Consider the following 56460-nt stretch of genomic DNA (forward strand, 5'->3'; position numbering starts at 1 on the left):
CATTAGACCCGAAACCCGGCGATCTAGGCATGACCAGGTTGAAGGTGCGGTAACACGCACTGGAGGACCGAACCGATTAACGTTGAAAAGTTACCGGATGAGTTGTGTTTAGGGGTGAAAGGCCAATCAAGCCGGGAAATAGCTGGTTCTCCGCGAAATCTATTGAGGTAGAGCCTCGAGTGATTACCGTAGGGGGTAGAGCACTGGATGGGCTAGGGCTGCGCGAGCGGTACCAAACCTAACCAAACTCCGAATACCTACGAGTACAGCTCGGGAGACAGACGGCGGGTGCTAAGGTCCGTCGTCAAAAGGGAAACAGCCCTAACCTACAGCTAAGGTCCCCAAGTCATCACTAAGTGGGAAAGCATGTGGGAATCCCAAAACAACCAGGAGGTTGGCTTAGAAGCAGCCATCCTTTAAAGAAAGCGTAACAGCTCACTGGTCTAAATAAGGGTTCCTGCGGCGAAGATGTAACGGGGCTAAAGTGATGCACCGAAGCTTAGGGTTCAGATCTTTGATCTGAGCGGTAGCGGAGCGTTCCGTAAGCCTGCGAAGCCGAAGGGTAACCGACGGTGGAGGTATCGGAAGTGCGAATGCAGACATGAGTAGCGATAAACAGTGTGAGATGCACTGTCGCCGAAAGACCAAGGGTTCCTACGCAAGGCTAATCCGCGTAGGGTGAGCCGGCCCCTAAGACGAGCCCGAAGGGGGTAGTCGATGGGAATGCGGTTAATATTCCGCAGCCTGGTGGTGTGTGACGGATGACGTGTGTTGTACGATCTTAACGGATTGATCGTGCTTCGAAGTTGTCCCAGGAAATAGCCCCACCGTATAGACCGTACCCGAAACCGACACAGGTGGTCAGGTAGAGTATACCAAGGCGCTTGAGAGAAGTGTCCTGAAGGAACTCGGCAAATTGCCTCCGTACCTTCGGAAGAAGGAGGCCCTCACATTGCGCAAGCAGTATGAGGGGGCACAGGCCAGGGGGTAGCGACTGTTTAGCAAAAACACAGGGCTCTGCTAAGTCGGCTTCAAGACGACGTATAGGGCCTGACGCCTGCCCGGTGCCTGAAGGTTAAGTGGAGGAGTGCAAGCTCTGAAATGAAGCCCAGGTAAACGGCGGCCGTAACTATAACGGTCCTAAGGTAGCGAAATTCCTTGTCGGGTAAGTTCCGACCTGCACGAATGGCGTAACGACTTCCCCACTGTCTCCAGGACATGCTCAGCGAAATTGAATTCTCCGTGAAGATGCGGAGTACCCGCGGTTAGACGGAAAGACCCCGTGCACCTTTACTGCAGCTTCAGAGTGGCATTAGGAAAGAACTGTGTAGCATAGGTGGGAGGCTTTGAAGCGTTGGCGCCAGCTGACGTGGAGCCATAGGTGAAATACCACCCTGTTGTTTTCTGATGTCTAACCTCGAACCATGAAACTGGTTCAGGGACCCTCTGTGGCGGGTAGTTTGACTGGGGCGGTCGCCTCCTAAAGAGTAACGGAGGCGTGCGAAGGTTGGCTCAGGTCGGTTGGAAACCGACCGTTAGAGTGCAATGGCATAAGCCAGCCTGACTGCGAGACTGACAAGTCGAGCAGAGACGAAAGTCGGTCATAGTGATCCGGTGGTCCCTCGTGGAAGGGCCATCGCTCAACGGATAAAAGGTACGCCGGGGATAACAGGCTGATAACCCCCAAGAGCTCATATCGACGGGGTTGTTTGGCACCTCGATGTCGGCTCATCACATCCTGGGGCTGGAGCAGGTCCCAAGGGTTTGGCTGTTCGCCAATTAAAGTGGTACGTGAGCTGGGTTCAGAACGTCGCGAGACAGTTTGGTCCCTATCTGCCGTGGGCGTCGAAATTTGAGAGGAGTTGACCCTAGTACGAGAGGACCGGGTTGAACATACCTCTGGTGTACCAGTCGTTCTGCCAAGAGCGCAGCTGGGTAGCTATGTATGGACGGGATAACCGCTGAAAGCATCTAAGCGGGAAGCCTCCCTCGAGATAAGATTTCTTAGGACGGTCGGAGACCACGACCTTGATAGATCGGATGTGGAAGTGAAGTAATTCATGAAGCTAACCGATACTAATTGTCCTATTCGCACCTGATGAGTCCCACCATCAACGACAGCGCTGGTTATCCAGTGTTGGCGTGATGTGGATGACATCATTACGCCTTGAACATTAAGTGCACGATTTGAAAACCCAAAACCCCGACAGCACAAGCTTCATTGCTTGGTGGCTATAGCGTCTGTGACCCACCCGATCCCATCCCGAACTCGGACGTGAAACCAGACTGCGCCGATGGTACTACTGCTTAAGTAGTGGAAGAGTAGGTCGTCGCCAGGCATTGTAGCTTGTGCGGTTGGGAATTTTGGAAAACCCATTCACATTTTCGAAGCGCTTTGCGCGCCTGGCCGTACGGCTCGGCGCGTATTTGCGTCTCCGGTTGGCGCGGGGTGGAGCAGCCCGGTAGCTCGTCAGGCTCATAACCTGAAGGTCACAGGTTCAAATCCTGTCCCCGCAACCAACACATCAAAACGCCCCCGTGGTTCGCCCCGGGGGCGTTTTTGCGTTGGACACCGGATGGTCGAAGCCATTGGTCGCGATCGGGCGGTTGGAGGCCGAAATCTCAGGCGGTCTAGATCTTAGTCGAGCCGGTCTAACACCCGGCGCTGCCCGGTCCTGATTCCCATTCGACACACGCTGTACGCGAAGCGCTGGCCAGTTGATGGTTCGCGGGGCGACTCCATTCCAGAAAATTTCGTTGCGTGATGTCCTCGCCTCGCGCGCGGCTACAAAGTTACGGGGCATCGTAACCCGCATCATTTCTTCAGGTCGGCGCAAGCAACTACCGCGCGAGTGGAGCGGAATGGCGAATGCTCCGCCGCCTGGGATAGCGCATTGCGATTTGGATCGCCTCTATCGCGAAGGGATCGCAATAAGTCTTGCAAATAGGAACGACTCGCATTAGCGGAACCCCAAGATAATCATCGGGGGTTTCAATGTCGCGTTCCGTCTTGCTGCTGGGTGTATCTCTCTTCGCGGTGGCTTCACCCGCCGTCGCGCAGCAATCCTCAGGCCAGCAGCGTCCCTCGGTCGATTCAGAAGAAATCATCGTTACCGGCGAGCTGGAGCGGTTCGGCGCGACCAAGTCGGACACCCCGATCCTGGAGACTGCGCGATCGATCTCGATCGAAACCGAGCGCGACTTCCGCGACAAGGGGTTCGAAACGCTCGACGACGCGCTGGCCTATACCGCGGGCGTCACCGCGGAGACGTACGGCTTCGACATGCGCGGCGATTTCGCCACCATCCGTGGGCTGGGCGTGCCCGAATATCGCGACAATCTTCAATATCTGTTCGGTTTCTATAACAACCCCCGTCCCGACCTGTATCTGGCGGAGCAGGTCGAAGTGCTCAAAGGTCCGACATCGGTGCTCTATGGCGCAGGATCGCCGGGTGGTATCATCAATGTCGTGACGAAGCGGCCGTTCGACGGCACGTTGTTCGAAGTGCGCGGGCGTGTCGGCAATTTCGATCGATACGAAGCGATGACCGATTTCAACACTGCCATTCCCGGCACCGGCGGCACCGGCTTCTTCCGCTTTACCGGCCTGTATCGCAACACCGGCACCCAGATCGATCAGGTCGATGAGGAAAAGATCGTCATCGCCCCGTCGTTCAGTGCGCAGCCGACGGACTCGACGACGATCACGTTGCTGACCAACTATACCAGCCAGAAGACCGATACGGGCCACCAGTTTCTGCCACTGGAGGGGACGTTGCTGCCGCATGTCAGCGGGCGCGAAATCGATCCGCTCGCCTATTTCGGGAAACCGGGGTTCAACCGCTACGATTCGGAAAGCGTTACGGTTACGCTGATCGCGGAGCAGGGACTGGCGGAAGGCCTCAACTTCGAGGCGGTCGGGCGATATTCGGCGTCGAACGCGATTTACAACCAGGCTTGGCCCGCTTTTCTGGCAGTCGGTGTGCCCCGGATCGATGCCGATGGCGATGCCGCATGGACTTTCTACGCCTCGGATGCGCGAAGTGAAGCGCTTGCCACGGACGCGCGGTTGCGGTGGGAATTCACCACAGGCGGCATCGAACATCAGGTGCTTGGCGGGGTCCAGTATCAGGATGTGATGACCGACAACGATTCTGCCTATATCTTTAACGGCGGCACGATCAACGTCTTCGACCCGACCTATGAGGACGCACCGACCGACGCCGAAATCGCTGCCGCCTTTTTCCGCGCGCCGTCGAACTTCGTCCAAAGCACCGGCCTGTACATCAACGATCAGGTCACTGCCGGGCCGTTCATCGTCACCGGCGGCGTGCGGTTCGACTGGGTCACCAACCGCACCGGTCGTGCGACGCCGCAAAAAGACAGCGCGACCAGCTTTTCCGGCGGTGTCCTGTATCGCGGGCCGTTCGGGCTGTCGCCCTATGTCAGCTATGCCGAAAGCTTTCAGCCAGTGCTGGGGATCGACCGAGATACACTTGCAGCGTTCGAGCCGCAGGAGGGGCGCCAGTATGAGGCGGGGCTGAAATGGCAGATCCCCGATACCCGGTCTTTCGTCACCGTGGCCGCGTTCGATATCGAACAGAGCAATCTGCCCAATCCCCAGGCACTGCCTGGCGGTGGTGGTCAGCAACTCGGCATCTCGACGATCCGCGGGGTCGAGGTCGAAGGCAATCTGGCGATCGGCGGATTGCTGGTCGATGCCAATTACAGCTTCCTCGACCACGAAAATCCCAATGGCTTCCGTCTGGCGTCGATCCCGCGGCATCAGGCGTCGTTGTTTGCCACCTATCGTTTCGCGGGCGCGCTCGACGGGTTCCGACTAGGCGGCGGCGTGCGGTATCAGGGCGAGAATGAGAGCAGCGGGTTCAACGGTGTCGGCACGCCCGCGCCGGGCACCCCGCTGATCATCGCGGTCGATGGTCACACGGTGGCGGATGCGAGCATCGGGTATCGCTGGAGCAATTGGGATTTGTCGGTCAATGCGCGCAACGTGACCGACGAGCAATATTTCACCACCTGTCTGGCGCGCGGCGATTGCTATCCCAACGAACGCCGGACGGTGATCGCGACCGTCGGATACCGGATGTGATCGCAGTTGCGCTGATCGCCGCTGCATTCGGCGTTTTGTTGGTCCGGCTCGGATGGGGTCGGGAAGATCGTGGCTTGCGCGTCGGTGCGGGCTGGGCGCTGATCGCGGTTGGGCTGGTCGCGCTGATGGGGCGCGACGGGGCGTGGGGGCTGGCGCTGGGCGCGTCGGTCGCGACGCTCTTGGCGTTCGTGGCGCTTGCCCATGCCGCGATCACTGCCCCACGACCCCGGAGATCGACGCCGCCGCGCGACGTCGCGACCACGGTGACGCTGCATAGCGAAAGCTGGGCCGGGCTGGGGCGGCGCATGCTCGTCTTCCTGCTCGCGGTCCCGGCATCGGCGGTGGCGGCAATGCTGGTCGCGTTGGCGGGGCAGACGCTGGCCCGCGCAGCGGGTTGGGGAGAGGCCAACGCGGGCGTTGCGGGCATGTTCGCCTTTCCGGTCGCCTGGGCGGTTGTCACGACGCTCGTGATGCTCAAGGACCGCGTGATGCACATGATTCGCATTGTCGCAGTTGCCGCGATTCCGTCTGCCGCGCTGTTCTGGGGGATGGCATGAAGAATATCCTGTCTTCCGACCTGGTTCGTCGTGCGCTTTCGGGCCATGCCGCGGTCGGGCTGCTGGCTGGCGCGCTGCTCTATATCCTGTGCCTGTCGGGTACGCTGATCGTGGTGCATCAGGAATGGCAGCGCTGGGAGCAGCCGACGGTTGCGGAAGCGACGACGCTCTCGCCCGAAGCCGTGCAACGTGCTGCCGATACGGTGCTCGCGACCGAACCGCGCGAGACCGAGCATTTCTATATCACCATGCCGACGGACGGTTTGCCGCGCCCGGTGGTCACCACCGACAATCGCGCCTTCTATCTCAACGCCAACGGCAGCATTGCCGCGCGCGAGGAACATGCCTGGACCGAGTTTCTGATCCACCTTCATTATTATCTGCACCTGCCGATGCTGTGGGGGCTGATTGCGGTCGGCGCGCTGGGGGTGATGATGGTGACGCTGATCGTCGGCGGCGTGCTGGCGCATCCGCGCATCTTTCGTGACGCGTTCCGACTGCGCGCGCGCGGGCAGAAGCAATTGGCGCTGGCCGACTGGCACAATCGGCTGGGGGTATGGACGCTGCCGTTCGGGCTGGCGATCGCGGTCACCGGCGCGCTGCTCGGCCTGTCGATCCTGACGACGCAGATCACCGCCAAAACCTGGTATGGCGGCGATGTAGAGGCGGCCTATGCGCCGATCTTCGGGGCGGAGGGCGTCCATGACGATCGTCCTGCGCCGCTCGCCAATATCGCAGGCGCGATGCGCGATTTCGCGACGCGCTTTCCCGATGTCCGTTTGAGTTATGTGACGATGCACGATCCGGGCAAGGCCGGGCAGCATCTCCAACTGGTCGGCGATCATCCGCGTCGGCTGATCTTCGGCGAATATTATGTGTACGATTCGAACGGCAATTTCCTGCGCACCCAGGGACTGGCCGATGGCGAGATCGGCAAGCAGGCCGCATCGTCGACCTACAAGCTGCATTTCGGCAGCTTTGGCGGGTTGCCGGTCAAGCTCGCCTATATCCTGATGGGCGCGGCGCTGACGGTGGTTGCGGGCACCGGCATGTCGATCTGGCTGGTCAAGCGCCGCCAGCGCGGTCGTGCGAGCCCGCGGCTGGAGGGGGCGTGGCAGGCCGTGTTGTGGGCCAGTCCGCTGCTGATCGCGCTCGCGCTGGTCGCCCGCTGGACCCTGGGCGTCGATGCGCCGCTGGTCGGTTTTTTCTGGATCGGACTGGCGTCGATCGTCGCGGTGGCCTCAGCGTCCGCGGATGGTCCGCGGGTGAAGACATGGCTTGCGAGCGCGCTGGGCGCGGTCATGGTGGCGATCGGCGCGGTGCACCTGATCGCGCTCGGCGGTGCGATGCAGTCGATCTATATCGCGTTCGACCTGATCCTGCTTGCAGGGGGGGCGGCGCTGCTCCGGTGTTACGCCAGAGCAGCGCTTGTTCGCCGCAACGCCGAACTGGTGCCGACACCCGCCGAATAGCGGTTACGCCATTCGCGCGCGCGCCTGTCGCTGGAGCACGGTTAGCGGCATCGCACCCTTTTGCAGGATGGCGTGAAATGCCTTGGGATCCCACGCATTGCCTGCTTTTTCGCGCGCTTCGTTGCGTAGGTCCACCCAGACATTGTGGCCGATCTTGTAGCTGGTCGCCTGGCCCGGCCAGACGGTGTAGCGATCGATTTCGTTCTGCCCACGCCCGCGCGCGATGCCGGTGGTGGCGAGGAAATAGTCAGTCGCCTTGTCCCGGCTCCAGCGTTTGGAGTGCAGGCCGGAATCAACCACCAGGCGGGTCGCGCGGAACAGGATCGACTGGAGATAGCCGACTTCCTCGAGCGGAATCGCCTTGAACATGCCGATCTCATCGGCAAGCTGTTCGGTGTAGAGCGCCCAACCTTCCGAATAGGCGGAAAAGCCCCCGCGCCTGCGGATCAGCGGGATCGCATCGGATTCGAGCGCGCTGGAGACCTGCAAATGGTGCCCCGGCGACGCTTCGTGATGCGTCAGCGTGCGCAAGCCGAATTTGGGCCGGTCGAACGTGTCGCGCAGGTTGATGAAATAGGTTGCCGGGCGCGACCCGTCGAGCGAGGCGGACTGGTAATAGGCACCCGCCGACCCCGCCTGGATCGCCTCCGGCACGCGGCGCACCTCGACCGAGGCCTTGGGCAGCACTGCGAACTGTTCGGGGAGCCGCGCGTCGATTTCGCGCACCTGCTGGCGGAGCATGTCGAGCAGCTGTTCGCGCCCCGCATCGGTATTGGGAAAGACCTGGTCCGGACGCTTGTTGAGCGCGATCAGCCGCTCGCCGACGCTGCCTTGGCTCATGCCCTGTTGCTTCAGGATCGTGTCGATCCGCGCATTCAGCTCGGCGACTTGCTCGAGGCCGGTTCTGTGGATTTCATCGCCCGTCAGGTTGGTCGTCGTCGCGGCACTGGCGGCGGCGGTGTAATAGGCCTCGCCGTCCGGAAGCCGCCAGACGCCCGCGTCATGCTTGGCCTGCGCGCGAAGCTGTTCGACCAGCGCACGCTGGCGATCGAGCGCCGGATAGACGGCAGTTTCGATCAGTCGTGCAGCCTCTGCAGCGCGGGCTTCGGGCAGGTTTGCACCCTTCAGCTTGGCGGCGAAGCTGGTGACGAGGTTGTGTTCGGCAGCGGCTGGCTCACGCGCGCTGGCGAACTGTTTCAGCGTGGTGTCGAGGATATAGTCGGGCGCAAACACACCCTTGGCCGCGTCGTCGCGCTGGCGTTCGGTTTCTTGGTCGAGCACGGTCGCGAACGCCTGAAGCCGCGAGAGATAGGCGTCGGCATCGGCGGCATCGCGCACGCGGTGCTGGTTGGCGAGGAAATCGGGCACGTCGCGGTACGCGCCGGACAATTGGCTGATCGTATAGGGGACATAGCGTCCGCCGGTCGCGCCATAATCGAACTGCGCGCCCTCTAACCCGCGTTCGAGCTGATATTCGACGACATCGTAATCGAGCGCAGAATCTTCGTTCAGCTTGGCACGATCGATGGTCTTGAGTTGCGCCAGCTCGGTCCGGGTGCGGGCGATATCCTTGGCGCGACCCGCAGCTGACGCATCCGACAATTGCGAGCGGAGGGGCGCTCGTGCGCCGGTGTCGAGGCCCAATGCGGTCGCGCCCTCGGGGCTTTCGTCGATCCGTGCGTAGAAAAATCCGTCGAGCATCTCACGCAACCGGGCGTCTTCGCCGGCAAGCTGGAACCCGCGCGCGGCGGCGGGCAGGGCGGCGAGCGTGGCGGCGACGCTGGCGGAAGCGAGGAACTGGCGACGGTGCATGAGGACTCCTGCGATACGGGTTCGCAGGCGAGCCTAGGGGAGGGGGACGTTCGCGTGCAACCGGTTAGCGCAGCGCGCGCGCCAGCGCATCGACCGCTTCGGCCAGCTTTACGTCGATATGCCCCAGCAATTCGGTCCAGCTTTCCAGCCCCGCAAGTTCGCCCGGCCCGTCGGAAATGCCGCGTAATCCGACCATCTCCACCCCGAACCGCTGGCAGGCCCGCCATACCGCAAAGCTTTCCATATCGACCATGTCGGCGTCGATCGCGGCATAATGATCGCCGGTGACGACATTGGCACCGGTCGACAGGCTGGCGGTCGGCACGTCGGGGATCGGGGTGCGCAGCGGCACCACCACCGGATGATCGACGAACGGCGTCGTTCCGCGCGCAAAGCCCAGCGGCGATGCGTCGATGTCGCGCCACGCGATCGACGCGACCTGATAGACATCGCCCAGCCGACATTTGCGCGATCCCGCCGACCCCAGCGAACACACCAGATCGGGCGGCGTCCCGGCATCGGCCAGCACTTGAAGCGCGCGCGTGGTCTCTATCGCGGCCTCGATCGGGCCGACGCCGGTCATCACCGGGCGGATGCGGGCGCGCAATGCCGGGCCATATTCGGGCTCGCAGGCCATGACGAACAGGATGCGGATGTCGCCAAAGGTCGCGAGCGTACCGATCGGGTCGGGGTTCATCGATCGATCTCCGTGGCCAGCCAGCGGGCGGCGTCTGTGGGGGTGCGTTTGTCGGTATCGCGATCGACCATCAGATTGGCCTGGCGCATCGCATCGACGCGGATTGCACCGATCAGGGGCTGAAGCGCGCCGATGAACCGTGCGTCGTCGGCGCGTGTGGGCGCAACCAGCAGCACCGCGTCATAGCCGGGAATCGCGCCGCGCGGGTCGCCGATCACCGTCAATCGCTGTGCGGCGATACGTCCGTCGGACGAGAATGCGGAAATGACGTCGGCGTCTCCGGCGTCGATCGCGCGGTACATGAAGCTGGGACTGTAGGCACGCGCTGACGCAAAGCGGAGACGATATGCGTCGCGGACCGCCGACCATTCGGGCCGTTCGAGAAATTCGAGGTCGCTCGCCAGCCTCAATTCCGGCGCGGCGCGCGCCAGATCATCCAGCGTCGTGATGCCGCGCCGCGATGCTTCGTCCGCCTTCATCGCAAAGGCATAAGCGTTCTCGAAACCCAACGATCCCATCGACCGAACGCCATGGGTTGCCGCCGCCCATTCGCCGACACCGGTCACGATCTCGGCGCGCGAAGGCACATCGCCGCGCTGCATCTGGTTGGTCCACAATGTGCCCGAATAATCGACATAGACATCGATCTCGTCGCTTGCGAGCGCACCAAAGATGACTGCCGATCCCAGCCCTTCGCGGTATCGGACCCGGTATCCGGCATCCTCCAGCCGATCGCCAATCAGCCGGGCAAGGATGAACTGTTCCGCAAAATTCTTGGCACCGATGGTCACCACGGGCGGGCGGGGAACGATCATCGGCGAAAGCGCGATCAACGTCCCGGCAATCAATCCACCAACCCCCGTCCACGTCATCCACCGCCGCCTGTTGGCGATCCCGCGTTCGGCAAGACCGAGCAACGCATCGACGCTAAGTGCCAGCGCGGCGGAGGCGATGCATCCCGCCAGCACCAGCGCCCAATTCTGGGTCTGAAGCCCGGCAAAGATCAGGTCGCCCAGGCTGGGTTGGCCAACCGTTGTCGACAGCGTCGCAGCGCCAATCGTCCACACCGCAGCGGTGCGGATCCCCGCCATCAGATAGGGTGCGACCAGCGGTAGTTCGACCAGACGCAGCTTCTGGTTGCGCGTCATCCCCATGCCGTCCGCCGCCTCAATTACTGCGGGGTCGAGATTGGCGAGGCCGGTCACGCCGTTGCGAAGGATCGGCAGCAGCGCATAAAGCGACAGCGCGATCAGCGCGGGCAGGAAGCCGAGCGGCGAGATGCCGCCGCCGACCATGCCGGATAGCCACAACAGCACCGGAAAGAACAACGCCAGCAGGGCGAGCGCAGGGATGGTCTGGATCAGGCTGGCTGCGCCGAGCGCGATGCGGGCCACGCGCGGGCTGCGCGCCGACCAGATCGTGAGCGGTGCCGCGACCGCCAGCCCCAGCAACAGCGCCGCGGCCGACAACAGGATATGCTGGGCCAAAAGCTCGGGGACGCGCGTGAGGACGTCGGTCACCGGGCACCGATCGCGGCGAGCGCACGCGCCTGTTCGCGCGGGACCGCCAGCAGGTCAACGACGACGGGTCCGTGATCGCCCGTCATCAGCGCGGTCGGCGATGCGTCGGCCACGATCCGTCCGGCGTCCATCACCAGTACGCGATCCGCCAGGATCAATGCTTCCGCCATGTCATGCGTCACCATGATCGTCGTCAGGCCGAGCCGGTCGTGCAAAGCCCGCACCCGGCGACCCAGGCCGTCGCGCGTAACCGGGTCGAGCGCACCAAAGGGTTCGTCCATCAACAGAATATGCGGCTCCGGCGCGAGCGCGCGTGCCACGCCCACCCGCTGGCGCTGCCCGCCCGACAGCGCATCGGGCATGCGCTTGGCAATGTCCGGGGGCAGATCGACCAGCGCCAGTAACTCGGCAACACGTTCCGCCGCTATTGGGCGACCGGCGATGCGCAGCCCAATCGCGATGTTTTCGGCCACGGTCAGATGCGGGAACAGGCCGATATGCTGAAACACATAGCCGAAACGGCGACGCACCAGCGGCAGGTCGGAGTGCACCGCCACGCCATCCAGCGCGATCGTCCCGGTATCGGGTGCGACCAGGCGGTTGATTGTTCTGAGCAGGGTCGACTTCCCCGATCCCGATGCCCCGACCAGCGCGACGAAGCTATCGCGCGCGATGTCGATCGAGACGCGGTCCACCGCGACCGTTTCGCCGTAGCGCTTGCAAAGTGAGTCGATCCGGATGGCGGGGGCGGGCGAGGTCATCGTCCCGGGTTGTGGGGACTTGTGGTGCATTCGTCAAAAACCGCTGGCATGGCATCGCCGCTTCGGGAAGGTTGTGCTCGATGACCGAGAACGAAGGCGGAGCGGATATGATGGCGGACACCAAGGCGATCTTTATCACCGGGGGCGGATCGGGGATCGGTCGCGCGGTCGCGCAATATTTCGCCGCGCAGGGGTGGCGTGTTGGGGTTTCCGATGTGAACGCCGCGGGGATTGAGGAGACGCGGGCGCTGTTGCCCGCCAGTCTTTGCACCGCGCATGTCATGGACGTGCGCGACCGAGAGCAGTGGCGCAAGGAACTGGCCGCGTTCGTCGCGACGAGTGGCGGGCGGCTGGACGTGCTGTTCAACAATGCCGGGATCGCGGTGGGGGGCGAGTTCGCGAGTACGCCGCTCGACGATCTCGACAGGTTGATCGCGATCAACCTGACCGGGGTCGTCAATGGCGCGCATATCGGCCACCCCTATCTGAAGGCGACGCGGGGGGGCGGGTGCCTGCTCAGCACCGCGTCCGCGGCGGGGATTTACGGCACCGGTGGGGCTTCGGTCTATTCGGCGACCAAATTCGCGGTACGCGGTCTGACCGAAGCGCTCGACGGCGAATGGGCGAAGGACGGCATCCGGGTGCGGTCGATCATGCCGAGTTTCATCGATACACCCTTGCTCGATGCAGGCGTGACCGGATCGAACCAGAATGTCCGCGAACGCGTGCGCGCGGCGGGGCTCGAGTTTACGCCACTCAATGAGGTTGCCGAACTGGCGTGGCAGGCCGTCCATGGCGATGCGATTCACACGGTCATCGGCAAGACTGCACGCCGCATGAAATTCGCGGCGCGTTGGATGCCGGGCGCGCTCAGGAAACAGGGCCGCGGCGGGCTGTGATGGCCGATCGCGCAACCCCCAACCTGCCGTCGCGCGATTTCGAGGTGACGGCGCAATTCTATACCGCGTTGGGGTTTGAACAGGGCTGGCGCGACGAAAGCTGGATGATCCTCGAACGTGGCGACGCGATGCTCGAATTCTTCCCCTTTCCCGACCTCGATCCGCTGAGCAGTTCGTTCGGCTGCTGTTTGAGGCTGGACGATATCGACGCGATCTATGCGCAGGCGTTCGCGGCGGGCGTGCCCGAGCAATGCTGGGGAATGCCGCGCTTGCATCCGGCGAAGGTCGAAGCGTCGGGCAAGCGCATCGCCTATCTGGTCGATCCCGACGGCACGCTGATCCGGTTGGTTCAGAACTGATCTGACTCAGTTCCGTTCGTGCTGAGCTTGTCGAAGCACTGTCCTTTCTTCGTGCCAAGAAGGACAGCACTTCGATACGCCGCTATCGCGGCTACTCAGTGCGAACGGGTTGGGGGTGGCTCACTCCACCAGCGCGTCGATCTTCTGCGCCATGTAGATGTCGCGTTCGGACAATCCGCCCGCGTCATGCGTGGTCAGCAAGATATCCACCCGGTTATAGACGTTCGACCATTCGGGATGGTGGTCGGCCTTCTCCGCGAGCAGCGCGACTTGCGTCATAAAGGCGAAAGCTTGCGAGAAATCGTCGAAGGTGAAGGTTCGCGTGATCGCGTCGCGGGCCTCGTCCACGTCCCAGTCGGGCAGGCCGTCCAGCGCATCGACGCGTTCGGCGTCGCTCAGTTGTTCGACCATGGCTCGCCCTCTCCCTTGCAGCGTCTCGGGGCTCCGGCCTATGGCATGGCCCATGCCGACGCAAGCGCCGCTCCACGCCCCCGACAACGACGCGCTCGAAGCCTTGGCGCGCGAGGCGCTGGCGCGCATTCCCGAGCCCTTCTCCACCCACCTCAAGGACGTGGTCCTGATCGTCGAGGATTTCGCCGACGAAGAGACGCTGAAACTGATGGGCTTCGAAGATCCATTCGAGCTGACCGGGCTTTATCATGGTCGTCCGATCGGCGAGAAATCGAGCTTCGACAGCGGCGGGCTGCCCGATCGCATTCATCTCTATCGTCGGCCCTTGCTGGACGAATGGTGCGACACCGGCGTCGCGCTGGACGACCTGATCACCCATGTCGTCGTGCATGAGGTCGGGCATCATTTCGGGCTGTCCGACGACGATATGCACGCGCTGGAAGACGCCGAGCACGAGTGAGCGCCGCGTCGCTTCGTCTGAGCGAGGTCGCCTGCGTGCGTGGCGGGCGGATGCTGTTTTCGGGTCTCGACCTGATGCTGGGTCCAGGCGATGCGGCGCTGGTCAGCGGCCCCAACGGGATCGGCAAGTCCAGCCTGCTCCGGCTGGCCGCGGGTTTGCTCAAGCCATTTTCGGGCCGTATCGGACGAGTGGGCGGTGTCGCACTGCTGGCGGAAGATCATGCGCTCGATCCCGAACACGCGCTGGGCAAGGCGCTCGGTTTTTGGGCAGCAATCGACGGCGGGCGGGACGGATTATCGGCAGCGATCCAGCGCGTAGGGTTGGGCGGGCTGGAACCGGTACCGGTGCGGCTGCTATCCACGGGTCAGCGCAAGCGCGCTGGGCTAGCGCGGATGATCGCCAGCGGCGCCGGGCTGTGGTTGCTCGACGAACCCGCCAATGGGCTCGACAGCGAAGGGGTAGCGATGCTCGAGGCGCTGATCGCCGAGCACCGGGCGGCGGGCGGGGTGGCGTTGGTCGCCAGCCATTCGCCGATCGCGCTTGCCGATGCGCAACAAGTGCGGCTGGAGCGCCCGGCATGAGCGTATTTGCGAGCCTGATTGCCCGCGACCTGCGCAGGGCGTGGACCAGCGGCGGGCTGACGCTGCCGATCGCCTTTTTCCTGCTCGCCGTCATCCTGTTTCCGTTCGCGGTCGGCCCGGATCGCGACATCCTGACGCGCATCGCCACCGGCGCGGTGTGGACCGCGGCGTTGCTCGCGGCCTTGCTGCCGGTCGAGCGGTTGATCGTCCCCGACATGGAAAGCGGGGTCATCGACCAGCTCGTCGTGCGCGGGCTCACCGACCCGACCATCGCGGCGGCAAAGATGGTCGCGCACTGGCTGGGCTTTGCGCCCGCATTGCTGATCGCGACGTTGGCGGCGGCGGCACTGCTGGGAATGGAGGCGGCGCAATTGCGCACCACGCTGATCGCGCTCGCCATCGGCACGCCGGGGCTGGCGGCGCTGGGCGTCATCACCGCCGCGTTGGTCGCGGGGCTCCGCGGCGCGGGCGCGCTGGCGGGGCTCGTCATGCTGCCTTTCGCGCTGCCGCTGCTGATTTTCGGCGCAGGGGCGGGCGAGGGGGCCGGTGCGATCAAGCTGCTCGCCGCGACCAGCCTGTTGCTTGTCGCGGGAGCGCCGTTCGTGGCAGGATCGGCGATGCGGATGGCCAGGGGTTAGCGCAAAGGGGGGCAGGAAAATGCGGAACGGGTTATTGTTGATCGGCGCGGTATCACTCGCTGCCTGCACATCGACTCCGCAGCCTGCGCCTCAGCAGATCGCGTCGCTGCCCGCCATTACCGGTGATTATTTCCAGATGCGATCGACCGCGACCGGGCATGATTACCACATCCATGTCCGCCTGCCGGTGGACTATACCAAAGAACCGATCGCCAGTACCCGGTCGTCTATCTGCTCGACGGCGACACCTTGTTCCCGATCCTGGGCGGCAATCACTTGTTCGTTCACTATGACGACGGCCTGCCCGATGCGATCGTCGTCGGCATCGCTTACGGCGGGTTCGGCCCGGTCAACAAGCGGAGCATCGATTTCAATGCCCCCGATGCGAGCCTGACCGAAGCGCAGGCTGGCGCGCCACGCTTCCAGCAATTTTTGAGCGGCGAACTGTTTCCGCAGATCGAGCGGCGCTATCGCAGCGATCCGGCGAGGCGCATCCTGTTCGGCCAGTCGCGCGGCGGCGGGTTTGTATTGTGGTTGGCCTATACGCGGCCCGATCTGTTCTGGGGGCATATCGCCAGCAATGCCGCGTTCGAGCCGGGGGCCGAGCGGTATTTGGCGATGCCGACGGCGCGGGCCGACACCCATCTGATCCTGTCCAGCGGCACTCGCGACCGCGCCGATCTGCGTGCCCAGGCACTGCGCTGGGCGGAACATTGGCGGCATCGCGATAAGCCATGGCGCTGGCGCTTCGTCGAAATCGAGGGCGGCACCCATGCCGCGAATGCGACCGACGCCTATCGTGCAGGGATGCGGACGATCTTCGACTGGAAGTCGAACCCGTAAAGCCTCACGACGCGGCGCCCGATGGCGGATCGACCGCCATGCCCGCGCCAACTCCGCCTGCACCGCTACCACCGCCGCCCATGCCGCCACCACCGCCACGCCGTTCGCCGCGGGCGTCGCCTCTGCCGCCGCGGCCACCGTTTGATGGGCGCGTCGGCCCCTGCATCGGGATGGCAAGATCGGCGGGGACGGGATCGAGGTCGAGCGCGTGGCGGATGAAATCGCGCAGTGCGACCACCAGTTCGCCGGTATGGACGGCGCGCCCCGCGACCAGATCGCGCGCGGCGCGCTCGGCAAGCCGAACCTGATCCTCGGTGCCGAGCAGGATGATGTCGGATAGCGCCGCCTCCACCGCATCGCGAATGCGGCGCGGGCGTTCCGGAGGCTCGGTGGCGTCCTCGATCGTTTCGGTTTCCGCGCGTTGCCGCCGTAACTCGCGCAGATGCGTGGGGTCGACCGTCAGGTCGCCGGTGAACGATCCGCCCAGCACCTTATAGGCGGCGATCAGCGTCTTCAGCCGCTCGTTGATCTGGCGATTGGCGCGTTCGCGGCGCTGCTGGATGGTCATCATCGCCAAGAGGCGCACGCCGACTCCGATCAGCGTAATGAACGCGATCGCGCCCAGCGTGAACAAGGCGGTTTGCCACGAACTCAGGTCGATCATCCGCATCGCCGTCTTCCTAACCGTTGCGTGACCATCGTGCGAAGATCGCGGTCGGCAGTTCCAGCCCGCGGGACTCTTCGCGTACCGTCAATTCGCCTGCCTCGACCGTACCGGGCAGGTCGGCGAATGCTTGGCGCACCAGTTCGCCGATAGCCAGCGCCGACATGCGCACGGCATAGACGGTCAGGAACAGGCAGGCCGAATTTTCGTCGAGCAATTTGCGGCAATCGGCGATCAGGTCGGGCAAGCCTTCCTCGAGCTTCCAAACTTCGCCATTGGGGCCGCGGCCCCATTTGGGCGGATCGAGCAGGATTGCGTCGTAGCGTCGGCCGCGGCGGACTTCGCGTGCGACGAACTTGCCCGCATCCTCGATCAGCCAGCGGACCGGCAGATCGTTCATGCCCGACAATGTGGCATTCTGGCGTGCGGCCTCGACCGATTTTTTCGACGCATCGACATGCACCATCCGCGCGCCGCCGCTGGCCAGGGCGAGCGTACCGACACCGGTATAACCGAACAGGTTGAGTGCTTCCGGGTTTTCGATTGGGACGATCTGTCCGCGAAGCCAAGTCCACACCGGCGCCATGTCGGGGAAGAAGCCCAAATGCCGGAAGGGCGTCGTCTGGGCGGTGAATTTCACCTTGTCCCAGCCGAGCGGCCAGCCTTCCTCCGGCACGTCGCGGAAATAATGCCAGCGCCCACCGCCATCCTCGTCGGAGGCGGGGACGAATTCGGCGTCGGCGTCCCAGTCGTCGCTCGCGGGTGCCCACATCGCCTGGGGTTCGGGGCGGATGAAGCGGAAACGGCCATAGCGTTCGAGCTTTCGGCCATGCCCGCAATCGATCAAGCCGTAATCCGCCCAGGGCTCGCCGGTCAGGGTAATGAGGTTCATGGCTTCCCCATGCCAATTCGGGCGCGCGGGGGGAAGGCTCAGCGCGCGGTTGCTCGCTCGGCGATATAGGCGGTAACCGCGTCGAAGGTGCCGGGCAACTCTGCATAGCGTTCTTCGCGGTCGAACAGGTCACCCATGCGCGCGGGCAAGGATGGGCGCTGGCCGGTGGCGCGTTCGACCGCATCGGGGAACTTGGCCGGATGTGCGGTGGCCAGCGTGACGATGGGCGTGTCGTTAATTTCCGCCCTGCGAGCTGCCGCAAGACCGATCGCGGTGTGGGGATCGAGCAAGTGTCCGGTCGATTCCTTTGCCCAGCGCATCGCCTGCGCCATCGCGTCGGGATCGACCGAATCGCTGGCGAATGACGACGCGGCACCCTCTCGCTGTGCGTTGGTCAACTGCATCGCCCGCGTCGATTCGAACCCGCGCATCTGTTCGGCCAGTGCCACCCCATCGCGCCCGCCCACATCGAACAGCAGGCGCTCGAAATTGGAGCTGACCTGGATATCCATCGATGGTGCCGCCGTGGGCGTCACCGTTGCCGACGAGTAATCGCCACGAGACAGCGCACGGTGGAGAATGTCGTTGACGTTGGTTGCCACGATTAGTTTGGCGACCGGCAGGCCCATTCGGGCGGCAACATGCCCTGCGAAAACATCGCCGAAATTGCCGGTCGGCACGGAAAAGGCGACTGGCCGTTCCGGCGCGCCTAAGCGGCTGGCGGCGTAGAAATAATAGACGACCTGCGCCATCAGCCGCGCCCAATTGATCGAGTTGACCGCCGACAGCCGGAAGCGTCCGGAAAAGCCGGGGTCGTTGAACATCGCCTTCACCAGCGCCTGCGCGGTATCGAAATCGCCCGAGATCGCGATGTTGTGGACATTGGGACTGAACACCGTCGTCATCTGGCGACGTTGCACGTCTGACACGCGGCCCGAGGGGTGGAGCATGAAGATGTCGATGCCCTCGCGCCCCGCGACCGCGTCGATCGCTGCCGATCCGGTATCGCCGCTGGTCGCCCCGACGATCGTCAGCGGCGCTTCGCCGGGCTGGATGAAGCGTTCGAAGAACAGCCCCAGCAATTGCAGCGCCACGTCCTTGAACGCCAGAGTCGGGCCATGGAACAGCTCGAGCAGGAAATGCCGGTGGTCGAGCTGAACGAGCGGGGTCACCGCGGCATGCGCAAAGCGGCCATAGGCTTGCGTGCACAGGTCGCGCAGTTCTTCGTTGGTCAGCGCGTCGCCGACGAAGGGGGCCATCACGGTTACCGCGACATCGACATAGCTTTGCGTCGCCATAGCGCGGATCGCGTCGGCGTCGATGGTCGGCCAAGCTTCGGGCAGATAAAGCCCGCCGTCCGAAGCCAATCCGCTGAGCGTCGCGCCCCGAAAATCGAGGACCGGCGCGGTTCCCCTGGTGCTGACATAGTGCATGGCCCGGTGGATTAGGGCGCGCGGGAGAATGCGGCAAGCATGGGGTTTATTGGGGCGGGGGAGGCTGGGGTTTGTCGTTGGATAGACAATAAATTCCCGTTCGTGCTGAGCTTGTCGAAGCACTGTCCTTTTCTTCGGGCCAAGAAGGACAGTGCTTCGACAAGCTCAGCACGAACGGTGAGGGGTTATCCCTTTTGCCGATGCCTGAGCGCCAAGAGGTAGATCAGCACCGCAAACCCCGCAAAGGCGAACCACTGGACCGCATAGGACAGGTGGTTGTTGGGCGCAGTGGACGGATCGGGGGCGCGGCTGGTGGAAAGGCCCTGCGGTGCGTTGTCGAGCACGAGCATCAATTCGCGCGGGGTGCCCTTGCCGAGTGCGCGACTCAGGATCGACTGGCCGTCGGGGGCCTGGGTCAGCACGCCGCTGACTTCACCGCCGGTCCAGGTCGGCACGTAGTCGGGCTCGGTCGCGACGCCGAGTTCGATCGGGAAGCCCGGCCCTTCGACGCCGGTTCGACAACGCCCGATCACCCGAAACCCCAATTTACCGTCGGCGGTGCGTCCGGCTTCGTTTTCCCAGCCGCTGCCCTCGATGCACATGCCGCGCGCGCGGCGGAACAGGTTTTCGTCGCCCACGGGGAAGCGGGGCAGGGCGATTTCGGGGAGCGCCATGTTTTGCGCATGGCGGGCGATCTGCGCTTCCTTCTCGTCCGCGCGACCCAATTGCCAGACGCCGAGCGCCAGCATCGCCGCGACCGCCAGGCCGACGACCAGGGTGGGGATGACGGGAAGTTTCATGGGCGGTCCTCATCGACGATGCGACCTTCGCGCGCGGCGTTCTTATATTCGAAGAACAGGAGCGCCGCCTTGGCGATGCGCAGCGATCCGACCACCACGGCCGTCGTCAATGGCACCCACAGGACGACATGCACCCAGAAGGGCGGGCCGACCGTCGCCTCCAGCACCAGCACGCCGATGACCAGAAACGTACCGACGATGGTGGTGAGGAAAGCGGCAGGTCCGTCATCGACATTGAAGGTCGACAGATCGAGACCACAATTTCGGCATGTCCCTGCGAATTTCAGCAGGCCGTCATACAAGGTCTTCGCGCCGCAGCGCGGGCAAAGCCCGTGAAGCGAAGCGCGCACCGGATCAGGCGATTGGTCCGCCACCGGCGCGCGCTCCCTTCAAATCGAGTTAAATCGCCTCGGCGCCCCAGCCGCCCCAGACATAGATCGAGACGAACAGGAACAGCCACACCACGTCGACGAAATGCCAGTACCAAGCCGCGGCTTCGAAGCCGAAATGCTGGCGGGGGGTGAAGTGACCCTTATACACGCGCGCCAGGCAGACCATCAGGAAGATGGTGCCGATGATGACGTGAAAGCCGTGGAAGCCGGTCGCCATGTAGAAGGCCGAGCTGTAGTTCGACTGGCCGAACGCGAACGGCGCATGGCTGTATTCATATGCCTGAACGAACGAGAAGATGATGCCGAGGATGATCGTCAGCCACAGGCCCTTCTTGACGACATCGTTCGAACCGACGCCCATCAGGCCCCAGATGCCCTTCATGTCGCCGCCGCGCTGATTGTGGATCAGCCCGTGATGCGCCCAGGTGATGGTGGTGCCCGACAGAAGCAGGATGAAGGTGTTTAGGAGCGGCAGTTTGAACGCGTCGAGCACCAACAGACCGGCTGGCGGCCAGGTGCCCGCAACGTCGGTCAATCGTTCGACCGTGCCGTCGACATAGGCGATCGGCTGCGGAAACAGCGAATAATCGAAATAGGCCCAAAACCAGCCGACGAAGAACATCACTTCGGAGGCGATGAACAACACCATGCCGTAGCGCAGGTGAAGCTGGACGACGGGGGTATGGTCGCCGGCATGCGCTTCGCGGATGACGTCGGCCCACCAGAACCAGAACACCGCGGAAACCGCAAGGAATCCGAGGATCGCGACGGTGCCGCCATAGGCGACTTCGTGCATGTACATAATCCCGCCAGCGGCCAGGATCAGGACGGCAAGCGACCCCAGCAGCGGCCACGGGCTCGCCGGCAGGATGTGGTAATCGTGGTTCTTGGCTCCAGCCATTGTCGGTCCCTGTCTGGATCGTTGATTTATGCGTTCCTTCACCCCCTAGCTTGCGGGTTTGTCGGAATCCACAGGATAAAATGTGTAGGACAGCGTGATGTGCTGGACATCGCGTGCTTCGGCATCGTCGAGGATCGCGGGATCGACATAGTAGATCACCGGCATCCGCACCTGTTGGCCGGGTTGCAGCGTCTGCTGGGTGAAGCAGAAGCATTCGATCTTGGTGAAATATTTGCCTGCGCGTTCGGGGGTCACGTTGAAGGTCGCGGTGCCGGTGACCGGCAGGCTCGAGTCGTTCTTGGCCGTGTAGAACGCCATCTGGCGCTCGCCGATCTGGACGTTCTGGGATCGTTTCTCGGGCGCGAATTCCCAGGGAAGTCCGACATTGACGTTGCTGTCGAACGCCACCGTCACGCGTTCAGATGTCGCGCCGGGTGCGACCGCACCGACCTGAGTCGTCCCCCCATATCCGGTGACGCGGCAGAACAGGTCGTAGAGCGGGACGGCGGCGAAGCCGAGCCCGGTCATGCCGACGACGACGCTGCCGGCCATCAGTGCGACTTTGAAGTTGGAGGTCATGCCCATCCCTGCTGAATCTTGACGATGGTGATCGCGAACATCAGCAGCGCAAAGCCGCCGAGCAGTAGCGCCACGACGCGCGCGCGCGAACGCTGGCGGGCGCGAATTTCGGTCTCGGTCGGCTCGGTCATGCAAATACCCATCTGTCGACGACCAGCGCGCCGAACATCGCGAACAGATAAAGGATCGACCAAGCGAACAGCCGCTTTTCGGGCTTCATCGCATCGTCGGTCTGCGTGGTGCGGGTCGCGACCTGTACCGCCAGCACGGCGAAGATGCCGGTGAGGGCAATTGCCGCGATACCATAGATCGCGTTCGTCAGCCCCAATGGCCACGGCGCGACCGCCGCGATCGCCATCGGGATGGTGTATAGCCCGATCTGGTTCCGCGTCGTGCGCTCGCCCGCGACGACGGGCAGCATCGGCACGCCGGCATTGGCGTAATCGCTCTTCACGAACAGCGCGAGCGCCCAGAAATGCGGCGGCGTCCACAGAAAGATCAGCGCGAACAGCAGGACGGGAAGCAACGCGACGTCGCCGGTCGCCGCCGCCCAGCCGATCAGCGGCGGAAACGCGCCTGCCGCCCCACCGATGACGATGTTCTGCGGCGTACGGCGCTTCAGCCAGACGGTGTAGATCAGGACGTAGAACAGGATCGAGACGGCCAGGATCGACGCGGCGATCCAATTGACCCCGACACCCATCAGCAGGACCGAAAAGATTGCGAGGCCGACGCCGAAATGAAGCGCGGATTGCTTGTCCATGCGCCCGGCTGGCAGCGGACGGGCCAGCGTCCGTTTCATCTTGGCGTCGAGATCGGCCTCGTACCACTGATTGAGCGCACCCGCAGCACCTGCACCGAGCGCAATGCACAGGATCGCGGTGAAGCCGAGGATGGGGTTGATGCCGACGGGTGCCGCGAGCATTCCGCACAGCCCGGTGAAGACGACGAGCGACATCACCCTGGGCTTGGTCAGCGCCAGAAAGTCGCGCCACTCGGCGGGCAGGGTCAGGGTCGGTTCGGCTGTCGTCACGGTCATATCGATCACATGCGCGAGAAATTACGCGCGGATGCGGTTCCATGTCGGCTGGCTGGCCTGAACCGCAAGGGAAACGCCCCAGGTCGGGCGCTTGCCTTGCGGCCCTCCCGCTCGGGTGGAGCGAGAGGGCACACAGGGTTTAGTCGATCTTGGGCAGGGTTTCGAACTGGTGATATGGCGGTGGGCTGGACAGCGTCCATTCCAGCGTCGTGGCACCTTCGCCCCAGGGATTGTCCGGCGCCTTCTTGCCCGCGAACAACGACCAGAACAGGTTGACGAAGAAGATCAGCATGCCCGCGGCCATGATCATGTAACCGATCGTCGCGATCTCGTTCCAGTACGCATAGGCATCCGGATAGTCCGGATAGCGGCGTGGCATGCCCTGGGTGCCCAGGAAGTGCATCGGGAAGAACATGACGTTCACGCCGACGAAGAACACCCAGAAGTGCAGCTGGCCCAGGAACTCGTTGTACATCTTCCCGAACATTTTCGGGAACCAGTAGAAGAAGCCGGCGAACAGCGCGAACACCGCACCCAGCGACAGCACATAGTGGAAATGCGCGACCACATAATAGGTGTCGTGCATGTAATCGTCGATGCCACCGTTCGCCAGCACGACGCCAGTGACGCCGCCGACGGTGAACATGAAGATGAACCCGATCGCCCACAGCATCGGCGTCTTGAACGACAGCGAACCGCCCCACATCGTCGCGATCCACGAGAAGATCTTGATGCCCGTCGGGACGGCAATGACCATCGTCGCTGCGGTGAAGTAGATTTTGAGGTTTGCCGACAGGCCGGTCGTGAACATGTGGTGCGCCCACACGATGAACCCGACCACGCCGATCGCGACCATCGCGTATGCCATGCCGAGATAGCCGAACACGGGCTTGCGGCTGAAGGTCGCGACGATCTGGCTGACGATGCCGAAGCCCGGCAAAATCATGATGTAGACTTCGGGATGGCCGAAGAACCAGAACAGATGTTGGTACAGGATCGGATCGCCGCCGCCTGCGGGATCGAAGAAGGTGGTGCCGAAATTACGGTCGGTCAGCAGCATGGTGATCGCCGCGGCCAGCACCGGCAGCGCCAGCAGCAGCAGGAACGCGGTGACCAGCACCGACCACACGAACAACGGCATCTTGTGCAGGGTCATGCCCGGCGCACGCATGTTGAAGATGGTGGTGATGAAGTTGATCGCACCCAGGATCGACGAGGCGCCCGCGATGTGGAGCGACAGGATCGCCATGTCGACCGACATGCCGGGTTCGCCATAGGTCGATAGCGTCGGATAGACGGTCCAGCCCGTGCCCGCGCCGACCCCCACAAAGGGAGAAGCGAGCAGTAGCGTGAATGCCGGAATCAGCAGCCAGAAGCTGATGTTGTTCATCCGCGGGAACGCCATGTCGGGCGCGCCGATCATGATGGGCACGAACCAGTTGCCGAAGCCGCCGATCATCGCGGGCATGACCATGAAGAAGACCATGATCAGGCCGTGTGCGGTGATCAGCACGTTCCAGAAGTGGAGCGCCTGGTCGAAGCTCTGTTCGCCGTGGAGCATCGATGCCCAGGTCGGCAGATACTGAATGCCCGGCGCCATCAATTCGGCGCGCATCAGCCCCGAAATGCCGCCGCCGATGATCCCCGCGATGATCGCGAAGATCAGGTACAGCGTGCCGATGTCCTTGTGATTGGTCGACAGGAACCAGCGGGCGAAGAAGCCCGGATGGTGATCGGCATCGTGATGATGCGCATGGTCGTCATGCGCCTGGAAAGCCGAAGGGCTGCGTGCAACGTCGGTCATGGCTTAGTTCACCGTTCCGGTGGCGGACTGGTTGGTGGTGACACCAGCGGCAGTCGCATCGATGGTTTCGGGGTTGACGCCTTCGGCAGGCGTGTCGGTTGCGTCGAGCGTGTCGGCGGGTGCCGCCGCATCCGCGTCGCCGGGCATCGTGCCGCCCTTTGCGCGGACCCAGGCTTCGAATTCGGCCGGGCTGACCGCCTGAACCGTGATCGGCATATAGGCATGGCGCGCGCCGCACAGTTCGGAGCACTGGCCGTAATACAGGCCGGGCTTTTCGATGGTGAAGCTGGTTTCGTTGATCCGACCGGGGACCGCATCGAGCTTGATCCAGAAGGCGGGGATCGCCCAGGCATGGATCACGTCGTTGGCAGTGGTCAGCAGACGGATCGGCGTGTTGGTCGGCAGCACGACGCGGTTGTCCGTCGCCATTAGCCGCGGCCCGTCGGCATCGGTGCGGAACCGCTGGCCGGGTTCGACTTCATCCTGCTCGCGCAGCATGTTGGACACCAGGCTAAGTCCGCCATGATCGGGATATTCGTACGACCAGAACCACTGGTTGCCGATCGCTTTCAGCGTCACGGCGTTTTCGGGCGCGGGTTTGAACTGATTGGCGAGTAGCGAGAAGCTGGGCAGCGCGATCCCGGCGAGGATCAGCACGGGGATCAGCGTCCAGGCGACTTCCAGGCCGGTGTTATGGCTGGTCTTGGACGGCACCGGATTGGCGGCGCGGCGATAGCGGATGACGACCCAGATCAGCAGCCCGAGCACGAAGATCGAAATGAGCGTGATGATCGGCATCAGGATGATGTCGTGGAACACGCGCGCCTGGCGGCCGGTGGGCGATACCTGATCCTGGATCGCGATGCTCTTGGCAACCGGCAGGCCGACGCCCGCGACCGGCGCGGTGATCGGGGTGCCATCGGCGTTGCTGAGCGGATCGGCGACCGGTGCCGCCGGGGCAGGCGCACCGCCCGTGGGCGCGGCGGTCGAACCCGCCGCGATCGTTGGCGCAGGTTCGGTCGCGCCCGGCGCTTCCGTCGCGGCCGGGGCCGTTTGCGGCGCAGCGGCGGTCGCGGCGGTGGCCAGCGTCAGCCCTGCCGCGAGAAGGATCGTCTTCAACCCAAACATTCGCATCGTATCGTTCTATCCATCTTCCAGGTCGCGCCGCGAGGGCCGCTGCACGGGGTGCGGGAAGATACCCGTCGCCGGGCCTATACGCCGCGGTTGCCGATGTCTCAAGCACAAGCGGCGCGTTTTTGGCTGGTGTTGCGGGGCCGCACCGCCGCGCCTAAGGATTGCGGGCCAACAGACGAGGGACTGCCTGCGTGACCGAAGACGAGATTCTGGCTGAATTCCGGGCTGCCGACGCATTGTTGGAGGGGCATTTCATCCTGTCGTCGGGGCTGCGATCGTCGCGTTATCTGCAGTGCGCGCGGGTGTTGATGGACCCGAAGCGGGGCGCACGACTCGCAGAGGCGCTGGTGGCGCGGCTGCCGGATGAGGTGCGGTCGTCGATCGACATCGTCGTGTCGCCCGCGATGGGCGGGGTGATCGCAGGCCATGAAATGGGCCGCGCGCTTGGCGTGCCTGCGATGTTTCTGGAGCGTCCGACCGGCGCGTTCGAACTGCGCCGGGGATTCGCGATCGAGCCCGGCCAGCGCGTTTTGATGATGGAGGATGTCGTCACCACCGGATTGTCGTCGCGCGAAGCGATCGCGGCGATCGGTGCGGCAGGCGGGGAAGTGGTGGCGGCGGCCTCTTTGGTCGACCGGTCGATGGGCAAGGCCGATCTGGGCGTGCCCTTCTATCCGCTGATTCCGCTGGATGTGCCGAGTTATGAGGCGGACAAGCTGCCGCCTGAACTGGCGGCGATCCCTGCGATCAAGCCGGGTAGTCGCGCGGCGTGAGACGCCTGCGCCTGGGGGTCAATATCGACCATGTCGCGACGGTGCGGAATGCGCGGGGGTCGGGGTATCCCGACCCGGTGCGCGCCGCCTTGCTGGCGGCCGAGGCGGGGGCGGACGGGATCACCGCGCATCTGCGCGAGGACCGGCGGCACATCACCGACGACGATATCGCGCGGCTGGCGGCGGAACTCACCGTGCCGCTGAACCTGGAGATGGCGGCGACCGACGAGATGCTCGGTATCGCGTTGCGGCACAAACCGCATGCCGCGTGCATCGTCCCGGAAAAGCGCGAGGAACGCACCACGGAGGGCGGGCTGGACGCGATGGGGCAACACAATCTGCTCGCCCCCATGGTGCGCGAGCTGAAGGGCGCGAATATCCGGGTGTCGCTGTTCATCGAGCCCGATCCCGCGCAGATCGAGGCGGCGCTGCGGCTGGGCGCGCCGGTGGTCGAGCTTCACACCGGGCGTTATTGCGAGCTGGAAGGCGAAGCGCAGGTCGCGGAGTTGCGGCGGATCGCCGATGCGGCGGCGCTGGCGGCCAAGAACGGGATCGAGGTGCATGCCGGGCATGGGCTGACGTTCGATAATGTCGTGCCGATCGCAGCGATTCCGCGGCTTGCGGAGTTGAATATCGGGCATTTCCTGGTGGGCGAGGCGATCTTCGACGGGCTGGCCCCGGTGGTGCGGCGAATGCGCGCGTTGATGGATGCGGTTCGGTGATTGCGCATAAAGGGCACCTTGGCGCGCGTTACTGGAGTCTTGTTGCTCTTGCCGCGGTGTCGCTCGCCGCGAGTTGGATAGTTGGCATTGTCTGGGCCGGTTCGAATGCTCTATTCAACCAGCTTGAAACCTTAGATCTGGCGATGGGAATATTCTGGGGACTTTTGGTTCCGGTTTGGGTCACCATTCACTCGGTTTGGGCAATCCTGGTTCGGAGGAAAGATCATCTGAAATCCGAACGACACTTCATGCTTGCCGTAATGGCCGTTCCGCTGATCTTGCTGGGTTATGGTATTCTGGCGGGCTGGGTGCCCCGGCCATGATCATCGGCCTCGGCTCCGACCTCTGCAATATCGAGCGAATTCAGGCGTCCGTCGACCGGTTCGGCGATCGGTTCCTCAATCGCGTGTTCACCGATGTCGAGCGGGCCAAGGCCGCTCGCAGGCCGCATACGATCGCCGGCACGCTCGCCAAGCGCTTTGCTGCGAAGGAAGCGTTTTCGAAAGCTGTCGGCACCGGGTTCAAGGCGGGGGTGTTCATGCGCGACATCGGCGTCGTCAACGCCCCCTCCGGTGCGCCGACGCTGGCGCTGACCGGCGGGGCGAAGGCCAGGCTTGACGCCATGATCCCGGAGGGCCACCTCCCCCGCATCCATTTGACGCTGACCGACGACCATCCCTGGGCGCAGGCGTTTGTCATTATCGAGGCGGTGCGTGCGGAGCGTGAGTAGTTGATGGCAGCGGACGATTTGGCGGCGGACGAGCGATCCGACACCGCGCGTAAGGACGACAAGCCGGCCATGGACTGGTGGGCGGAGGCGCGGGGGCTGTTGTGGCTGGTGCTCGCGGTGCTCGGCTTTCACAGCTTCATCGCCAAGCCATTCTATATCCCGTCCGAATCGATGATGCCGGGCTTGCTGGTCGGCGACCGGCTGGTGGTGACCAAATATCCCTATGGCTATTCGTTCGTCACCCCGACCTTTCACCTGATGCCCTATGTCCCCGGACGGTTGTTCGGCAGCCTGCCCGAGCGCGGCGATGTGGTGATCGTCACCCCGCCGGGCCAGCGCACCGATTATATCAAGCGCGTCGTCGGCCTGCCGGGTGAGACGATCGAGGTCGATGGCGGACAATTGCTGATCGACGGCGTGCCGGTGGAGCGCCGGGCGATGGGGGTGCGCAGCGTGGCGGTCGACGCGAACACGCAATGTTCGGCGCTGCAATATCCGGGAGCCTATCAGGAGCGCGCGGACGGCGCGGTGTGCCGCTTGCCGATCTTTCGCGAGACGCTTCCCAATGGCCGGTCCTACGACACGATCGACCTGGGCTATCGCGGTGAGGCGTCGGGCGACGATTATGCGCCGGTCCTGATCCCCGAGGGCCATGTGTTCCTGATGGGCGACAATCGCGACGCAAGCGCCGACAGCCGCTTTTCGGTGGCCGAGCGCGGGCTGGGCGGGCCGGTGCCGTGGGAGAATATCGGCGGACGGGCGGAGTTCATTACGTTTTCGCTGGATGGCACCGCAACGCTCAATCCGTTGAGTTGGTTTTCGTCGTTCCGGTCGGGAAGGGCGGGGACATCGCTGGCACCGGACCGGGAAGCGGTGGAATAGTGGATCGACTGCCCCTCCAATTCCGTTTGTCCCGAGTAGCCTTCGAGTAGCGGCGTGAGCCGCGTATCGAGAAGGCGTATCGAGGGAGCCCCCTCCTCAAACGCTATCTCGATACGGGTTCTCGACAAGCTCGAACCCTACTCGACACCAACGGATTGGGGAGGGATCGTGGAAGGACGCCAATGTACACGCTCTATGACTATTACCGCTCATCGGCGGCTTACCGCGTCCGCATCGCGCTCAACCTGAAGGACGTCGAGTATGACAGCGTCGATGTGTCGCTGCTCAATGGCGACCAGCGTTCGCCCGAGCATCTGGCGCGCAATCCGCAGGGCTTCGTGCCCGTGCTCGATGTCGGCGAGGGCGTGCTGACGCAGAGTCTTGCGATCCTCGATTATCTCGACGCGAAGCATCCCGATCCGCGCTTCGTGCCCACCGATCCGCTGGCACGGTCGCGCACGCTGGCCATGGCGCTGACGGTGGCGTGCGATATCCATCCTCTCAACAATCTGCGCGTGCTCAACTATCTCAAGCGCGAGCTGGGCGTAGAGGAGGAAGCGCGCAACGACTGGTATCAGCACTGGGTGGTGCAGGGGTTCGGTGCGCTGGAGCGGATGGCGGGTGAGGGGCCGTTTCTGGGTGGCGAGGCGCCCGACATGGCCGATATCTGTCTGGTGCCGCAGATGTTCAACGCGCGGCGGTTCGAGGTCGATCTGACGCCTTATCCCAATCTGGTGGCCGCGGACGCGGCGGCGCAAAAAATTGAGGCGTTTGCAGCGGCGCATCCCGACCGGGTCAAGCCCGCTTCGTGAGACATTTTTCCTGCGTAGTTTTGGTGGCGTTCGCGCCGGGTGTGGCGGTCGCGCAAGAGGCGAGCGAAGGCGCGGAGATTGTCGTCACCGGCACCGGGCTGGGGCTAGCGCCGGGCAGCGCGACTGACGCCGTCGTCGTCATCGACCGCGACCGGCTAACCAGCGTGGCGAGCGGTCGGATCGAGGATGTGCTGCGCGATGCCGCCGGGTTCGCGCAGTTCCGCCGATCCGATTCGCGATCGGCCAATCCGACCAGCCAGGGGGCGAACCTGCGCGGGCTGGGGGGCAATGCGTCGTCGCGGGTGTTGTTGCTGCTCGACGGCGTCCCGCAGACCGATCCGTTCGGCGGCTGGATCGCCTTTCCCGCCTATCAGGCCGAGCGTTTGTCGAGCATCCGCGTGACGCGGGGCGGGGGTAGCGGTTTTTACGGTCCCGGCGCGCTGTCGGGGACAATCGAGCTGGAAAGCGTGCGGCCGGGTGAAGTCGGCGCGCTGTCTGCGTCGCTGTTCGGCGGCAGTCGCGGCAGCATCGACGGCAGCGCGGTAGCGAGCGTGCGCGCGGGCCAAGGCTTCATGCTGTTCGCCGGGCAGTATATGGCGGGCGACGGATTTCAGCCCATTATTGAGGGCGCGGGACCGGTCGATCGCGCCGCGCCCTATGAACAGGCGAGCGGGACCGCGCGCTTCGTGACCGATCTGGGCGGAGTCGAATTGCAGGCCAATCTGGGTGGCTTCGTCGATCGCCGCGACCGGGGGACCAATTTCACCGCGATCCGCAGCGAGGGCGCGGATGCGAGCATCCGGTTGGTCGGGCGCGGGCGGTGGCAATGGTCGGCGCTGGCCTATCTTCAGACGCGCGCGTTCGCGAGCGGGTTCGCGCGGATCGAGGAGGCGCGCAGCAATGTGTCGTCGGTACTCGATCAATATGTGCCAGCGACCGGCTCGGGTGCGCGTTTCGAGATCCGACCGCCGCTGGGCGATGGCGTCGATTTGCGCATCGGTACGGATGTGCGACGGGTGAGCGGGCGCACGCAGGAGCTGTATCAATTCGTCGATTTCGTGCCCACCCGGCGGCGGGTTGCGGGCGGGGCATCGACGACGGCGGGGCTGTTCGCCGATCTGGGCGTCGAGGCGGGGGCATGGGAATTTTCGGCCGGCGCGCGGATCGATCATTGGCGGATCGACGCCGGGCGGCTGGACGAACGCCTGCTGGCAGGGGGCGTGCTGACCGACACGGTGTTTCAGGCGCGAGATGGCTGGGAGGCTACCGGAAGGGTCGGCGCGGCGTTCCGGCCTGTCGAAGCGGTGACGTTGCGTGCAGCCGCCTATCGTGGATGGCGATTGCCGACTTTGAACGAGTTATATCGCCCGTTTCGCGCAGGCGCAGATGCAACGGCGGCCAATGCCGACCTGTCGCCCGAACGGTTGACCGGCGGCGAAGTCGGGATCGAGTGGCGTCCGGCAGAGGGCGTGCGCATCGGGGTCACCGGCTTTGCCAGCCGACTGAACGACGCGATCGCCAATGTGACGATCGCGCGCGGTCCCGGCACGTTTCCCGGTGTGGGTTTCGTGAGCGCGGCAGGCAGCTATCGCAGGCGCGAAAATCTCGACGCCATCGAAAGCATCGGGGTAGAGGGGGATATCGGCGTCACGCGCGGCGACTGGTCGCTGGCCGTCGGTTATTCGCACGCCGATGCGCAGGTGCGCGCTGATGGCGTTGCGGGTTCGCTCGACGGGCTGCGTCCTGCCCAGACCGCGGTCAATCAGGTGTCGGCCACGCTTGGCTGGCAACGTGATGGAATGCGCGTGGCAGCCACGGTGCGCCATGTCGGTGCGCAGTTCGAGGACGACCAGAATGACCGCGCGCTTGCCCCTGCGACCACACTCGATGCCTATGCGGAGCTGCCGGTGACCACGCGGATCGCGCTGGTTGCGCGTGCCGAAAACCTGACCGACACGCGCGTCGAAGCCGCGATCAGCGGTGACGGGGTGATCGAACGCGCGCCACCACGGACGCTGTGGATGGGCGTGAAACTGGCGCTGTGATGGGCGTCCCATTTCTGGTTCGCGACCGTCTGGCGTCGCATCGGCGATCGGGTTAGGCTTGGCCATGCGCTGGGTGCGATCAGACGGGCAATGGGTTCCGCAGGCGGAGCCGGCGATCGACGGGCGCAGCGATCGCGGTGTCGATCCAACGTCCAACGGGCCAGACCGCGATCTGGCGGGGCTGGAGCCGTTTCAGGGGCTGAAGCGCCGCTGGCCGACGGTCCTGGGATCGGTGGTGTCGATCGCGATGGTTGCGGTGCTGGCCTATGAATTGTTCGACGGCGGGCTGGCCGATCTGTTCCGCACGCTCCCCAACAATCCGGCTTTCTATCTGGCGTTTCTGGCGATGTACGCCGCGCCGGTGTTCTTCGACTGGATTATTTTCAGGCGATTGTGGCGGATTCCGACATCGGGAATCGGCGCGCTGGTCAAGAAGCGGATCGCGAACGACGTGGTGCTCGGCTATTCGGGCGAGGCCTATTTCTACGCCTGGGCGCGTCAGCGGATGCGGATGATCACGGCGCCGTTCGGGGCCGTCAAAGACGTCTCGATCCTGTCGGCACAGGCGGGCAATCTGCTGACCTTGATCGCCATGGCGGTGGCGCTGCCATTCGCATCGGGGGTGCTGACGCCAGAGGAACTGCGGGGCGTGGGCTGGGCGGCGGCGATCACCGTCGCGATCTCGCTGCCGTTCATCCTGTTTTCGAAGCGCGTCTATTCGCTGCCCGGTGGTCAGCTATGGTGGGTGTTCGGGGTGCACTGTCTGCGCATCCTAGCAGGGAGTTTCGCGCTCGCCTGGGCCTGGCATTTCGCGATGCCGGGGGTGGCGTTCACGACCTGGGCATTCCTGGTCGCGATCCGCCTGTTGGTCACGCGTTTGCCCTTCGTTCCCAACAAAGACCTTCTTTTCGCCAACATCGCCATTATTTTAATAGGACAGGGCACCGACATGTCGGAACTGATGGCCCTGACAGCGGCAATGGCATTGCTGCTCCATGTGGCGCTGATCGGCGCCTTCGGATTTCTGGCACTGGCGAGGAAAACAGATGATCGGCAAGACCAGCTTGTTGGCGCTTAGCGCATCGGCCCTGATCGCGGCGGCGACGCCCGTTCAGGCGAACCGCGCGATCGGCACCGATGCGGCAGCCTGCAACTCGAACGACGGACCGGCGATTCGGGTCAACGTCACCGGATTGAAGGATCGCACCGGGCGATTGAAGCTCGAATTGTGGAACGCGACCGAAGCGGAGTTCCTGAAGGACGACCGCGATTTGCGCCGCGACGGCCAGTTCTTTCACCGCGTCTGGGCGGATATGCCCGCATCGGGTGCGGTGACGATGTGTATCAAGGCACCGAAACCTGGCCGTTATGCGCTGCTGTTCACGCATGATCGGGACGGCAAGAACAAGTTCAATTTCTGGCAGGATGGCGCGGGTTTCCCCAGCAATACGCGGTTGGGGCGCAGTCGGCCCAAGCTGTCCCAAGCGGTGATCGATGTGCCGTCCGGGGTGAAGGCGACCGAGATCAAGGTTCAGTATCTGCGCGGGCTGGGTGGTTTCTCGCCCGCGCGCTAAGGGAGAAATAGCTAACCCCGCGGCTCCGTCACCCCGGCCGCAGTGCCGGGGTCCACTCCTCCGCTCACGCGACGCTAAAGGTTCGTGCCTAAGACTTTGCCGCCCGGTGGACCCCGGCACTTCGGCCGGGGTGACGGGAGTGCGTTTACCGCGACTATCGACGATGGCCTCCGACTGCTAAAGGAACCGGCGATGCGGATCGTCGACGTCAATGAATATTACTCGCCCACCGGCGGCGGGGTGCGGACCTATCTCGACCGCAAGCTGTCGATCATGGCCGATCTGGGCCACGAACTGATCGTCATCGCGCCGGGCCGCGAGGATCGGCTGGAGGAGCGCCCCGGCGGCGGCAAGATTTACTGGGTGAAGGCACCGCGGCTGATCTTCGATCGGAATTACGGCGTATTCACCAGCGGGGGAGAAATCTGTCGCCTGCTCGACGAACTGAACCCCGATGTGGTGGAGACCAGCTCGCCCTGGCGACCGGCGTGGATCGTCGGCAATTGGCAGGCGCGCGCGCTCAAAGTCTATTTCGCGCATAACGACAATATCGGCGCTTACCCGCAACGCTGGTTCGAAGGGTGGGCATCGCCCGACGCGATCGAAGAGGCGTTCGGTTGGTATACCCGCTACATGGCGCGGTTCCTGGAGCGGTTCGATGCGTTCGTCACCAACGGCCCGGCGATCGCCAAACGCGAGCAAAGACGCGGCCTGACCGTCCATGCCGCCGCACCGCTGGGGATCGAAAAGGCGTATTTCTCCCCCGATTTCCGCGACGAGAAATTGCGCGCGTCGCTGCTCGAGCAATGCGGCCTGCCTGCCGACGGGCATCTGCTGCTCGGCATGGGGCGGCATCACCCTGAAAAGCGCTGGCCGATGGTGTTCGACGCGGTGCAGCGCGCCGGGCGGCATTTGCCGGTCGGAATGATCCTGATCGGCACCGGAGTCGATGGCGGAAAATTGGCGCGCCATATCGAGGGGAGCCCACATATCCGGCTGTTCCGCCCCGTCTACGACCGCCCCCGCCTGTCTCGGATCATGGCGAGCTGCGACGCGCTGATCCACGGGTCCGATGCCGAGCCGTTCGGGCTGGTGGGGCTGGAGGCGATCGCCAGCGGATTGCCGCTGATCGCGCCCGACGAAGGCGGCTTTGCCGAGATCGCCGATCCTTTATTCTGCGAAACCTATGCAGCGCGCGATGCCAAGTCGGCGGCGGCGGCGATCCGGCGGCTGTTCGCGCGCGAGCCGGCATTGTTGCGGGCGGCGGCGCGACAAGCCGCGCAGGGCGTGATGTCCGACGTCGATCATGCACGCGAGCTGGTGGCGCTGTATCAAAAGATGATCGATCATCGCGACGGGCGACTGCGCATCGTCGCCTGACCGCTCCGTCAGCCGGTTGTCACGAACCCGCCACATGCGCTTGCCAAGGCGGATGCGCAGCAGGGGAGCCAGCCGTCATGACCATCGCCATCGACCGTCGCCAATTGATCCTGGGGGGCATGTTGGGCGCGGGTGCGCTCGCCATTCCAGGATTCGCCAACGCCTTTGCGCTGCTTCAGGCGAGTGGCTTCACCCATTCGGTCGCATCGGGCGAGCCGTCGGCGTCGTCGCTGCTATTGTGGACGCGCTATGTCCCCGCCAATCGCGGTGAGGCGCGGCTGAAGGTCGAATTGTCCGAGACGCCCGATTTCACGCGGATCGCGGGCGCGGGCGAAATGGTGACGGGTCCGTGGCGCGATCATACCGCCAAAATCACCGTTGCCGGGCTGCGACCGGGCACGCGCTATCATTTCCGGTTCGTCGCGCCCGATGGCGGGTTTTCACCGGTGGGGCGCGCCAAGACGCTGCCTGAGGGCAATGCCGAGCGGTTCAATATCGCGATCTTTTCCTGCTCCAATCTGGGCTTTGGCTATTTCAACGCGTACGGCCACGCTGCGGCGCGCGACGATATCGACCTGGCAGTGCATCTGGGCGATTATCTCTACGAATACGGCCCCGACAATTATCCGAACCGCCAGCAGACAGTGGACGGACGCATTCCCCAGCCCGAGCGCGAAATGGTCAGCCTGGCCGATTACCGGATGCGCTTTGCCAGCTATCGCGCCGATCCCGATTTGCAGGCGCTGCACGCCGCGCACCCGATGGTCGCCCTGTGGGACGATCACGAATCGACCAACGACAGCTGGGAAGGCGGCGCGCAGAACCATCAGGCCGACGAAGGCGAATGGGCCATCCGGCGCGCGGCATCGATGCAGGCCTATTATGAATGGATGCCGGTGTCGGAAGAGCCGTGGAAGGCCTACGACATCGCCGGCCTCGCCACTCTGTTCCGCACAGAAACCCGGCTGTTGGGACGCAGCCGACCGCACGAACTTGCCGAAATCTTGAACGGCTCGGGCGATCCAGCCCGCGCGCTGGCCGCTTTTCGCGACGGGCCTTGGCGCGATTCGGCAATGACGATGATGGGCACGACGCAGGAAGCGTGGCTGGACGCTGAAATCCGGGCATCGGTGCGGTCGGGTGCGCGGTGGCAGGTGGTCGGGTTCGGCACGATTATGGGCGAAACGAAAACGCCTCGGAATGCCGGTGAATGGTTGGCGAAGGATGCGCCCGCATTCGTGCGCGGCTTCGTCGAGCGCGGGGTCGCGGCCAGCCGCGCAGGCCTGCCGCTCAATTTCGATGCCTGGGGCGGGTATCCGGCGGCGCGCGCGCGCTTCCTGTCGGGCGCGCAGGATGCCGAGGCCAATCTGATCGTGATCGCCGGGGACAGCCATAATGGCTGGGCCTATGACCTGGCGCAGAAGGGCCGTGCGGCAGGCGTCGAGTTTGCGGGCCAGGCGGTGACCTCTCCTGGATTCGAGAGCGCGCTGGGGGTCGATCCTAAGATCGTCGCGCGCGCATTGGTCGATACCAATCCCGAACTCAAATGGGCCGATACCAGCAACCGGGGCTATATGGCGCTGAGCCTGACGCCCGAGCGCGCGACCAACGACTGGGTGTTCATGGACGGCATCCGCACGCGGGGGACGGGTGCGCGGATCGGGCACCGGGCCAGCGTGACACGCGGGCGCAATCGGATGGGGTGAGGGAGGGGCCGTGTTCCTGCGAAAGCAAGAGCGTTGGCGTGTCTTACTAAGTGCTTGGTTGCCAGCGCTCCTGCTTTCGCAGGAGCACGGGGTATTAGTCCAAGCTTTTGGAAACCTGTTCCATCATGTCCTTCGACACGCCGGGCGACGCGAGGATGCGTTCCAGCTCGGCGCGCATCAGGGAGGCACGGGCTTCGTCGAACCGCCGCCAGCGGCCAAGCGGCGGCACGAGCTTGGCGGCAGTCTGGGGATTGAGCTTGTCGAGCGCGATCAACTGGTCGGCGACAAAGCGATAGCCGCGACCGTCCTTGGCATGAAAGGCGCGCTGGTTGACGCTGAACGCACCGATCAGCGACCGGGCGCGGTTGGGGTTCGACAAGGTGAAGTCGCGGTGTTTCGCCAGTTCCTCGACCACTGACGCTGTGTCATCGCGCGATGACAGCGCCTGGGTCTGGAACCACTTGTCCATGACCAGGCTGTTGTCCGAGTAGCGGTTGTAAAAGATGTCGAGCGCAGCGATGCGCTTGTCCGACGTGCTGCCGACGAGGGTGGTGAGCGCACCCTGACGATCGGTCATGTTGTCCGCGCCCTCGAACTGGGCAAAGGCGAGGCTCGGTCCGTCGGGCGCGCCGCTGGCGTTGATATAGCCAAGCGCCACGGTCTTCAGGCGGCGGGCACCCTTTGCGGCGGGAGAATATTCGAAGCGGTTGGCGAGCGAAACGTCATACGCTTCGCGCCACATTCCCTCTAACTCGCGGCCGATGTCGCGGCGCAGGACCTCTCGCGCACGGAAGATCGCGTCGGGATCGACCACCTGCATCTGGTCGCCGATGAAGCTGTCGGACGGCAGCAGTACCGCTTCGGCGACGAATGCGGGGTCGAGCGCGGGATCTCCCAGCGTGTTGCGTACCGCGTCGATAACGGGGGCATGGTCGCCGCGCCCTTCTGTGACGCTGGCGACGAGCGTATCGAGCATCAATTGCTGCATCGCCTCGTACCGGGCGAAGGGATCGTCGTCATGCGCCGACAGGAACGCCAGATCGGCGGCGGAGCGGTTGGTGTTGACGACGACGGGAGCGGAAAAGCCGCGATTGATCGACAGGATCGGGCGCTCGCCCGTACCCGCAAACGCGATCTCGGCACGTGCATCGTCGAGCATCACCAGCTGTTCGTCCGACAGCGCCTTGCCGTCCTCGCCGAACAATTTGAGTTTGAGGGGAAGCACCATCGGTTGCTTGTGCGGCTGGCCGGGCGTGGGGGGCACGTCCTGGGTCAGCGAGACGATCACGCGGTCGCTGTCGGCATCGGATTTGATCGAAGCGGTGACGCGTGGAGTGCCGGCCTGGGCATACCAGAGGCGGAATTGGGTGAGGTCGCAGCCCGAGGCTTCCTCCATGCAGGCGACGAAATCCTCGCAGGTCGCCGCCGTCCCGTCAAAGCGGTCGAAATACAGGTCGGTGGCGGCGCGGAAGTCCTTTTCGCCCAGCATCGTCGCCATCATCCGGATCAGCTCCGCGCCCTTGTTGTAGATGGTCGCGGTGTAGAAATTGCTGATCTCGATATAGGCTTCGGGGCGGACCGGATGCGCCAGCGGGCCGCTGTCTTCGGGGAACTGGGCTGCGCGTAGCGAGCGCACATCCTCGATCCGCTTGACCGCCGCAGACCCCTGATCGGCGCTGAATTGCTGGTCGCGATAGACGGTGAAGCCCTCTTTCAGGCTGAGCTGGAACCAGTCGCGGCAGGTGACGCGGTTGCCCGACCAATTGTGGAAATACTCGTGGGCAACCACTGCGGCGACGGCGTCGTAATCATAGTCGGTGGCGGTGTCGGGATCGGCGAGGATGTAGCGGCTGTTGAAGATGTTCAGCCCCTTATTCTCCATCGCACCGAAGTTGAAATCGTCGACCGCCACGATGTTGAACACGTCGAGATCATATTCGCGGCCATAGACCTGCTCGTCCCACGCCATCGAGGTCTTGAGCGCGTGCATCGCGTGTTCGGTGCGCGGCAGATCGGCCGCGCGGACCCAGATGCCGAGCCGGACTTGGCGACCCGAGCGCGTGGTGAAGGTCGAGCGGTTTTCCGCCAGATCGCCCGCGACCAGCGCGAACAGATAGCTGGGTTTCGGGAAGGGGTCGTGCCATTCGGCCCAATGCCTGCCGCCGTCCAGATCGCCCGAGCCGACCGGATCGCCATTGGCCAGCAGCACCGGGTAGCGCGCCTTGTCGGCGGTCATCTTCACCCGGTAGCGGGCAAGCACATCGGGGCGATCGGGGAAAAAGGTGATGCGGCGGAATCCTTCCGCCTCGCACTGGGTGCAGAGATTTCCGCCCGAGGCGTAGAGGCCCATCAACTGGGTATTGCGCTCTGGTTGAAGCGCGACTTCGGTTTCCACCTCATGCGTATCGCCGTCGAGCATCACGACCAGCGCGCCGTCATCGACTACCCAGTCGGTCCGCGCCACGCCATCGACCCGCACGTTAATCGGATGCAATCCATCGCCGTCGAGGCGCAACGGCCGGTCGTGATCGCCGCCCCGCGTCACCGTCATCGTCGCGCGAACGCGAGTCTCGTTGGCGTCCAGATCGAAATCGAGCGCGATTTCGCTGACCAGCCAGTCGGGCGCGCGATAATCCTCACGCCGGATGGCGGGGGGCTGGCTGGGGGCACGCTGGATATCGAACATCTGATCGCCTGATCCGGCGCAATTCACTTGCGCGATTGGGAAAAAATCGTGCGCGCCGTTTGCGCGAGCGCGCTCGACTGCTAACCATTCCCCTTATGCCGGGTTCCAAGAGGATGCCAATGATCCGTTTCGCCGTACCGTTCGCCGCTTTGCTGCTGACCACCACCGCTTTCGCCCAGACGGCGCCTGCGCCCGTTCCCACGCCCGCGGCGGCACCGACCGCTGCCCCCGTCGATGTCTATGCGCTGACCGATGACGAGCGCGCCATGCGGTCGCATGTCATGTTCCTGGCGTCGGATGCGATGCAGGGGCGCGAGGCGGGGACCGACGCGTACGACATCGCCGCCGATTATGTCGCCGCGCAATTCTATGCGCAGGGGCTGAAGCCTGCGGGGACCGACGGCAGCTACCTGCAACAGGTGCCGCTGATCGCGTTCAAGGCGGCGGACAAGGGCAGCTTCGCGATCGCGCGCGGCGGGCAGAACAGCGCGCTTGAATTCGGCGTCGATTATATCCCGGGCGCGACCTCCTCGCGGCCCGAGGTCACCGTCAACGCGCCGGTGGTCTTTGTCGGCCACGGCATCGTCGCCCCCGAATTCAAGCGCAACGATTATGCGGGCGTCGATGTGAAGGGGAAGGTGGTTGCACTGTTCTCCGGCGCGCCCGCCAGCTTTAACGGCGAAGTGCGCGCGCATTTCGGCAGCGTCGCCAACAAGGCGGCCTATGCCGCGTCGCGCGGCGCGGTTGGGGTGATCGTGCTGGAAAGCCCGCAAAGTGCGCGGGTCCGCCCGTTCGCGCGGCTGGCGGAAACCTATGATTCGACGCGGATGAGCTGGATGCGGCCCGATGGGACCGGGTTCGATATCGCCGGCAATGCGCCGGTGCTGGGCACGCTGTCGGCGGCGGGCGCGGCCAAGCTGTTCGCAGGCGCGCGCACCAACTGGGCCGCGATCAGCAAGCAGGCCGAGGGCGAAGGCGTGACCTTCAAGGCGTTCGAGCTGCCGTCGCGGCTGAACGCGACGATCCGCTCCACCAGCGAAAAGGTCGAAAGCCCGAATGTCGCCGGAATGATCGAGGGATCCGATCCTGCATTGAAGGACGAGGTTGTCGTGCTGACCGCGCATCTCGACCATGTCGGCATCGGCCGGCCCAATGCCAGCGGGGACACCATCTATAACGGCGCGATGGATAATGCGGTGGGGATCGCCTCGCTCATCGAAAATGCCCGCCGGTTCAAGGAACAGGGCGTGAAGCCCAAACGATCGATCCTGTTCCTGGCGGTGACCGCCGAGGAAAAGGGACTGGTCGGCGCGGATTATTTCGCGCGCAACCCGACGGTCCGCCCCGAACAGATGGTCGCCAACGTCAATCTCGACATGCCGATCATCACCTACAAGTTCGAGGACATGGTCGCGTTCGGTGCAGAGCGTTCGACGCTGGGGCCGATCACCAAGGCGGCGGTCGAGAATATCGGCGTGACGCTGTCGCCCGATCCGATGCCCGAACAGGGTTTCTTCGTGCGATCCGACCATTACCGCTTCGTCCAGCAGGGCGTGCCGTCGGTCTTCCTGTGGCCGGGCACCGCGGGGCCGGGCAAGGCGGCGTTCGACCATTTCCTATCGACGCATTACCATCAGGCGTCGGACCAGATCGACCAGCAGCCCAACATCGACTGGGCGTCGGGCGTGCGGTTCATCGAGGCCAATTTCGCGATCACCAAGGCGATCGCCGATGCGCCCGAGCGCCCGCGCTGGAACAAGGGCGATTTCTTCGGGACGCTGTATGAAGGTCATGGAGCCAAGTGATGCGTAAGATTTTCCTCTCCGCCCTGCTTGCCGGATCGTCGCTGGCGCTGGGCGCGTGCAGCTATGCAGCGCCCGACAGCGCCTCGGTGGTCGTGGACGGCCAGACGCTGACCGCGGAACAGGCGCGCTGGCGCGAGCATATCGCGATCCTGGCGGACGATGCGATGGAAGGGCGACTGGCGGGCACGCCGGGTTATGAGCGCGCCGCCGACTATGTCGTCCAGCAGTTCGAGGAAATCGGCGCGATTCCGCGCGGCACCGATGGCTGGTTCCAGCCGGTGCCGCTGGTGCGTGCCTCGGTGGCGGGGCCGGGCAGCGCGGCGATGGTGGCGGGCGGGCAGCCGACGCCGCTCGTCTTCGGCACCGATTACGTGCCGGGTGCGACGATGGGGCATCGCTCGGTCGCAGTCGATGCGCCGCTGATCTTCGTCGGCCAGGGCATCGCGGCGGCGAGCGAAGGGCGCGACGATTATGCCGGGCTCGACCTGAAGGGCAAGATTGCGGTGTTCGCGCCCGGCGCGCCCGATACGTTGCAGGGTGAGATCCGTGCCCATGCCGCGCGGCCTGATAACAAGGCTGCGGAGGCCGCGAAACGCGGCGCGATCGCGACGATCATGATCGCGCCCGATACGATGCCGCTGTCGGGATTCGTGGAAAGCTATCAGGAACCGCGCAACAGTTGGCGCAAGCCCGACGGCACCGGTTTCTCGATCGCGCCGATCCCGCAACTGGGCGTGCTGAGCGCGGCGGCGGCAACGCGGCTGTTCGGCGCGGTCCCGGCGCTGGGGGATGTCAGCAAGGCCAATCTGCGCTTCGCCAGCCAGACCAATTATGCGCCCTTCGAAAGCAAGAACATCGTCGGGATGATCCCCGGCACCGATCCGGCGCTTGCGAACGAATATGTCGTGCTGACCGGGCATCTCGACCATCTTGGCGTGCGCGCGGATGGCGAGGTGTTCAACGGCGCGATGGACAATGCCAGCGGTATCGCGTCGATGATCGAGGCGGGGCGCAAGCTGGTCGCCGAACCCGGTCGTCGCCCGATCCTGCTGGTCGCGCTGACTGCCGAAGAGGGCGGTTTGGTCGGCAGCGATTATTTCGCGCGGCATGCCGTCGTGCCGATCCAGCAGATCGTCGGCAACGTCAATCTCGACATGGCGATCCTGACCTATCCGTTCACCGATATGTTCGCGTTCGGCGCGGATCGATCGACGCTGGGACCGATCACCGAGAAAGCGCTTGGCGATATCGGCATCGCGCTGACCCCCGACCCCGATCCGCGCGAGGCGTTGTTCACGCGCTCCGACCATTACCGGTTCGTGCAAGCGGGCGTGCCGGTGCTGTTCCTGAAAACCGGCTTTGCGGGCGAAGGGAAGGAGGCGACGCGGGTGTTCCGGTCGGGGCCGTATCACAACGTCAACGACGACCTGACGCTGCCGTTCAACTGGGCGTCGGGGGTAAAGTTCGTCGACGCCAATGTCGCGATCGCGCGGGGTATCGCCAATGCGGCGGAACGCCCACGGTGGAACAAGGGCGATTATTTCGGCACGCTTTATGGCGGGTACGGGGCGAAGTAAGCGGTGACTTGATCAACGCTATCCCCGTTCCTGCCGGGCTCGTCGAAACACCGTCCTTTTTGATCCCAGGAAAGGACAGCATTTCGACAGGCTCAGTGCGGATGGGGAGCGCTTCACCGCATGCAATTGGTGGTTTGGGGAATTGAATGCGTAGCATTGTTGGCCTGTTCTCGTTGGCGGCACTCGTGGCCACGCCGCTCGCGGCTCAAACCCCACCCCAGCAGGAAACCGCGCTCCGCGCGCATGTCGAATTCCTGGCCGATGATTCGATGTTGGGGCGCGACAGCTTCACGCCCGAATACCGGATCGCCGCCAATTACGTCGCGACGCAATTGATGGCGGCAGGCGTGCAGCCGGGCGGCGACGATGGCAGCTATCTCCAGACGATCGGCTTTCAGGCGACCATGCCCGCTGCACCGGGCGAGATGGCGTTCACGCGCGGCGGTAAGCGCCAGGCGCTGACCTTTGGCGAGGATTTCGTCGGCGCGGTCAATCCGCGTGCTGCCGATTTCCGCTTGTCGGGCGATGTCGTGTTCGCAGGCTATGGCGCGGTCGATCGCGATATCGGTTGGGACGATTATCGCGGACTGAACGTGCGCGGAAAGATCGTTGCGGTGCTGGCGGGTGGGCCTGCAAAGCTCGCCAGCGAGAAGCGCGCGCATTTCTCTAGCCGCGCGGCGAAATCGCAGGCGGCGTTGGCGCGCGGGGCGCAGGGGATCGTGCTGATCGATTCGATCGGCGACGATGCAGGCTATTCGGTCGCGCGGCGCGCAGCGAACTGGCAGCGCCCGTCGATCAGCTGGATCGTACCCGATGGGAAGCCTAATCTGGAAGCCGGCGACGCGCCGTCGATCGGTACGTTGAGCCGGGCGGGCGCGGCGAAGCTGTTCGCCGGTTCGCCGGTAAGCTGGGCTGCCGTCGATGCCGCCGAACGATCGGGTGCGGCGATGCCGACCGGGCGGCTGGGCGTGACGATAGAGGCGCGGCAGCGGGCCGAGACCGCGCGGCTCGAAAGCGCCAATGTGGTGGGGGTCATTCCGGGCAGCGACCCGAGGCTGGCGCGTGAGCAAGTCGTGCTGACCGCGCACCTCGACCATATGGGCGTCGAGGAGATGGACGAGGGCGACCCCAAGGCCGATCGGATCAACAACGGTGCGATCGACAATGCGATAGGCATCGCGATGATGCTGGAGATCGCGCGGGAGTTTCAGCGATCGGGCAAGCGCCCGCGCCGCACCATCGTCTTTACCGCGGTGACCGCGGAGGAAGTCGGGCTATTGGGTTCAGAATATTACGCCCAGAATCCAAGCGTCGGCGGCACGATGGTCGCCAACATCAATCTCGACATGCCGGTCATGACCTATCCGTTCCGCGACATCATCGCCTACGGCGCGGAACGCAGCAGCATCGGCACCAGCCTGAAGCGTATCCTGGATGCCGAAGGCCTGCCGTTGACCCCCGATCCGGTGCCCGAGGAAAATTACTTTGTCCGCTCGGATCACTACAGCTTCGTCAAGGCAGGCGTGCCGTCCATCTATCTTGACGCCGGACCCGCCGGACCGGGCAAGGCCGCGACCGATGCGTTCATGTCCAACCATTATCACCAGGTGTCGGACCAGACCGGCCTGCCGATCGACTGGACCGCGGCGCGGCGGTTCATGCGGCTGCACTATGCCCTTGCGCGCGACATCGCCGATGCCGACGCGCGACCCCGCTGGACCAAGGACGATTTCTTCGGGGTATTGTTCGGGGGGTATGGCGCGAAATAGGTTTCTCCCCGTCACCCCGGCCGCAGTGCCGGGGTCCACTAAGCCGCTTGAGCGACGCGTGATTGATGAACATGTGCGTGCCGCCCGGTGGACCCCGGCACTGCGGCCGGGGTGACGGGTTGGGTTGGGTGAGTCGCCCGCTACGATCAGCGTTTCTCGACTTCGAGCCTCTGGCGCGAAGTTTATCCTGAGCGCCTGCCTTGGCAGGCAGTCGAAGGGCTCGAAACGAACGGTGGGAAGAGAAACGAGACGTGCCCGATCGGATTTCGGCTCAGAACGATGCGAAAATGGTGCTGGCCGAGAACCGGCGCGCAGCGTGCTTCCGGCACGTGAGCACCGGAAGCGCAGGCCAGTGCCGTTTGCAGCCCGTTCTGGGGCGAAATCCGATCGGGCAGCCCCTCCAAACGCAACCGGGGTTTACAGTCGAAGGGTGGGCCCTTCGACTTCGCCGCCCTTTAGCTTGGGGGTGCCTGGACATTGGCGGCGAGCCCCGGTTGCAGCGTCATATACACGACGCTTGGGGGACCCGCCGATTGGGCTCGCGAACATGAACGCCAGATTGACGGACCGGCGACGGATCGGCTTAAGCGTCCTCCCATGCGACTAGTCGTTTTCGGTATGGGATATTCGGCGCGAAATATCGTCCAGCGGCTCGGTGCGCGCGCGGTGCTGGCGGGGGCGACAACGCGCGACGGACGGGACGGCACGCTGCGCTTCGATGATCGCGAGGGGGTCGCGCGGGCGCTGGCGGCGGCGAGCCATGTCTTGTCGAGCGTGCCGCCCGAGGGCGACCGCGATTCGGTGCGCGCGACCTATGGCGACCTGCTCGGCGGGCTCAACCTTGCCTATCTGTCCTCGACCGGGGTTTACGGCGACACCGGCGGCGCGTGGGTGGATGAGAGCGCAGCCACCGGCGGCGGCAGACGCGTGGCGCGGGTGGAGGCGGACGCTGCGTGGCTGGCACTGGGCGCGCGGGTGTTCCGGCTGCCCGGGATTTATGGCCCCGGCCGCTCGCCGCTAGACCGCGTGGCCACGGGGCAGGCCCACCGCGTGGACGTGTCGGGCCAGATATTCAGCCGCATTCATGTCGATGATCTCGCGGACGGGGTGATTGCCGGATGGGATGGCCCGCCCGGCGCGTATAACCTGTCCGACGACGAACCCGCGCCGCAATCCGATGTGATCGCCTATGCCGCGCGGCTGTTGGGGCTGGACCCACCACCGCTGATCCCGCTCGATCATCCGTCGGTTTCGCCCGCCGCGCGTGCTTTCTATGCAGAGAACCGGCGCGTGGCGAATGGCAAGGCGAAGCGGGTGCTGGGTTGGCGTCCAGCCTATCCCGATTACCGGTTGGGCCTGCGTGCCCTGAGCGCGATCACCAGCCCGATCATCGCCAGCACCCCGCCGCCCAGCGCCAGCGGCGACCAGCGATAGCCTTCGAACACGGTCGAAAAGAGCATCGCGATGACGGGGACGATCACGCCCGAATAGGCTGCCTTGGCCGGGCCGATGACGCGGATGACGTTGAAATAGAGAAAGAAGGCGACCGCTGAGGCGGCGATGCCGAGATAAAGCAGCCCGGCGATATAGCCCAGCCGCATCTCGATCACCGGCGGACCCACGGTCGCCCATGCCCAGAGCGCGTTGCCGAGCGTGCCGAGCAGCATGGAGATGCCCAGCATCGACGCCATCGGATAGCGTTTGGAGGTCTCGGTCCCCTGCATGATATTGGCGGTGGAAGCCGATAGGACGCCGAGCAGGGTGATGCCGATTCCGGTCAGAACCGCGACGGTGGAAGCGGTGCCTTCGCGGGCTTCATGGACGAACAGCAGCGCGATGCCTGCGACCGCGATCACCGATCCGACGAGCAATTGTTTGCCCATGCGCTGGCCGAGAAAGACACGCGCCAAGATCGCGTTGGGGACCAGCAATATCGCGAATATCACCGCGACCAGGCCCGAGGTGATGTAGAGTTCGGCGCGGTAGACGAAGTTGAAGTTGAGGCAGAATTGCGCGAGCGCCAGCCCACAGGCGAACATCCATCCGCGCGCGTCCAACTTCAATGAATCTCGGCGGATCAGCGCCCAGGCGATCATCGCGATCCCGGCAATGGCAAAGCGGTAAGAGACCGACCAGCTCGGCGGGACGATGCCCAACTGGTCGCGGATGACGATCCAGGTCGATCCCCAGATCAGGGTGACGATCGCGAACGGCAACAGGACGGTCAGCCGCGTCGATTGCGGCTTTTCGCCCGGTGCCGTGGCCGTCGTCACAGCGCGGCGATGGCGTCGGCAAGCGGCTTCACCGCCGCTTCGTCCTGATCCCAGCTAATGACGAAGCGCGCGAGGTCAGGCCCCCAATCGTAGAAATCGAAGCCGGCATCGCGCAGGGTCTGTGCTTCTTCCGCGCTGAGCCTGACGAACAATTCATTGGCCTGAACCGGGTGGAGCAGACGCGCCTCGGCAGCGCTGGCTAGCGACTGGGCGGCGGCATTGGCGCGCCGCGCATTGTCGAGCCACAGATCGCCCTCGAGCATCGCCAGGATTTGCGCAGCGAGATAGCGCCCCTTGGAGAGCAGGTGCCCGCCGCGCTTGCGGCGCACTCTGGCGGCTTCGGCCAGGTCGTTGCGGAAATAGACGATCGCCTCCGCGCTCATTCCGCCGTTTTTGACGAAGCCGAAGCTCAGCACATCGACGCCCGCGCGCCACGTCACGTCGCCGGGATCGCAACCGAGCGTCGCGACCGCATTGGCAAACCGCGCGCCGTCCATGTGCAGGCCCAGGTCGCGCTTGTGCGCGTAGTCGCCGATCGCGCGCACTTCGTCAGGGGTATAGACCAGCCCGTCTTCGGTCGCGTTGGTGATCGAAATCGCGTGCGGCTGGACGCGGTGGACGTCCTTGCGGATGCCCGACAGAACCGCGTCGATGCCCTCGACCGTCAGCTTCGCGCCCTCGCCCTCGACGGTCATCAGCTTGGCGCCGTGGGTGTAGAATTCGGGCGCCCCCGCTTCGTCACATTCGATATGTGCGTCGCGGTGGCAGACGATGCCGCCATAAGGCGGGCAGAGCGAGGCGAGCGCGATGGCGTTCGCTGCGGTGCCGGTGGGTATCCACAGCGCCGTACATTTGGTTCCGAACACGCCCGACATGGCGGCATCGAGCTTCGCGCTCCATGCGTCGCCGTCATAAGCGGTGTCGAGGCTGTTGGCGGCAGCAATCGCCTCCATCACCTGGGGACAGACGGGGGCGGCATTGTCGGAGAAGAAGCGCATGATCCGCCCTTGCGGCGGGGCGCGGGCGGGGTCAAGCGGTGGCGGTTTTTCGTAGGCATCGCCCAATGCGTGCCTGATGCGATCCGGGCTTCAATGTCCCGTCAACGCCACACCCAGACCTACCATCACCGCCATCCCCGTCGCAATTGCGACCCGAAACCAGCCTGGCGGCGGCTCGCTTGCGCGGCGCGTCATTGCGGCACCGCCGTTGCGACCTTTTCAGCGGCCAGCGCAGCCATTTTGAGCGCGGTCTCACGCTCACCCATCACCACCAGATCGGCACCGCGCCGCTCGAGATTGGCGACCTCTTCGTCCGAATGCGCACGGGCGATGATCCGGAGATTGTCGTTCATACTACGGGCGCGGGCGGCGATCGCGCCACCTTCGATCCCTTCGGGGATGGCGATCAACAGCGTGGATGCGGTGCCGATCTGCGCCTGTTCGAGCACTGCAGCGCTGGTCGCATCGCCCATCACCACCGCAAACCCGGCTTCCTGCGCCAATCGGGCGATGTCGGCCTGATCCTCGACGATCAACAGGGCTTCGCCGCGGTCGCGCACCCGCGTCGCGATCAACTGGCCGACCCGACCATAGCCGATCAGGATGGTCCGCGACGGTGGCGGGGGCGGGGTTTCGGGCAATTGCCCGCCGACGACCTTGGCGATCGACCGTCCGCGCTTGACGACCAGCGTAAACAGGAACGGGTTGGCGAGGATCGACAGGATCGCGCCCGCGAGGATCAGGTCGCGCGCTTCTGCCGGAAGAGCGCCCAGAGCCACGCCCAGCCCGGCCAGGATGAAGGAGAACTCGCCGATCTGCGCCAGGCTGGCGGACACGGTCAGCGCGGTCTGGGTCGGGTGGCCGAAGGCGCGGACCAGCGCGAAGGCGGCGATCGATTTGCCGATGACGATGATCGCGACGGTGGCGAGCAACGGCAGGGGTTGTTCGATCAGCACGCTGGGGTCGAACAACATGCCCACCGACACGAAGAACAGCACTGCAAAGGCGTCGCGAAGCGGCAGGGTTTCCTCCGCCGCGCGCCGGCTGAGCTGGGTTTCGCCAAGGATCATGCCGGCAAAGAACGCGCCCAGTGCGAACGACACGTCGAACACGAACGCTGCGCCGAACGCGACGCCAAGTGCGATCGCCAGCACCGCAAGCCGGAACAACTCGCGCGATCCGGTGTGGACGACCCAGTGCAGCGCGGAGGGTAGGATGCGGCGCGCAAACACCAGCATCAGCACGAAGAATCCGGTGACCTTCAGCGCGATCGCGCCCGCGGAACGCAGGATATCCGCGCCGCCCGACCCGTCGGGATTGTTCTGGATGGTGACGATGGCGGGCAACAGGACGAGGGCGAGGACCATGGCCAGATCCTCGACAATCAGCCAACCGACCGCGATCCGCCCGCGTTCGGTCTGGACCAGATCGCGCGCCTGAAGCGCACGCAGCAAGACGACGGTCGATGCAACCGAGAGCGCGAGACCGAAGATGATGCTGGCGAGCAGGGTCCAGCCCATCATCCAGCCCAGCCCCGCACCCATGCCGGTCGCCACCGCGATCTGAAGCACTGCGCCGGGCAGCGCGATATTCTTGACCGACAACAGGTCCTTGAGCGAAAAATGCAGCCCAACCCCGAACATCAGCAGGATGACGCCGATTTCCGCGAGTTCGCCCGCCAGATTGGCATCCGCGACGAAACCCGGCGTGAAGGGGCCGACCATCACGCCTGCGAGCAGATAGCCCGCGATCGGCGAAATGCGCAGGCGATGCGCGAGCGCCCCCATGAAGAAGGCGATGACGAGCCCGGCGACGATGGTGCCGATCAGCGGAGTGTGATGCGGCATCAGACGCGACCTTCGTTCGAAGGGACGCGGGCCGGGCGAAGGGCAGGGGACATAAGGTGATCCGGAACCGGAGCGAAACGGCCCCGCCGGTGACGGCGAGGGCGGCGATCAGGTGCGGATGGTCGGCGGGCCTCTGGGCGACGGGCGCGTCAGGCGCGGGGTAGTGGGCGGTGCGCGGGATCGGTTGGCGCGCAGGGGGCGATCCGCGTCGATGGTGGGGACGAAGCGCGGCTCGATGGTCGGGATTCCGTCGCCAACAGGCTCGATCGAAAGTCGCTCGACCGCGGCGCTCTCACGATCACTTTTGAGCGAGACGTTGTAGGTGGACGCGCTGAATGCCGATCCGTGCCCCCGTTCCAGCGGCTGCGATGCCGGGGCGGCGGCATGCACGCCGATCGTCGCAAGCATCAATGCCGCGATCATCCGCATCAGCAGGGCAAGGAGCGACGCGCCGGTCATAGGGTAAATCTATGTATGCCGGGGGTGTTTGTCATCCCCGATGATGGCGTTGTTCTCCTCCTCTCCTATTCGTCACCCCGGCCGCAGTGCCGGGGTTCACCGGGCGGCAAGCGCATCGGGAAGAAACTCGTCATTGCGAAAGCGGCTTGGTGGACCCCGGCACTGCGGCCGGGGTGGCGGGTGGGTTGGAGCGATGTTTGCGCATCAATCCAGCGCATATCGCGCGATGGCCTCATACCGCGCGCCTTCGCGCCCCAAATGACTTTCGAACAGCAGGAAATGGCTGACCGTGAACATCTCGCTGGCCAGCCCCGCATGGACCGCGAGCCAGGGGTCGACCACCGCGCCCCCGCCGCCGATCCGGGCGAGGGTGATGTGGGGAAGGTAGGCGCGGCGTTCGGGTTCCAGCCCGGCGCGCACCACCGCGCGGTCGATCTTGTGGTGGAGGTCGCGTATCGCATCGTGCGGCCGTACGCCTGCCCATAACGCGGTCGGACGGCGGCTGCCGCGATCGAATAGGCCGACGCCCTGCAACGCCAGATCGAACGACGGCCCGCGCACCTGACCCAGCATCGCCGCCACATCCTCGGCCACCGGGCGCTCAACTTCGCCGATATAGCGCAACGTAATGTGGAGCTGATCGTCGTCCTGCCAGCGCGCACCCTCGACCCCCGACATGGTAGCGATCAAAGCCGCGCGAATGGCCGCGGGCGGGCGGATGCCGACGAACAGGCGGTGCATGGCGATATGCTTAGCCCTTGCCACGCCCGGTTGCGAACCGGTTTCGCTTGAAAAATCGCCGCGATCCAACGATATTCAGTTACATCCGGTCGACGAATTGGCCGGGCAAAGGAGTTTTCAATGGCTAACTGGTCTGATCCCCGGGCGACCGCCGCGCCTTATGCGACGACGGGCGCTGGTGCGCGCACCGCCGCGTACGACGCGGGGCTGCGGTCCTACATGCTTTCGGTTTACAACTATATGGCATCGGGCGTGCTGCTGACCGGCATCGTCGCGTTGCTGTTTTCGTGGGGCGGCACCGAATCGCCCGCGGCTGCGGTGTTCGGGTCGCCGGGCATCCTGAAATACGCGATCATGCTGGCACCGCTGGCGTTCATCCTGGTGTTGAGCTTCGGCATCAATCGCCTGTCGACGGGCGCGGCGCAACTCACCTTCTGGGCGTTTGCGGGCGTAATGGGCCTGTCGATGTCGACGATCTTCCTGGTTTATACCGGATCGTCGATCGCGATCACCTTCTTCGCGACGGCCGCGGCGTTCCTGTCGCTGTCGATCTATGGCTACACCACCAAGCGCAACTTGCAGGCGTTCGGCACCTTCCTGATCATGGGTCTGGTCGGTCTGATCGTCGCAAGCTTGCTGAACCTGTGGTTCCAGTCGGGCACGATGAGCCTGGTGATCAGCGCGATCGGCGTGCTGCTGTTCGCAGGGCTTACCGCCTATGATACGCAGCGCATCAAGCTGATGTACGATCAGGTTGCGGGCACCGACATGATGGGCAAGGTCGTGATCATGGGCGCGCTGTCGCTCTATCTCGACTTCGTCAACATGTTCCAGTTCCTGCTGTCGTTCCTGGGCAGCCGCGAATAAGGCGTGCGATATACGTCGGGGGCGTAACGACCCCCGGATCGATTGGGGCTCGGCGGGACACCGCCGAGCCCTTTTTCGTGTCCACCGACCGCAGCGTTCGGAACGGGAGCGCAATGTGGTTCGTTGGGCTTTACGAAATTTAGGAGGGATCATCATGACCACTCAGAATGAAGACAAGACGACCAAGGGCAGCGGCGACGCGGGATCGGACGAATCGATTTCGGAGCGGCTGGAAAAGAATCCCGAAAGCAAGCAGGCGCGGCTGGACCGGGCGCTCGACGAATCGATGGATGCGTCGGACCCGCCATCGGGCACGCAGCCGGTGCATAACCAGAAGCCTGCGCCCTCTTCGGGCTATGACGAGGCGGCCGAAAAGGCGCGCGAAGAGGGACGCCAGCAGGACGCCTGACGCTTGGGGTGTCATGTCCTGCCAATCGGGGCCGGGGCGTTGCGCTCCGGCCCCTTTTGCGTATCCTGCCCGCCCATGACCGACCTGTCGCGTATCGTCCGCCGTTTCTGCCTGTCGCTGCTGCTTGCCAGCGGCCTGTTGGCATCCCTTCCTGCCAGCGCTCAAGTGACCGTCACCTTCTGGTCGCAGGAATTCGGAGAGAATTTCCCGCACGCCTTTTTTCAACTGCGCGGGACGCCGCAGGCAGGCGGCGCGCCGGTCGATGCCTATTATGGCTTCACCGCCAAGGCGATTTCGCCAGCGATCCTGTGGGGCACGGTCGCGGGGCGGATCGACCGGCCGACGCCCGGCTATGTCCGCAAATCGAATGCGCATTTTTCAGCAGTGGTGACGGACGCGCAATACAATGCGCTGCTCGCGCTGGTCCGCGAGTGGGACGATAAAATGGGCGATGGCGATTACAACCTCAACCGCCGCAATTGCGTGCATTTCATTGCGGAGGCAATGCGTCGGGCGGGGTTGCAGGTCGTCGAGGAAAAGAAGCTGATGAAAAAGCCGCGCAGCTTCACCCAGTCGATCGCGGCGATGAATGTCGGGCGGGTGGCGGTGATCGAACAGGATGCGCGCGAGTATCTGGCGGGGCTGCCGCCGCTGGCTGTGGCGCCGGCTCCAGGTGCGGCAGGGGCACTCGCTCCGGCGCGTTAGGTGCATTGTTTGAGGGCATGACCCCCATCGTCACCCCGGCCAAAGTGCCGGGGTCCACTTCGCCGCCTGCATGAAGTCAGAGCCTCTTACGGCAGAGTTCGCCGCCAGGTGGACCCCGGCACTTCGGCCGGGGTGACGGGGGTTGAGGACTACCCCTTCTTGAGCAAATCCAGCGCCGCCGAGGTCATCGCTTCGGTCGCCGTGGAAATCACTTTTTCCGCGTCCGGTGCCCAACCCGCATTATGCAGCGACGGCAGCGAACGCTTGCCCGCCTGGGCTTCGTCCCATTGCGACTGCAGTACGCCGCCGACCCAGAAAATGGTCGACTGGATCGATTTGTCTTCCAGATAATAGCGCCCGAAATCCTCGCCGCCCATCACGGCCGGTACTTCGAGTATGCGTTCCGCGCCAAAGCGGCTGGTCCACAGCGTGCGAAAACGTTCGGTCTGGGGGTCGGTGTTGAAGGTGGCCGGCGTGAATTCGTCCTTCACTTCGACCACCGGCATCCGGTCGTCGGGAATGCCCGCCGCGATCGCTTCGCCGCGCGCGATGCGGGCGATGCCGTCGAGCAATTTCTTGCGGGTCTCCTCCGAATAGCTGCGCACCGTCAGCAGCAGCTTTGCGTCGTCGCCGATGATGTTGTGCTTCGATCCTGCCTGGAACGACCCAACCGTCACGACGGCGGGGTCTTGCGGATCGAGTTCGCGCGAAACCAGCGTCTGGAGCGACCCGACGATCCGTGCGCCAAGCACGATCGGGTCTTTGGTGGTGTGCGGATAGGCACCGTGGCCACCGACACCCTTGACGTTAATATCAACCGAATCGACGTTCGCGAGCACATAGCCCGACCGCAGGCCGATCACACCCGCAGGCAGCCCGGCGCTGTCATGAAAGGCCAGCGCGTGCGCGGGTTTGGGGAAGCGCGTGTAGAGCCCGTCGGCCAGCATGTCGCGCGCGCCCTGGCCGATTTCCTCGGCAGGCTGGGCGATCATCACCACCGTCCCCGACCATTGGTCCTTCATCGCCGCCAGATTGTTGAGCGTGCCGATCCAGCTCGCCATGTGCGTATCGTGGCCGCAGGCGTGCATGACGCCGGTCTCGACGCCTTCGGGCGTGGTCGCGCGGACTTTGGACGCAAAGGGCAGACCCGTCGCCTCGGTGACCGGCAACCCGTCCATGTCCGCGCGGATCAGCACGACCGGGCCGGGGCCGTTCTCCATCACCGCGACGACGCCGGTGCCACCGACTTTCTCGGTGACCTTGAAGCCCGCTTTGCGCGCAGCGGCGGCGAGTTTGGCGGCGGTCTTCACTTCCTTGCCAGAGAGTTCGGGGTTGGCGTGGAAATCGCGGTAATGGTCCATCAGTTGCGGCATCGCCTTGGTCACCGCGTCGCGGACGGGATCGGCGCTGGCGGGTGCTGCTAGCGACAGTGCAAGCGCGGAGGCGAGCGAAAGAGCGGCGAGTTTCATGATGGTCCCCTTTGTTCGGGGGAAGTGTCGCGCGGGAAGGGTGCAAAGTAAATCCTTCCCATCGGGGGAGGTGGCAGCACGAAGTGCTGACGGAGGGGGCGTGCGACGAAGCGCAACGCCAGTGGCACTCCCCCTCCACCATGCTTCGCATGGTCCCCCTCCCCCGATGGGGGAGGAATTTAGGCGGGAATCAACTCGATCACATCCAGTTGCGATTCGAATGCCGGGCTCGGCAGCACCAGTCGCCAGCGTTCGTCCCCGACGCGCTGGACATAGCCGATCATGTCGCGCTGCGCGTCCTGGCCATATTGCAGCGGCGCGCGCTCGTCGCCGAGCAGTAGCGTGCCCAGGAAGATCGCGCGCGCATCGCCATCTGCGAATAGCAGTCCCACCGGGCGCTGGCTGCCGGTCTGTTTGTAGAAGCTGCGGACGTCGCCCTCATCGTCGATCCGGCACGCGAAATAGGGGTATTCGACATAGTCGAGCAGCCCGGTCTGCTTCGCGCCCAGCTTGAACACCCGGCAGCGATAATCCCCCGAAGGCGGCATCGATCGGGCAAGCGCGAAATCGGGGTTGAACAATGCCCCCTGAGCGCGGACCTTGTTAGCGTCAGCGGCAGTCGCGGCGGGGAGCGCCGACATCCATGCATCGCGCCATCCACGCAGCCGCGCGCGGTCGGCGGGAGTGGCCATGGCACGCCAATCGGCGGTGGCGGGTGCAGCGGTCGGTCCGGCGGCAATCCGCTGGGCTTGCGAACAGCCGCACAGCGCGGCGATCGCCGCGATACTCGCCATTGCCTTCATCATTACGCGCGACCCTCACCTATCCCCGCCCGTGAGCCTAGCGCGCGCGCGGGATTAGGCAATGGGCAGGCTGTGCTCCTGCGAAAGCAATAGCCGTGGCCGCGACCACCGACTGAAATGGCCAGCGCTCCTGCTTTCGCAGGAGCGCGAATGGATCAGGCCGCGGTCCAGCCTCCATCCACGACCATGTTCGCGCCGGTGATCGCCTTGGCGGCATCGCCGCACAGGAATAGCGCCATCGCCGCGACCTGCTCGGGCAAGACGAATTCCTTGGTCGGCTGGGCGGACAGCAGCACGTCCTCCATCACCTGTTCGCGCGTCATCCCGCGTGCCTTCATCGTGTCGGGAATCTGGTTTTCGACGAGTGGCGTCCAGACATAGCCCGGTGAGATCGCGTTGACGGTAATGCCGTGCGTCGCGACTTCGAGCGCGATCGTCTTGGTCAGGCCGAGAATGCCGTGCTTGGCCATGACATAGGCCGATTTGTTGGGGCTTGCGACCAGGCTGTGGGCGGAGGCAGTTGAGATGATCCGGCCCCAGCCCGCCGCCTTCATGTGGGGAACGGCAGCGCGGATGGCGTGCCAGGCGGAGGAAAGGTTGATGGCGATGATGGCGTCGAATTTCTCGACCGGAAATTCCTCGATACACGCGACATGCTGGATGCCCGCATTGTTGACCAGAATGTCGGGACCGCCGAGTTCGGCGTGGCAGCGATGGACCATCGCCGCGATCTGGTCGGGCTTGGTCATGTCGGCGGGGTCGTAGAGCGCCTTGCCGCTGCTCGTGGCCTCAAGGGCGCCGCGTTCCTTCTCGATGGCATCCGCATCGCCGAAGCCGTTGATCATCACGTTCGCGCCCTCGGCCGCGAATGCCTTTGCATAAGCGAGGCCGATGCCCGAGGTGGAGCCGGTGATGAGCGCGGTCTTGCCTTTGAGGATCATCGAAGCGGTCCTTGTCATTTGCGGGTCAGATCGAACGCGGCGGTCTTGCCGTCGGCGATATTGTTGGCGAGCACGGCAGAATTGGCGATCGTCTCGGTCACGTCGGCATGGCCCGACTGCCAGAGTTCGCGCACGGTACGCTGCGAGAATTCGAAGTCGCGATTGGCGCCTTCCCAAGTGCGCGGGCGGTGGATCAGGTGGACGATGTTGACCGGTAGTTCGTCGGCCCGCTGGCGCAGCGCGAGGATGTCTGGGTCGTCGCACAATGCCTTGGGCAGCTTGGCGAGGACGCGCCGGATTTCCTCGCGTTCCTGGCGCAATTGCACGCGCTCGCTCGTCACCTGACGGGTGCGGCTGGAATAACGAATCTCGGTGAGCCGACCCATGACGTCGGACAGGGTGCGCGGACGTTCCGCCTTGGCGGAGAACAGGTCGCACTGAAACACCAGCATCGCCTGATCCTGATGGTCGAGGACGTGGATCAGCGGGGTGTTGGAGACGAGCCCGCCGTCCCAATAGAGCTTGCCGTCGATCTCCACCGGGGGCAGGCCGGGTGGCAGTGCACCCGATGCCATGATGTGGCGCGCGTCGATGCGGTCATGCGTCGTGTCGAAATAGCGGAAATTGCCGCTTTCGATCTCCACCGCACCGACCGACAGCCGCACGTCGCCATTGTTGAGCAAATCCCAGTCGACCAGCCGGTCGAGCGTTTCGCGCAAGGGTTCGGTG

Annotated in this window: 52 protein-coding genes, 1 tRNA gene, 2 rRNA genes and 1 pseudogene (2 of these 56 only partly in view); 30 read left to right on the forward strand and 26 right to left on the reverse strand. The window is 64.4% G+C overall.

The window, feature by feature from the left end:
- The 6 genes from ENHY17A_RS05275 to ENHY17A_RS05300 all read left to right on the forward strand — a co-directional run.
- Positions 1-2100 (forward strand): 23S ribosomal RNA (locus tag ENHY17A_RS05275) (it extends 695 nt beyond the left edge of the window).
- Between the two features lie 124 nt (positions 2101-2224).
- Positions 2225-2339: ribosomal RNA gene (gene rrf, locus ENHY17A_RS05280) — 5S ribosomal RNA — on the forward strand.
- A 104-nt stretch (positions 2340-2443) separates the two neighbouring features.
- Positions 2444-2520: transfer RNA gene (locus tag ENHY17A_RS05285), tRNA-Met, on the forward strand.
- Positions 2521-2995: 475 nt separating this feature from the next.
- The gene (locus ENHY17A_RS05290) at positions 2996-5110 is read left to right on the forward strand and encodes a TonB-dependent siderophore receptor (protein ID WP_159710738.1); all 2115 of its coding nucleotides are present in this window, start codon (positions 2996-2998) and stop codon (positions 5108-5110) included.
- A complete protein-coding gene (locus ENHY17A_RS05295) occupies positions 5107-5667 on the forward strand; it encodes a hypothetical protein (protein ID WP_159710740.1) in 561 nt (186 codons plus the stop codon). Before ENHY17A_RS05290 ends, ENHY17A_RS05295 begins: the two co-directional genes overlap by 4 nt.
- On the forward strand, positions 5664-7139 hold the full coding sequence (locus ENHY17A_RS05300) for a PepSY-associated TM helix domain-containing protein (RefSeq protein ID WP_159710742.1): 1476 nt from the start codon (positions 5664-5666) through the stop codon (positions 7137-7139). Before ENHY17A_RS05295 ends, ENHY17A_RS05300 begins: the two co-directional genes overlap by 4 nt.
- Positions 7140-7142: 3 nt before the next feature.
- Here the strand turns inward: ENHY17A_RS05300 and ENHY17A_RS05305 are convergent, their stop codons facing one another.
- The 4 genes from ENHY17A_RS05305 to ENHY17A_RS05320 form a co-directional block, all read right to left on the reverse strand.
- Complete coding sequence (locus tag ENHY17A_RS05305; RefSeq protein ID WP_159710744.1) at positions 7143-8951, reverse strand: DUF885 domain-containing protein; 1809 nt, start codon at positions 8949-8951, stop codon at positions 7143-7145.
- A gap of 64 nt (positions 8952-9015) precedes the next feature.
- Positions 9016-9648 carry a 5'-methylthioadenosine/S-adenosylhomocysteine nucleosidase gene (locus ENHY17A_RS05310; RefSeq protein ID WP_159710746.1) on the reverse strand — a complete coding sequence of 211 codons (633 nt, stop codon included), beginning with the start codon at positions 9646-9648 and terminating at the stop codon, positions 9016-9018.
- The gene (locus tag ENHY17A_RS05315; protein WP_159710748.1) at positions 9645-11168 is read right to left on the reverse strand and encodes an ABC transporter permease/substrate-binding protein; all 1524 of its coding nucleotides are present in this window, start codon (positions 11166-11168) and stop codon (positions 9645-9647) included. The genes ENHY17A_RS05310 and ENHY17A_RS05315 overlap by 4 nt, the downstream gene beginning before the upstream one ends.
- Complete coding sequence (locus ENHY17A_RS05320; RefSeq protein ID WP_159710750.1) at positions 11165-11929, reverse strand: ATP-binding cassette domain-containing protein; 765 nt, start codon at positions 11927-11929, stop codon at positions 11165-11167. Before ENHY17A_RS05320 ends, ENHY17A_RS05315 begins: the two co-directional genes overlap by 4 nt.
- A gap of 80 nt (positions 11930-12009) precedes the next feature.
- Here ENHY17A_RS05320 and ENHY17A_RS05325 point away from each other — a divergent pair, with 80 nt between their 5' ends.
- Both ENHY17A_RS05325 and ENHY17A_RS05330 read left to right on the forward strand, forming a co-directional pair.
- Entirely contained in the window at positions 12010-12828 is an 819-nt protein-coding gene (locus ENHY17A_RS05325) for an SDR family oxidoreductase (RefSeq protein ID WP_443018287.1), read from the forward strand.
- Positions 12828-13187 (forward strand): bleomycin resistance protein, encoded by a 360-nt coding sequence (locus ENHY17A_RS05330; protein WP_159710752.1) that lies wholly within the window; start codon positions 12828-12830, stop codon positions 13185-13187. Before ENHY17A_RS05325 ends, ENHY17A_RS05330 begins: the two co-directional genes overlap by 1 nt.
- Positions 13188-13307: 120 nt before the next feature.
- Here ENHY17A_RS05330 and ENHY17A_RS05335 read toward each other — a convergent pair whose 3' ends face one another.
- Positions 13308-13598 (reverse strand): 4a-hydroxytetrahydrobiopterin dehydratase, encoded by a 291-nt coding sequence (locus ENHY17A_RS05335; RefSeq protein ID WP_159710754.1) that lies wholly within the window; start codon positions 13596-13598, stop codon positions 13308-13310.
- A 52-nt stretch (positions 13599-13650) separates the two neighbouring features.
- Between ENHY17A_RS05335 and ENHY17A_RS05340 the strand changes: the two genes are divergently transcribed.
- The 4 genes and pseudogenes from ENHY17A_RS05340 to ENHY17A_RS05355 all read left to right on the forward strand — a co-directional run.
- Positions 13651-14058, forward strand: a complete 408-nt coding sequence (locus tag ENHY17A_RS05340) for a metallopeptidase family protein (RefSeq protein WP_159710756.1) — start codon at positions 13651-13653, stop codon at positions 14056-14058.
- Positions 14055-14639, forward strand: coding sequence for a heme ABC exporter ATP-binding protein CcmA (gene ccmA, locus ENHY17A_RS05345; RefSeq protein ID WP_159710758.1), 585 nt, complete (start codon positions 14055-14057; stop codon positions 14637-14639). The genes ENHY17A_RS05340 and ccmA overlap by 4 nt, the downstream gene beginning before the upstream one ends.
- A complete protein-coding gene (locus ENHY17A_RS05350) occupies positions 14636-15277 on the forward strand; it encodes a heme exporter protein CcmB (protein ID WP_159710760.1) in 642 nt (213 codons plus the stop codon). Before ccmA ends, ENHY17A_RS05350 begins: the two co-directional genes overlap by 4 nt.
- 213 nt (positions 15278-15490) lie before the next feature.
- Positions 15491-16120 (forward strand): annotated as a pseudogene (locus ENHY17A_RS05355) (alpha/beta hydrolase); the annotation flags it as partial.
- A 4-nt stretch (positions 16121-16124) separates the two neighbouring features.
- Here the strand turns inward: ENHY17A_RS05355 and ENHY17A_RS05360 are convergent.
- The 11 genes from ENHY17A_RS05360 to coxB form a co-directional block, all read right to left on the reverse strand.
- Positions 16125-16790: a hypothetical protein gene (locus tag ENHY17A_RS05360; protein WP_159710762.1), complete on the reverse strand. Its 666-nt coding sequence runs from the start codon at positions 16788-16790 to the stop codon at positions 16125-16127.
- Positions 16791-16800: 10 nt separating this feature from the next.
- Positions 16801-17676, reverse strand: a complete 876-nt coding sequence (locus ENHY17A_RS05365) for a class I SAM-dependent methyltransferase (protein ID WP_159710764.1) — start codon at positions 17674-17676, stop codon at positions 16801-16803.
- 38 nt (positions 17677-17714) lie between these two features.
- Positions 17715-19109 carry a threonine synthase gene (gene thrC / locus ENHY17A_RS05370; protein ID WP_159710766.1) on the reverse strand — a complete coding sequence of 465 codons (1395 nt, stop codon included), beginning with the start codon at positions 19107-19109 and terminating at the stop codon, positions 17715-17717.
- A gap of 185 nt (positions 19110-19294) precedes the next feature.
- Complete coding sequence (locus tag ENHY17A_RS05375) at positions 19295-19909, reverse strand: SURF1 family protein (RefSeq protein ID WP_159710768.1); 615 nt, start codon at positions 19907-19909, stop codon at positions 19295-19297.
- Entirely contained in the window at positions 19906-20283 is a 378-nt protein-coding gene (locus ENHY17A_RS05380) for a DUF983 domain-containing protein (protein WP_159710770.1), read from the reverse strand. The genes ENHY17A_RS05375 and ENHY17A_RS05380 overlap by 4 nt, the downstream gene beginning before the upstream one ends.
- 25 nt (positions 20284-20308) lie before the next feature.
- Positions 20309-21202: a cytochrome c oxidase subunit 3 gene (locus ENHY17A_RS05385; RefSeq protein WP_159710772.1), complete on the reverse strand. Its 894-nt coding sequence runs from the start codon at positions 21200-21202 to the stop codon at positions 20309-20311.
- A 45-nt stretch (positions 21203-21247) separates the two neighbouring features.
- Positions 21248-21787: a cytochrome c oxidase assembly protein gene (locus ENHY17A_RS05390; RefSeq protein WP_159710774.1), complete on the reverse strand. Its 540-nt coding sequence runs from the start codon at positions 21785-21787 to the stop codon at positions 21248-21250.
- Positions 21778-21912, reverse strand: a complete 135-nt coding sequence (locus ENHY17A_RS14815) for a hypothetical protein (RefSeq protein ID WP_268893987.1) — start codon at positions 21910-21912, stop codon at positions 21778-21780. The genes ENHY17A_RS05390 and ENHY17A_RS14815 overlap by 10 nt, the downstream gene beginning before the upstream one ends.
- A complete protein-coding gene (locus ENHY17A_RS05395; RefSeq protein ID WP_159710776.1) occupies positions 21909-22820 on the reverse strand; it encodes a heme o synthase in 912 nt (303 codons plus the stop codon). Before ENHY17A_RS05395 ends, ENHY17A_RS14815 begins: the two co-directional genes overlap by 4 nt.
- Positions 22821-22959: 139 nt before the next feature.
- On the reverse strand, positions 22960-24624 hold the full coding sequence (gene ctaD / locus ENHY17A_RS05400; RefSeq protein ID WP_159710778.1) for a cytochrome c oxidase subunit I: 1665 nt from the start codon (positions 24622-24624) through the stop codon (positions 22960-22962).
- Between the two features lie 3 nt (positions 24625-24627).
- Positions 24628-25758 carry a cytochrome c oxidase subunit II gene (gene coxB, locus ENHY17A_RS05405; RefSeq protein WP_443018288.1) on the reverse strand — a complete coding sequence of 377 codons (1131 nt, stop codon included), beginning with the start codon at positions 25756-25758 and terminating at the stop codon, positions 24628-24630.
- Positions 25759-25949: 191 nt separating this feature from the next.
- On the opposite strand from coxB, the gene pyrE reads away from it, so the two are divergent.
- The 11 genes from pyrE (at position 25950) to ENHY17A_RS05460 (ending at position 36382) form a co-directional block, all read left to right on the forward strand.
- Positions 25950-26531: an orotate phosphoribosyltransferase gene (gene pyrE, locus ENHY17A_RS05410; RefSeq protein ID WP_159710780.1), complete on the forward strand. Its 582-nt coding sequence runs from the start codon at positions 25950-25952 to the stop codon at positions 26529-26531.
- Positions 26528-27253, forward strand: a complete 726-nt coding sequence (locus ENHY17A_RS05415; protein WP_159710782.1) for a pyridoxine 5'-phosphate synthase — start codon at positions 26528-26530, stop codon at positions 27251-27253. The genes pyrE and ENHY17A_RS05415 overlap by 4 nt, the downstream gene beginning before the upstream one ends.
- Entirely contained in the window at positions 27250-27576 is a 327-nt protein-coding gene (locus ENHY17A_RS05420; RefSeq protein WP_159710784.1) for a hypothetical protein, read from the forward strand. Before ENHY17A_RS05415 ends, ENHY17A_RS05420 begins: the two co-directional genes overlap by 4 nt.
- Positions 27573-27983 (forward strand): holo-ACP synthase, encoded by a 411-nt coding sequence (gene acpS, locus ENHY17A_RS05425; RefSeq protein ID WP_159710786.1) that lies wholly within the window; start codon positions 27573-27575, stop codon positions 27981-27983. The genes ENHY17A_RS05420 and acpS overlap by 4 nt, the downstream gene beginning before the upstream one ends.
- Positions 27984-27986: 3 nt before the next feature.
- Positions 27987-28865: a signal peptidase I gene (gene lepB, locus ENHY17A_RS05430; protein WP_159710788.1), complete on the forward strand. Its 879-nt coding sequence runs from the start codon at positions 27987-27989 to the stop codon at positions 28863-28865.
- A 182-nt stretch (positions 28866-29047) separates the two neighbouring features.
- Positions 29048-29677, forward strand: coding sequence for a maleylacetoacetate isomerase (gene maiA / locus ENHY17A_RS05435; RefSeq protein WP_159710790.1), 630 nt, complete (start codon positions 29048-29050; stop codon positions 29675-29677).
- Entirely contained in the window at positions 29674-31722 is a 2049-nt protein-coding gene (locus tag ENHY17A_RS05440; protein WP_236547762.1) for a TonB-dependent receptor, read from the forward strand. Before maiA ends, ENHY17A_RS05440 begins: the two co-directional genes overlap by 4 nt.
- A 64-nt stretch (positions 31723-31786) precedes the next feature.
- Positions 31787-32800 carry a hypothetical protein gene (locus ENHY17A_RS05445; protein ID WP_236547763.1) on the forward strand — a complete coding sequence of 338 codons (1014 nt, stop codon included), beginning with the start codon at positions 31787-31789 and terminating at the stop codon, positions 32798-32800.
- The gene (locus ENHY17A_RS05450; protein WP_159710792.1) at positions 32769-33296 is read left to right on the forward strand and encodes a DUF2141 domain-containing protein; all 528 of its coding nucleotides are present in this window, start codon (positions 32769-32771) and stop codon (positions 33294-33296) included. Before ENHY17A_RS05445 ends, ENHY17A_RS05450 begins: the two co-directional genes overlap by 32 nt.
- Before the next feature lie 192 nt (positions 33297-33488).
- Positions 33489-34676, forward strand: a complete 1188-nt coding sequence (locus ENHY17A_RS05455; RefSeq protein ID WP_159710794.1) for a glycosyltransferase — start codon at positions 33489-33491, stop codon at positions 34674-34676.
- Positions 34677-34753: 77 nt separating this feature from the next.
- Positions 34754-36382, forward strand: a complete 1629-nt coding sequence (locus ENHY17A_RS05460) for an alkaline phosphatase D family protein (RefSeq protein ID WP_159710796.1) — start codon at positions 34754-34756, stop codon at positions 36380-36382.
- 94 nt (positions 36383-36476) lie between these two features.
- On the opposite strand, the gene pepN is transcribed toward ENHY17A_RS05460, so the two are convergent.
- Positions 36477-39068, reverse strand: coding sequence for an aminopeptidase N (pepN, locus tag ENHY17A_RS05465; RefSeq protein ID WP_159710798.1), 2592 nt, complete (start codon positions 39066-39068; stop codon positions 36477-36479).
- A 119-nt stretch (positions 39069-39187) separates the two neighbouring features.
- Between pepN and ENHY17A_RS05470 the strand changes: the two genes are divergently transcribed.
- From ENHY17A_RS05470 to ENHY17A_RS05485, 4 genes are all read left to right on the forward strand, one after another.
- A complete protein-coding gene (locus ENHY17A_RS05470) occupies positions 39188-40873 on the forward strand; it encodes a M28 family metallopeptidase (protein ID WP_159710800.1) in 1686 nt (561 codons plus the stop codon).
- Entirely contained in the window at positions 40873-42450 is a 1578-nt protein-coding gene (locus ENHY17A_RS05475) for a M28 family peptidase (RefSeq protein WP_159710802.1), read from the forward strand. The genes ENHY17A_RS05470 and ENHY17A_RS05475 overlap by 1 nt, the downstream gene beginning before the upstream one ends.
- Positions 42451-42596: 146 nt before the next feature.
- Positions 42597-44219: a M20/M25/M40 family metallo-hydrolase gene (locus ENHY17A_RS05480; RefSeq protein WP_159710804.1), complete on the forward strand. Its 1623-nt coding sequence runs from the start codon at positions 42597-42599 to the stop codon at positions 44217-44219.
- A 597-nt stretch (positions 44220-44816) separates the two neighbouring features.
- A complete protein-coding gene (locus tag ENHY17A_RS05485; RefSeq protein ID WP_159710806.1) occupies positions 44817-45653 on the forward strand; it encodes an NAD(P)-dependent oxidoreductase in 837 nt (278 codons plus the stop codon).
- Here ENHY17A_RS05485 and ENHY17A_RS05490 read toward each other — a convergent pair.
- From ENHY17A_RS05490 to thpR, 5 genes are all read right to left on the reverse strand, one after another.
- The gene (locus tag ENHY17A_RS05490) at positions 45563-46492 is read right to left on the reverse strand and encodes a DMT family transporter (RefSeq protein ID WP_159710808.1); all 930 of its coding nucleotides are present in this window, start codon (positions 46490-46492) and stop codon (positions 45563-45565) included. The genes ENHY17A_RS05485 and ENHY17A_RS05490 overlap by 91 nt on opposite strands.
- Positions 46489-47490, reverse strand: coding sequence for a threonine aldolase family protein (locus ENHY17A_RS05495; RefSeq protein ID WP_159710810.1), 1002 nt, complete (start codon positions 47488-47490; stop codon positions 46489-46491). The genes ENHY17A_RS05490 and ENHY17A_RS05495 overlap by 4 nt, the downstream gene beginning before the upstream one ends.
- A gap of 191 nt (positions 47491-47681) precedes the next feature.
- Positions 47682-49337, reverse strand: a complete 1656-nt coding sequence (ybaL, locus tag ENHY17A_RS05500; RefSeq protein WP_159710812.1) for a YbaL family putative K(+) efflux transporter — start codon at positions 49335-49337, stop codon at positions 47682-47684.
- Between the two features lie 108 nt (positions 49338-49445).
- On the reverse strand, positions 49446-49796 hold the full coding sequence (locus ENHY17A_RS05505; protein WP_159710814.1) for a hypothetical protein: 351 nt from the start codon (positions 49794-49796) through the stop codon (positions 49446-49448).
- A gap of 204 nt (positions 49797-50000) precedes the next feature.
- The gene (gene thpR, locus ENHY17A_RS05510) at positions 50001-50537 is read right to left on the reverse strand and encodes an RNA 2',3'-cyclic phosphodiesterase (RefSeq protein ID WP_159710816.1); all 537 of its coding nucleotides are present in this window, start codon (positions 50535-50537) and stop codon (positions 50001-50003) included.
- 120 nt (positions 50538-50657) lie between these two features.
- Between thpR and ENHY17A_RS05515 the strand changes: the two genes are divergently transcribed.
- The 3 genes from ENHY17A_RS05515 (at position 50658) to ENHY17A_RS05525 (ending at position 52518) form a co-directional block, all read left to right on the forward strand.
- Positions 50658-51404: a Bax inhibitor-1/YccA family protein gene (locus tag ENHY17A_RS05515; RefSeq protein ID WP_159710818.1), complete on the forward strand. Its 747-nt coding sequence runs from the start codon at positions 50658-50660 to the stop codon at positions 51402-51404.
- A gap of 154 nt (positions 51405-51558) precedes the next feature.
- A complete protein-coding gene (locus ENHY17A_RS05520) occupies positions 51559-51813 on the forward strand; it encodes a hypothetical protein (RefSeq protein WP_201296342.1) in 255 nt (84 codons plus the stop codon).
- A gap of 75 nt (positions 51814-51888) precedes the next feature.
- Positions 51889-52518 carry a hypothetical protein gene (locus ENHY17A_RS05525; protein WP_201296343.1) on the forward strand — a complete coding sequence of 210 codons (630 nt, stop codon included), beginning with the start codon at positions 51889-51891 and terminating at the stop codon, positions 52516-52518.
- Between the two features lie 149 nt (positions 52519-52667).
- On the opposite strand, the gene ENHY17A_RS05530 is transcribed toward ENHY17A_RS05525, so the two are convergent.
- The 4 genes from ENHY17A_RS05530 to ENHY17A_RS05545 form a co-directional block, all read right to left on the reverse strand.
- Positions 52668-53987, reverse strand: coding sequence for an amidohydrolase (locus ENHY17A_RS05530; protein WP_159710820.1), 1320 nt, complete (start codon positions 53985-53987; stop codon positions 52668-52670).
- Positions 53988-54166: 179 nt separating this feature from the next.
- Positions 54167-54793, reverse strand: a complete 627-nt coding sequence (locus ENHY17A_RS05535; protein WP_236547764.1) for a DUF4893 domain-containing protein — start codon at positions 54791-54793, stop codon at positions 54167-54169.
- A gap of 152 nt (positions 54794-54945) precedes the next feature.
- Positions 54946-55731 carry a 3-hydroxybutyrate dehydrogenase gene (locus tag ENHY17A_RS05540; protein WP_159710822.1) on the reverse strand — a complete coding sequence of 262 codons (786 nt, stop codon included), beginning with the start codon at positions 55729-55731 and terminating at the stop codon, positions 54946-54948.
- A 14-nt stretch (positions 55732-55745) separates the two neighbouring features.
- On the reverse strand, positions 55746-56460 hold the 3' portion of the coding sequence (locus ENHY17A_RS05545) for a patatin-like phospholipase family protein (RefSeq protein ID WP_159710824.1). The gene runs 443 nt beyond the window's last position; only the last 715 of its 1158 coding nucleotides appear in the window; its start codon lies beyond the right edge, outside the window — the gene reads right to left on this strand; its stop codon occupies positions 55746-55748.

Source organism: Sphingomonas sp. AX6 (assembly GCF_902506605.1).
Lineage (GTDB): Bacteria > Pseudomonadota > Alphaproteobacteria > Sphingomonadales > Sphingomonadaceae > Sphingomonas.

What these genes read in the sequence shown, in the direction of transcription:
- ENHY17A_RS05340 (WP_159710756.1), top strand. Translation starts at nt 13,651, where the DNA reads ATGCCGACGCAAGCGCCGCTCCACGCCCCCGACAACGACGCGCTCGAA.
- ENHY17A_RS05365 (WP_159710764.1), bottom strand. Translation starts at nt 17,676, where the DNA reads ATGAACCTCATTACCCTGACCGGCGAGCCCTGGGCGGATTACGGCTTG.
- thrC (WP_159710766.1), bottom strand. Translation starts at nt 19,109, where the DNA reads ATGCACTATGTCAGCACCAGGGGAACCGCGCCGGTCCTCGATTTTCGG.
- ENHY17A_RS05535 (WP_236547764.1), bottom strand. Translation starts at nt 54,793, where the DNA reads ATGATGAAGGCAATGGCGAGTATCGCGGCGATCGCCGCGCTGTGCGGC.
- ENHY17A_RS05505 (WP_159710814.1), bottom strand. Translation starts at nt 49,796, where the DNA reads ATGACCGGCGCGTCGCTCCTTGCCCTGCTGATGCGGATGATCGCGGCA.
- ENHY17A_RS05395 (WP_159710776.1), bottom strand. Translation starts at nt 22,820, where the DNA reads ATGACCGTGACGACAGCCGAACCGACCCTGACCCTGCCCGCCGAGTGG.
- ENHY17A_RS05480 (WP_159710804.1), top strand. Translation starts at nt 42,597, where the DNA reads ATGCGTAGCATTGTTGGCCTGTTCTCGTTGGCGGCACTCGTGGCCACG.
- ENHY17A_RS05475 (WP_159710802.1), top strand. Translation starts at nt 40,873, where the DNA reads ATGCGTAAGATTTTCCTCTCCGCCCTGCTTGCCGGATCGTCGCTGGCG.
- ENHY17A_RS05530 (WP_159710820.1), bottom strand. Translation starts at nt 53,987, where the DNA reads ATGAAACTCGCCGCTCTTTCGCTCGCCTCCGCGCTTGCACTGTCGCTA.
- ENHY17A_RS05310 (WP_159710746.1), bottom strand. Translation starts at nt 9,648, where the DNA reads ATGAACCCCGACCCGATCGGTACGCTCGCGACCTTTGGCGACATCCGC.
- lepB (WP_159710788.1), top strand. Translation starts at nt 27,987, where the DNA reads ATGGCAGCGGACGATTTGGCGGCGGACGAGCGATCCGACACCGCGCGT.
- ENHY17A_RS05290 (WP_159710738.1), top strand. Translation starts at nt 2,996, where the DNA reads ATGTCGCGTTCCGTCTTGCTGCTGGGTGTATCTCTCTTCGCGGTGGCT.
- ENHY17A_RS05385 (WP_159710772.1), bottom strand. Translation starts at nt 21,202, where the DNA reads ATGGCTGGAGCCAAGAACCACGATTACCACATCCTGCCGGCGAGCCCG.
- ENHY17A_RS05470 (WP_159710800.1), top strand. Translation starts at nt 39,188, where the DNA reads ATGATCCGTTTCGCCGTACCGTTCGCCGCTTTGCTGCTGACCACCACC.
- ENHY17A_RS05305 (WP_159710744.1), bottom strand. Translation starts at nt 8,951, where the DNA reads ATGCACCGTCGCCAGTTCCTCGCTTCCGCCAGCGTCGCCGCCACGCTC.
- maiA (WP_159710790.1), top strand. Translation starts at nt 29,048, where the DNA reads ATGTACACGCTCTATGACTATTACCGCTCATCGGCGGCTTACCGCGTC.
- ENHY17A_RS05300 (WP_159710742.1), top strand. Translation starts at nt 5,664, where the DNA reads ATGAAGAATATCCTGTCTTCCGACCTGGTTCGTCGTGCGCTTTCGGGC.
- ENHY17A_RS05320 (WP_159710750.1), bottom strand. Translation starts at nt 11,929, where the DNA reads ATGACCTCGCCCGCCCCCGCCATCCGGATCGACTCACTTTGCAAGCGC.
- ENHY17A_RS05330 (WP_159710752.1), top strand. Translation starts at nt 12,828, where the DNA reads ATGGCCGATCGCGCAACCCCCAACCTGCCGTCGCGCGATTTCGAGGTG.
- ENHY17A_RS05350 (WP_159710760.1), top strand. Translation starts at nt 14,636, where the DNA reads ATGAGCGTATTTGCGAGCCTGATTGCCCGCGACCTGCGCAGGGCGTGG.
- thpR (WP_159710816.1), bottom strand. Translation starts at nt 50,537, where the DNA reads ATGCACCGCCTGTTCGTCGGCATCCGCCCGCCCGCGGCCATTCGCGCG.
- ENHY17A_RS05390 (WP_159710774.1), bottom strand. Translation starts at nt 21,787, where the DNA reads ATGGGCATGACCTCCAACTTCAAAGTCGCACTGATGGCCGGCAGCGTC.
- ENHY17A_RS14815 (WP_268893987.1), bottom strand. Translation starts at nt 21,912, where the DNA reads ATGACCGAGCCGACCGAGACCGAAATTCGCGCCCGCCAGCGTTCGCGC.
- ybaL (WP_159710812.1), bottom strand. Translation starts at nt 49,337, where the DNA reads ATGCCGCATCACACTCCGCTGATCGGCACCATCGTCGCCGGGCTCGTC.
- ENHY17A_RS05325 (WP_443018287.1), top strand. Translation starts at nt 12,010, where the DNA reads ATGACCGAGAACGAAGGCGGAGCGGATATGATGGCGGACACCAAGGCG.
- coxB (WP_443018288.1), bottom strand. Translation starts at nt 25,758, where the DNA reads ATGCGAATGTTTGGGTTGAAGACGATCCTTCTCGCGGCAGGGCTGACG.
- ENHY17A_RS05375 (WP_159710768.1), bottom strand. Translation starts at nt 19,909, where the DNA reads ATGAAACTTCCCGTCATCCCCACCCTGGTCGTCGGCCTGGCGGTCGCG.
- acpS (WP_159710786.1), top strand. Translation starts at nt 27,573, where the DNA reads ATGATCATCGGCCTCGGCTCCGACCTCTGCAATATCGAGCGAATTCAG.
- ENHY17A_RS05525 (WP_201296343.1), top strand. Translation starts at nt 51,889, where the DNA reads ATGACCGACCTGTCGCGTATCGTCCGCCGTTTCTGCCTGTCGCTGCTG.
- ENHY17A_RS05485 (WP_159710806.1), top strand. Translation starts at nt 44,817, where the DNA reads ATGCGACTAGTCGTTTTCGGTATGGGATATTCGGCGCGAAATATCGTC.
- ENHY17A_RS05455 (WP_159710794.1), top strand. Translation starts at nt 33,489, where the DNA reads ATGCGGATCGTCGACGTCAATGAATATTACTCGCCCACCGGCGGCGGG.
- pepN (WP_159710798.1), bottom strand. Translation starts at nt 39,068, where the DNA reads ATGTTCGATATCCAGCGTGCCCCCAGCCAGCCCCCCGCCATCCGGCGT.
- ENHY17A_RS05540 (WP_159710822.1), bottom strand. Translation starts at nt 55,731, where the DNA reads ATGATCCTCAAAGGCAAGACCGCGCTCATCACCGGCTCCACCTCGGGC.
- ENHY17A_RS05520 (WP_201296342.1), top strand. Translation starts at nt 51,559, where the DNA reads ATGACCACTCAGAATGAAGACAAGACGACCAAGGGCAGCGGCGACGCG.
- ENHY17A_RS05495 (WP_159710810.1), bottom strand. Translation starts at nt 47,490, where the DNA reads ATGCGCTTCTTCTCCGACAATGCCGCCCCCGTCTGTCCCCAGGTGATG.
- ENHY17A_RS05515 (WP_159710818.1), top strand. Translation starts at nt 50,658, where the DNA reads ATGGCTAACTGGTCTGATCCCCGGGCGACCGCCGCGCCTTATGCGACG.
- ENHY17A_RS05335 (WP_159710754.1), bottom strand. Translation starts at nt 13,598, where the DNA reads ATGGTCGAACAACTGAGCGACGCCGAACGCGTCGATGCGCTGGACGGC.
- ctaD (WP_159710778.1), bottom strand. Translation starts at nt 24,624, where the DNA reads ATGACCGACGTTGCACGCAGCCCTTCGGCTTTCCAGGCGCATGACGAC.
- ENHY17A_RS05360 (WP_159710762.1), bottom strand. Translation starts at nt 16,790, where the DNA reads ATGCGGATGATCGACCTGAGTTCGTGGCAAACCGCCTTGTTCACGCTG.
- ENHY17A_RS05450 (WP_159710792.1), top strand. Translation starts at nt 32,769, where the DNA reads ATGATCGGCAAGACCAGCTTGTTGGCGCTTAGCGCATCGGCCCTGATC.
- ENHY17A_RS05445 (WP_236547763.1), top strand. Translation starts at nt 31,787, where the DNA reads ATGCGCTGGGTGCGATCAGACGGGCAATGGGTTCCGCAGGCGGAGCCG.
- ENHY17A_RS05460 (WP_159710796.1), top strand. Translation starts at nt 34,754, where the DNA reads ATGACCATCGCCATCGACCGTCGCCAATTGATCCTGGGGGGCATGTTG.